Origin of the sequence: Castellaniella denitrificans, from assembly GCF_042653765.1 — a bacterium.
Taxonomy (GTDB): domain Bacteria; phylum Pseudomonadota; class Gammaproteobacteria; order Burkholderiales; family Burkholderiaceae_B; genus Castellaniella; species Castellaniella denitrificans.
On sequence record NZ_JBHSEZ010000001.1, the window covers coordinates 632,725 to 689,514 of the forward strand.

Here is a 56,790-nt window from a genome sequence, read left to right on the forward strand (position 1 = left end):
GCCGATGGCCGCCGACGGCAGCGTGGACAGGATGGTGACCGGATGGATCAGGCTTTCGTACAGCACCCCCAGCACGATGTACATGGTCACCACGGCCGCCAGCAGCAGCCACAGCGTGCTCGACAGCGAGGACTGGAAGGCCTGGGCCGCGCCCTGGAAGCGGGCCTCGATGGAATCGGGCACGCCCAGCGCCGCGCGCGCCGATTCGATGGCCCCCACGGCGTCGGACAGGGCGGTGCCCGGCGCCAGGCTGAACGACACGGTGGCGGCCGGGAACTGGTCCAGGCGCTGCACGGCCAGGCGCGCCAGGCCGGGCTCGAAGCGCGCCACGCTGGACAGCGGCGTGACCCCGCCCGAGGCCGTCGGCACGTGCAGGTGCTCCAGCGCCGCGGGGCCGCCGTCGAGCAGGTCGGCATCGGCCTCCAGCACCACCCGGTACTGGGCCGACTGCGTGTAGATCGTGGAAATCAGCCGCTGGCCGAAGGCGTCGTAGAGCGCGTCGTCGATCGACGCCTGGGTGACGCCCAGCCGCGCCGCCGCGTCGCGGTCCACCGACACGGCCAGCGCCAGGCCCCGGTCCTGCAGGTCCCCGGCCACGTCGCGCAGTTCCGGCAGCGCGCGCAGGGCGTCCACCAGCCTGGGCGTCCAGGACGCCAGCGCGGCCTCGTCCGGACCGGACAGCGTCATCTGGAACTGGGCGCGGCTGACCTGGTCCTCGACGGACAGCTCCTGCACCGGCTGCAGCCAGGCCTCCAGGCCCACCACCGGCCGCAGGGCCGCCTGCAGGCGCTCGATCACGGCGTCCGCCCGGTCGCGTCGCTCGGCCAGCGGCTTGAGCGTGATCTGCAGGCGCCCGGTGTTCAGCGTGGTGTTGTCGCCGTCGATGCCGATGAAGGACGCCACCGAATCGACCGCCGGGTCGGCCAGCACCCGTTCGACGGCCTGCTGCTGCAGGCGGCTCATGACCTGGAACGAGGCCGACTGCGGCCCCTGGGTGATGGCCTGCAGCGCCCCCGTGTCCTGCTGCGGAAAGAAGCCCTTGGGGATGGCGGCGTACAGGCCCGCCGTGACGAGCAGCGTCGCCACCACCGCCCACAGCGTCGCCCGCTGGTGCGCCAGGACCCAGGTCAGCCCCCGGTCGTAGGCCGCGATCAGCCAGTCCATCAGCGCCCCGGCCCCTTGCAGGAAGCGCCCGTGCTTTTCTTCCGATTCGGGCCGCAGCATGCGTGCGCACATCATGGGCGTGAGCGTCAGGGAGATCAGCAGCGACAGCAGGATGGCCACGGCCAGGGTGACGGCGAACTCGCGGAACAGCCGCCCGACCACGTCGGCCATGAACAGCAGCGGGATCAGCACCGCGATCAGGGACAGGGTCAGCGACACCAGGGTGAAACCGATCTGCCTGGCCCCGCGCAGCGCGGCCGCCATCGCGGTCTCGCCTTCCTCGATGTGGCGGGCGATGTTCTCGATCATGACGATGGCGTCGTCCACCACGAAGCCGGTGGCGATGGTCAGGGCCATCAGGGTCAGGTTGTTGATGCTGAAGCCCAGCAGCGCCATCAGGGCGAAGGTCCCCACCAGGGACAGCGGCACGACCACGCCGGGGATCAGGGTGGCCCGCCAGGTGCGCAGGAACACGAAGGTCACCGCCACCACCAGGGCGATGGCCAGCAGCATCTCGATCTGCACGTGGGCCACCGAATCGCGGATCGTGTGCGTGCGGTCGGAGGCCACCTGCAGGTCGACGCCGGTGGGCAGGGTGGCCCGCAGGCCGGGCAGCAGGGCCTGGACGCGGTCCACCACCTCGATCACGTTGGCGCCCGGCTGGCGCTGGATGTTCAGCAGGATGGCCGGCGTGCGGCCGAACCAGGCGGCCTGGTCGAGGTTCTCGGCCGCGCGGCGCACCCGGGCGACGTCGCCCAGGCGCAGCGGCGCGCCGTTCTCGTAGGCCAGGATCAGGCGCTCGTACTCGGCCGGGTCCTTGAGCTGGTCGTTGACGCTGATCGTGATCGAGCGCTGCGGGCCGTCCAGGTTGCCCTTGGGCTGGTTGACGTTGGACTGGGTCACGGCCTTGCGCACGTCGGCCAGCGTCAGCTTGTGGGCGGCCAGGGCCTGGGGATCGACCTGGATGCGCACGGCCGGCCGCTGGCCTCCGGCCACGCTGACCAGGCCGACGCCGCTGATCTGGGACAGCTTCTGCGCCACGCGCACCTCGATCAGATCGCGCACCTGGGGCAGCGGCAGCGTGGGGGACGTCACCGCCAGGGTCATCACCGGGGCGTCGGCCGGATTGATCTTGCTGTAGATCGGCGGCGAGGGCATGTCCGAGGGCAGCAGGTTCGAGGCCGCGTTGATGGCCGCCTGCACTTCCTGTTCGGCCACGTCCAGCGGCAGGCCCAGGTCGAAGCGCAGCGTGATGCGCGACGAGCCTCCCGAACTGGTGGACAGCATCTGCGACAGGCCCGGCATCTGGCCGAACTGGCGTTCCAGCGGCGAAGTCACCAGCGCGGTCATGACGTCCGGCCCGGCGCCCGGGTACAGGGTGGTGACCTGGATGGTGGGGAAATCGACCTGGGGCAGCGCCGACACCGGCAGCTCGCGGTAGGCCAGCAGGCCCGCCAGCGCCAGCGCGACCATCGCCAGGGTCGTGGCGACCGGCCGCAGGATGAACAGGCGCGACAGGTTCACGAAGCCGGGCTCCGGCCGGCGCCCCGGCGCGCCCCCGTCGTCTCCGCCGTTCCGGCCGGCGCCTTGCCGGCGCCGTCACCGGCCCGCGTCCCGTCCGGCGGGGGCGCGCCGGTGTCCGGCGCGGCCGGACCGCCGGCCCCGGAGCCCGCGGCCTGCGGCGAGACGATCTCCACCTCGCTGCCGTCGCGCAGCCGGTCCGTGCCTTCGACCGCCACCGTGTCGCCCGCCTGCAGGCCGGACTCGATCACCACCCGCTCGCCGTCGTCCACCCCGGTCGTGACCGGCACGACCCGGGCCTTGCCTTCGGCGTCGAGCCGATAGACGTATTCGCCCTGCGAACCGCGCTGCACCGCGCGCAGGGGCAGCGTCACGCCATCCTGCGTCCCCAGGCGCAGGCGGACCTGGACGAACTGGTTGGGGAACAGGGACTCGTCGGCGTTGTCGAAGCGGGCCTTGAGCTGGACGGTGCCGGTGGCCACGTCGATCTGGTTGTCCACCGCCACCAGGGTCCCGGTGGCCAGCGCCGTCCCGGCGGCATCGCTGAACAGGCGCGTCTGCAAGCCGGGATCGGCGCGGCGCGCCTCGAGCAGGGCCTGCAGGCGGGTCTGGGGGATGGAGAACACCACGTCGATCGGCCGGCTCTGCGTCAGCACCACCAGGCCGTCGGTGTCGGAGGCGCGAATCAGGTTGCCCGCGTCGACCTTGCGCAGGCCCAGGCGGCCGTCCACGGGAGCGCGGATCTCCGTGTAGCCCAGCTGCAGGCGGGCGTCGTCCACCGCCGCCTGGTCCGATTTCGCCTGCCCCTGGAGCTCGCGCACCAGGGCGCGGGCGGAATCCAGCTGCTGGCGGGCCACCGAATCCTGCTTGAACAGCTGCTCGTATCGGGCCAGGTCGCGGCGCGCCTGGTCCAGTTGCGCGGCATGCTGCATCTGCTGGCCCAGGGCCTGGTCCAGCTGGACGCGGAAGGGCTTGGGATCGATCACCGCCAGCACGTCGCCGGCCCGCACGGCCTGGCCGTCGTCGAAGTTCACCGATTGCAGCGGGCCGTCCACGCGCGCGCGGATGGTGACGGTCGCCAGCGGCGTCACGGTGCCCAGCGCCCGCAGGGTGCGGTCGATGCGGCCCGGCTCGGCCCGCGCGACGGACACTGGCGTCGCCTGCCCGCTCATCCGGAATCCCCGCCCGCCGGGGCCGCCCGGGCCACCGGCCGGGCCCGGCCAGAAATACCACAGGGCAAGCGCCATCAGCCCGACGGCGGCCGCCCACACCAGAATCCTGCGGCGCGTCCCGGCAGGCCGCGTCGTTGCGTTGGTCATGATGGGGTCCTACAGATTGCAGCGGGCCAGGCGGAAGGCGACATCGCGGCCAACCGGCTGGGGCTTGAGTTCATTGTCCTGGGCGGAGAAGCGCACCCAGATGACGTATTTGTTGGCGCTGACTTCCGGGAAGACGCCCTGGGCCGGATCGACCCAGACGCGCAGCAGCTGGAAGGACTTGCCGCCCAGCATTTCCTGGTAGGCGCCCTGGCTGGCCATCTGATCGCGGGCATCCCCGGCATCGCGCAGCAACTGCAGGATCAGGGCCATCGCCCGGTGCAGCGGCATCATCGGCTCGATCCAGCCGCGCAGATCGGCGGCCCGCGTGTCGGCCGGCTTCAACTGCCAGGAATAGTAGGAAGGCATGTCGACGGGCGAGGAGCCTCCGGGCACCGTGATCCGCCCACGCAGGCTGGCGAGCCATTCGTTGTCGCGCAGGCATTGGCCGATGCGGCCCTGGCCGGCGAGCGCGGCGGACACCGCCTGGATTTCCGCCAGGAGCCGGTCCAGCGTGACGCCGTCCACACCCGGGTGTTCGCGCAGGGCCGACAGGGCGGAACGATGCCGGTCCATGTCCTGGAGGACCGCCGTGCGGACATCGGCGCGCTCGCAGATGTCCAGCAGATCGAACAGCGTGGCCATGGCGATCTGATGGCAATGGGCGTCTTCGCCCCGGGCGAAGAAGAACAGGCGGTCGAACAGGTATTCGACCCTCAGCAGGGTGCGTACACGTTCATTGCAGGGATACTCGTAAAGAATCACGCGCAAAAGACCCTATCCATGAGTGGTGCGCCCATCCGCCGGCCGGGAAGCGTGGTCGCACCAGGCCTGGTGAAGCTGGAACACGCGCCGACGCAGCGCGTCCAGGTCGGTCGCGTCATCGTTGACGATGACGTCGTCGGCCGCCGCGAGGCGCTCCGCCCTGGACGCCTGAGCGGACATGATACGCTCAATGGTGCTGCGCGTCAGCCCGCTGCGGGCCTGCACCCGGCGCACCTGGGTCTCCGGATCGCAGTCGACCACGCAGATGCGGTCCACCCGTTCGCGCCAGCGGCCGGACTCGACCAGCAAGGGCACGACGAGCACGAGATAGCGCCCCCGGACCCGCTCCGCTTGGTCGAGCACGGCCTGGCCGATCAGGGGATGCAGCACGGATTCGAGCCGCCGCCGCGCCGCCGGATCGGCGAAGGCGCGCGCGCGCATCCAGTCCCGGTCCATGGCGCCGTCCGGGGCGATCGCATCCGCGCCGAACGCCGCCCGCAGCGGCTCGATCGCGGCGCCGCCCGGCGCCGTCAGTTCATGGGAGATCTGGTCGGTGTCGATGACCGCCGCGCCCCATTCGGCCAGCCAGTCGGCCACCTTGGTTTTGCCCGAGCCGATGCCCCCGGTCAGGCCGATGGAAAACATGGCATCCCCGCGTGACGAATTCAGAACCATGACTGTACCGCAAGCGGAGCCAGCATCCACGCGCCGGCGGCCAGGGCGATGCAGGGCCCGAAGGGATACGGCCGCCGCCAGCCGCCGCGCCGGCCCAGGCTGCCCGGCAGCCCCAGCACGCAGGCTAGCCAGAGGATGCCGACAGCGGCTTCCAGCCCGAGCCAGCCCGCCAGCGCGGCCAGGCATTTCATGTCGCCGCCGCCGAAACCGTCCCGTCCGCGCACGCGGCGATACAGCCACGCCATGCCGGCCAGGCCCGCCCAGGCCAGGGCGGACGCGCCGACGGCGGCGGCCGGGTCCCGGGCGCCCAGCAGCCAGCCGGCCGCCATGAGCGGCAGGGTGAGCGCATCCGGCAGAAGGCCGCTGCGCGCATCGATCCAGGCCAGCGCGGCCAGGACGAGGGCCAGCGGCACGAGCCCGGCATCGCCGCCGGCCGCCAGCAGCCCCGCCGCCAGCCCCAGCAGCAGCGCCATCGCGACGTCCCGGACCGGCCGCCAGGCCCGCGACGGGGCGGCCGCCGCCGCGGCCCACAGCGTGCGCGCCGTGGCCGGTTCGCCGGCATCCAGTCGATCCGCATAGGCCTGGGCCCAGCGCCCCAGCAGGGCGCCCACGCACATGCCCGCGGCCACGGCCAGCCCGCTCGCGCCCCAGGCCGCCGCACCCCGCGTCACGGCCGCCTGGGGCGCAAGCTCCTGGAACAGGCTGCCCGCCCACCCGGCCATCGTCCCCCATCCCATCGCCAAGCCTCCTGCAAATGCGTAGAATGGCGGCTTCACGATCCTGTCCGCCATGACCATGCCGCGCGCCCTTTCCCACACGATTCCCCGCCTGCTCAGCCTGGGGCTGCTGGCCCTGCTGGCCGCCTGCGCCCAGCAGCGCGAACCCGGCTTCTATGACGTCTCGCGCGGCGATACGGTGTCCGACGCCCGGCACCGCGCCCAGGGCGATGCCGGCACGGTCGCCCCCGCGCAACTGCAATTCGGATTCGGTTCCGACAGCCAGAAGAAACCGGCGCCGGAAAGCGACGCCGGGGCCGCGCGGCCGGCCGGAGCCGGCGCCGCGGACACCGCCGGGCAGTCCGCCCGCCCGGCCGGCCCCGGGAACACGCCCCAGGAACTGGCCGAGACCCGGACCTACCTGGGCACCATCGCATGCCCCGCCGGACAACAGGCCTGCCCGGCGCGCCGCATGACCCTGACCCTGGCGCCGGACGGCCAGTGGCGCGCCCGCAGCGCGCCGCTGGACGGCACGGCCGCCACCGCCACGATGGGCTGCTGGCACCTGGTGTCCACCGATCCGGCCCGCATCGTGCTGCAGACCGGCGACCAGGCCCGCGCCACGCTGGAATTCATCCAGTCGAACGTCCTGCGCCTGACCCGGCTGGACGGCCAGGCCCCCTTGCTGGAATCCCGGCTGACCCGCCAGGCGGATATCGACCCCATCCAGGAACTGGCCGCGAAACCGGCCGAAGCCTGCGCCACGCACTGAGCCCGGGCGCCTGGGCGGCGCCTCCGGCGGATGATCCGGGGTCGCCCGGGCCGGTACCCGGCCCGCCCGAGGGCCTGGACAGGCAATAGCGCGTCAATTCGACCACGTTGCGCACGCGCAGTTTCTGGAATATCCGCGCCCGATGGGCTTCGATCGTGCGCTGCGTGACCCCGAGCTCGACGGCGATGTACTTGTTGGACCGCCCCCGCGTGAGGTAGTCCGTCACTTCCCGCTCGCGGATCGTCAGGCGGCCCAGCGGCCCTTCCTGGCCATCCGGGTATTCTCGAACCGAATCGCTTTCCAGCATGGAGGCTCCCCCTGTTCATTGTTGTATGCAGGGGGATTCTGCATGACCCGCGCGGGCGGCGCACCTGTCAGTTCTGACAGCTTGCCGCGCCCCGGGAATCCTCTCTGGAGCGACGTCCTGGAACCCTAGAACTCCAGGTTGTCGATCAGCCGCGTCGCGCCCAGGCGGGCGGCCGCCAGCACGACCAGGGGCTCTCCGTCGCGGATTTCCTGGCCGGTGGGGGGCTGCAGGTCGCGCTGGCGGCGCACGGCGACGTAATCCGGATCCCAGCCGCGCTCGCGCAGGGCCTGCATGGCCTGGCCTTCCGCCGTGGCGGCATCCGCGCGGCCGCCCTGGACCTGGTCGCGCACCCGCTGCAGCAGGCCGTACAGGTTGGGGGCCTCGGCCCGCTCCTGCGCGCTGAGGAAGCGGTTGCGCGAGGACAGCGCCAGGCCGTCGGCGTCGCGCACGGTCTCGTGGGCGAGGATTTCCACCGGCAGCTGGAACTGGCGGCACATGGCGCGCACCACCATCAGCTGCTGGTAGTCCTTCTTGCCGAACACGGCCACGCGCGGCTGGACACAGGAGAACAGCTTCAGCACCACGGTGCTGACGCCCATGAAGAAATCGGGCCGGAACTCGCCCTCGAGGATCTTGCCCAGGGCCTCGCCGGGCTGGATGCGGAAATTCTGCGGCTCCGGGTACAGCTCCCGCTCGTCGGGCGCGAACAGCACGTAGACGTCGCGCTCGGCCTCGAGCTTCTCGATGTCCTCGGCCAGGGTGCGGGGATAGCGGTCGAAGTCCTCGTTCGGGCCGAACTGCAGCCGGTTGACGAAGATGCTGGCCACCACGGGATCGCCGTGCTGGCGCGCCAGCCGCATCAGCGACAGGTGCGCGGCATGCAGATTGCCCATGGTGGGCACGAAGGCCACGCGCAGTTGGCCGCGCAGCTGATCGCGCAATGCCTCGATGGAATGAACGACTTTCACAGGGGATTCTCCGGCACGCGGCCTCAGGCCGAGCGCGTATAGGACAGTCTGACGTACAGCGGCGCGTAAGGCGCCGCCTGGGTGATTTCCAGCAGGGATTCGCGGACCAGTTCCAGCAGCGCCAGGAAATGGACCACGATGACGGCGGCAGGCTCGCCCATGCGGATGCGCTCCAGGAACAGCTCGGTGAATTCCATGAAGCGCACGCCCGACAGGCGGCGCAGGATGTGGCTCATGTGGTCGCGCACGGACAGTTGCTCGCGGGTGATGCGGTGGCTGGCGTTCAGGCGCGCCCGGTGCAGGATCGCCGACCAGGCCTCGCGCAGGTCATCCGCCGACACTTCCGGCAGCAGCCGCTCGACCTCGAAATCGGCCGCGGCATGCGCCACCAGGAAATCGCGGCCCACGCGCGGCATCTCGTCCAGCCGCCGGGCCGCCAGTTTCATGCGCTCGTATTCCAGCAGGCGGCGCACCAGTTCGGCGCGCGGATCCTCGGCTTCCTCGCCGCTGTCGGACTGTCGCACCGGCAGCAGCATGCGCGACTTGATCTCGATGAGCAGCGCCGCCATCAGCAGATACTCGCCCGCCAGTTCCAGGTTGGACCGCCGCACCTGCTCGACGTAGGCCAGGTACTGGGCGGTGACCTCGGCCATGGGAATGTCGAGCACGTTGAAGTTCTGCTTCCGGATCAGGTAGAGCAGCAGGTCCAGCGGCCCCTCGAAGGCTTCCAGGAAGACCTCGAGCGCATCGGGCGGGATGTAGAGATCCTGGGGGATGGCGAACAGCGGCTCGCCGTACAGGCGCGCCAGGGCGACGTGGTCGACCACGTCGGGGGTGCTGTCTTCCGTGGGCGCCATCAGGGCGTCCAGCCCGGGATCGGGCGGCCTGGGCGGCATGAGGCCGGATCAGGCCTTCTGGTAGTAGACGTAGGGGTCCTGGGCCACGCGGGCCGCGCGGAAGCCTTCCTGCAGTTCGGGATCCAGTTCCTTGTCCCAGAGGCGGGCGCGGCCGGCGAACTGGCGCGACTCGGTGTCGGGATGATCCGATTTGTACTGGTTCAGGAACTGGGTCAGTTCGGATTCAAAGTTGTTTGCCATAATAGTGCCGTAGTGATCTTCATGACCGATTGCGCCCAAGTTTACTGCACTCGGACGCAGGCAGCCCGACCGATGTCAGAACCCTCCCCCGCCGACGCCCCCCACGCCCCCCTGACCCGCGAATTGCGGATGATTCCCCTGATCGTCGGCTGCGCCCTGTTCATGCAGATGCTCGACGCCACGGTGGTCGCCACCGCCCTGCCCGCCATGGCGCTGGATTTCGGCGCCACGGCGGTGCACATGAACGTCACCATCACGGCCTACCTGCTGGCCACGGCCGTGTTCGTGCCCATCAGCGGCTGGGCGGCCGACCGCTTCGGCGCCCAGCGCGTGTTCCTGGCCGCCATCGCCCTGTTCACGCTCAGCTCCGTCGCCTGCGCCGCGGCCCAGGACATCCCCCAGCTCGTCGCCGCCCGCCTCGTGCAAGGCGCGGCCGGCGCGATGATGGTCCCGGTCGGGCGCATCATCCTGCTGCGGCGCATCCCGAAGGGGGAACTGCTCAAGGCCATGGCCTTCCTGACCCTGCCGGCGCTGCTCGGGCCGGTGCTCGGGCCGCCCGTGGGCGGCTTTCTGGTGACCTACGCCTCGTGGCACTGGATCTTCCTGATCAACATCCCGGTCGGCGTGCTGGGCATGGCCCTGGTGCTGCGCTACATCCCCCGCGACATGCCCGATGGCCGCCCGCGCCTGGACACGATCGGCTTCATGCTCAGCGGGGTCGCCCTGGCCGCCCTGCTGACCAGCCTCGAAGCCATCGGGCACCGCAGCCTGGGCGTCGGCCCGACCGTGGGACTGGTGGCGCTGGGCCTGGCATGCGGGGCGCTCTACGTCCGGCACGCCCGCCACGTGCCCTACCCGATCATCGACCTGAGCCTGCTGCGCACCCATACCTTCGCGGTTTCGGTGCTGGGCGGCAACCTGTGCCGCTTCGCGGTCGGCGCCTCGCCCTTCCTGCTGGCCATCCTGCTGCAGGTGGGCTTCGGCCTGTCCGCCTTCTCAGCGGGGATGATCACCTTCACCTCGGCGGCCGGGGCCATGCTGATGAAGCTGGTGGCCACGCCCATCGTGCGCCGCTTCGGCTTTCGCCCCGTGCTGACGGCCAACGCGCTGATCACGGCGGTCTCCATCGCCGCCTGCGCGCTGTTTCGCGCCGACACCCCGGTCTGGATCATGGTGTCGGTCCTGCTGGTCGGCGGCTTCTTCCGGTCCCTGCAGTTCACGGCGGTCAACGCCCTGACCTACGCCGACCTGGACGCCGCGCAGATGAGCCGCGCCAGCAGCTTCGCGGCGATGGCGCAGCAGATGGGCATCAGCCTGGGCGTGGCCTGCGCGGCGACCACGCTGAACCTGAGCATGAGCCTGCGCGGCGGAGTGGAGGCCGACCGCGTCGACGTGATCTGGGGCTTCGTGGTCACGTCCCTGTTCGTGGCGGCATCGGCCCTGTCATTCCGGCGCCTGTCCCGCCGGGCCGGCAGCCAGCTGCACGCCCGCGCCCGCTGATTCGGAGCTTTCCCGACTGTTCAGCAGCATCACCAGCTTGCAGTCCGGCCGGATCGCCAGCCGGAAGGTGAACTGCCGGAAACGCAGCCGCCCGTCCGCCGGGTGCTGGAATTCCCGCAGGCCGCCTTCCCGGTCCACCACGACCTGGCGCGTCCAGGCCCTGGCGAACAGCGGGCTGCCGGCCTGCAGCTCGGCCACCAGCGCCCCGATGCCGGGTTCGCCCGCCAGCGCCGCCACGTCGGCGCGGAATTCGGCCACCACCCGGCTGGCGCGCTCCTCCCAGTCCACCACCAGCGCGCGCGCGGCCGGATCCAGGAAGATGTAGCGCAGCAGATTGGGCTGCCCGCGCGCGGGCCAGCCGTCGAACACCCGCAGCAGGGCGGCGTTGCAGGCCAGCACGTTCCAGGACTGGTCCAGCACGTAGGCCGGGCAGCGGATGCTGTCGACGCAATCCTGCAGGCCGTCGGGCAGGGCAATCGCGTCCAGGCGGCCGGCCTCGGGATCGGCGCACTCGGCCAGGCTGAACAGGTAGTGCCGCTCGGCGCGCGCCAGCCGCAGGGCCTCGGCCAGGCGGCACCACACGTCCACGGACACGGACACCTCGCGCCCCTGCTCGATCCAGGTGTACCAGGTGGTGCTGATGCCGCACAGCTGGGCGATTTCCTCGCGCCGCAGGCCCGGCGTGCGGCGCCGGACACCGGGCGGCAGGCCGTGATCGGCCGGCGCGACGCGCGCCCGGGCGCTGCGCAGGAAGGCGCCCAGTTCCCGGCGCCGGGCCGCGTCATCGCGCGACACGATCGTCTCCGGGACGGGCGGCGGGCGGGGCGGCGCGGCGCATCGTCAGTCTCAGCGCAGCACGCTGGCCAGGGTGCGGCGCACGTCCTCCTCGTCGCGGCCGGTGCGCCGGACGTAATCGGCCACCTGGTCGGCACCGATGTTGCCGACGTTGAAATACTGGGCCCGCGGATGGCTGAGATAGAAGCCGCAGACGCTGGAAGCCGGCATCATGGCGAACCCCTCGGTGAGTTGCATGCCGATCTCGCCGCAGTCCAGCAGGTCGAACATGTCCCGCTTGACGATGTGTTCCGGACAGGCCGGATAGCCGGGCGCGGGACGGATGCCCTGGTACTTTTCGGCGATGATGGCCTCGTTGGACAGGGCCTCGTCGGGCACGTAGCCCCACAGGTCGCGGCGCACCCGGGCGTGCAGGGTCTCGGCGAAGCCCTCGGCCAGGCGGTCGGCCAGTGCCTTGAGCATGATCACGGAATAATCGTCGCCGGCGTCCTGGAACTGCTTTTCGTATTTCTCGATGCCGATGCCGCCCGTGACCGCGAACATTCCGATGTAGTCGGTGACGCCCGAGTCCCTGGGCGCGATGAAGTCGGCCAGGCACTTGTTGTCCACGCCATCGCGCTTGGCCGTCTGCTGGCGCACGCCGCGCCAGGTCAGCAGGACCTCGTCGCGGGTCTCGTCGCGGTAGATCTCGATGTCGTCGTCGTTGACGCTGTTGGCCGGATAGAAGGCGACGATGCCGTTGGCCGTCAGCCAGCGGCCCTCGACGATGCGCTTCATCATGGCCTGGCCTTCCTCGTAGAGCTTGCTGGCTTCCTTGCCCACCACCTCGTCGGTCAGGATGGCCGGGAACTGCGCCATCAGGCCCCAGGACTGGAAGAACGGCGTCCAGTCCAGGAAGTTCAGGATTTCGTGCAGATCGTAGTGCTTGAAGGTGCGCCGGCCGATGAATTTCGGCTGGGGCGGCGTGTAGTTCGACCAGTCGATCGCCGGCTTGGCCGCGCGCGCCTCCTCGATCGTCAGCATCGGCGTGGCCTGGCGGTTGGCATGGCGTGTGCGCACCAGCTCGTATTCGTCGACGATGCCCTTGAGATAGGTCTCGGCCTGGTCGGACATCAGGCTGGTGGCCACCCCCACGGAACGGCTGGCATCGGGCACGTAGATCACCGGGCCTTCGTAGTTGGGCGCGATCTTCACGGCCGTGTGGACCTTGCTGGTGGTGGCCCCGCCCACCAGCAGCGGGACGTTGCGCTCGCGGAAATACGGATCGCGCTGCATTTCCGAGGCGACGTAGGCCATTTCCTCCAGGCTGGGCGTGATCAGGCCCGACAGGCCCACCATGTCGGCGCCGATTTCCTTGGCCTTTTCGAGGATCTTGGCGCAGGGCACCATCACGCCCATGTTCTCGACCTCGAAGTTGTTGCACTGCAGGACGACGGTGACGATGTTCTTGCCGATGTCGTGCACGTCGCCCTTGACCGTGGCGATGACCAGCTTGCCCTTGGAGCGCACGTCGCCGCCGGCCTCGGCCAGCTGGCGCTTTTCCTCTTCGATGAAGGGCAGCAGGTGCGCCACGGCCTGCTTCATCACGCGCGCGGACTTCACCACCTGGGGCAGGAACATCTTGCCCGAGCCGAACAGGTCGCCGACCACGTTCATGCCGTCCATCAGCGGGCCCTCGATGACCTCGATGGGCCGCCCGCCGGCCGACATGATTTCCTGGCGGACTTCTTCCGTGTCCTCGACGATGAAGGTGGTGATGCCATGCACCAGCGAATGCGTCAGGCGTTCGCGCACCGGGCCTTCGCGCCACGCCAGGTCCTCTTCCTTCTTCGCGCCCGAGCCCTTGATGGTCTCGGCCAGTTCCACCAGGCGCTCGGTGGACGTGCGCTCGTCGGCCGGATCGGTCCTGCCCAGCGGTTCGGGCCGGTCGAGCACCACGTCCTCGACCAGGTCGCGCACCTGCTTGTCCAGGTCGGAATACACGCCCAGCTGGCCGGCGTTGACGATGCCCATGGTCAGGCCGCGCCGCACCGCGTAATACAGGAAGACCGCGTGGATGGCCTCGCGCATGGCCTCGTTGCCGCGGAAGGAGAAGCTGACGTTGGAGATCCCGCCCGACACGCGCGCGTGCGGCAGGTTTTCCGTGATCCAGCCGGTGGCCTCGATGAAGTCCACGGCGTAGTGGTTGTGCTCGTCGATCCCGGTGGCGATGGCGAAGACGTTGGGATCGAAGATGATGTCCTCGGGCGGGAAGCCCACCTGGTTCACCAGGATGTCGTAGGCCCGGGAACAGATGTCGATGCGGCGCTGCAGGGTGTCGGCCTGGCCGTCGGTGTCGAAGGCCATGACCACCACCGCCGCGCCGTACTTGCGGCACAGCTTCGCCTGTTCGATGAAGGGGCCTTCGCCTTCCTTCATGGAAATCGAATTGACCACGCACTTGCCCTGCACGCAGCGCAGGCCGGCCTCGATCACCGGCCACTTGGAACTGTCGATCATCACCGGCACGCGCGAGATGTCGGGCTCGGACGCCAGCAGGTTCAGGAAGCGCGGCATGATGGCCAGGGCGTCGAGCATGCCCTCGTCCATGTTGACGTCGATGATCTGGGCGCCGTTCTCCACCTGCTGGCGGGCCACGGACAGGGCCTCGTCGAACTTTTCCTCGCGGATCAGGCGCAGGAACATCTTGCTGCCGGTGACGTTGGTGCGTTCGCCCACGTTGATGAACAGCGTCTCGCGGTCGAAATTCAACGGCTCCAGGCCCGACAGGCGGGTCTTGACCGGGATGACCGGCGGCTGGCGATGCGGCAGCGTGCGGACCTTTTCGGCGATGGCGCGGATGTGATCGGGCGTGGTGCCGCAGCAGCCGCCCACCACGTTCACCAGCCCGGCCCGGGCGAACTCCTCCAGCAGTCCGGAGGTGTCCGAAGGCGTCTCGTCGAAACCCGTTTCCGCCATCGGATTGGGCAGGCCGGCATTGGGGTAGACGCAGACGTAGGTATCGCAGATCTTGGACAGCTCGGCCACGTAGGGGCGCATCAGCGCCGCGCCCAGGGCGCAGTTCAGGCCGATAGTGACGGGGCGCGCGTGGCGCACGGAATTCCAGAAGGCCTCGACCGTCTGGCCCGACAGGATGCGCCCTGACGCGTCGGTCACCGTGCCGGAGATCATCACCGGCAGGCGGATGCCGCGCTCCTCGAAGATCGTCTCGATGGCGAAGATGGCCGCCTTGGCGTTCAGCGTGTCGAAGATGGTCTCGATCAGCAGCAGGTCCGCGCCGCCATCGATCAGGCCGTTGACCTGCTCGGTGTAGGCCGCGCGCAGTTCCTCGAAGGTGACGTTGCGCGCGCCCGGATCGTTCACGTCCGGCGACAGGGACGCCGTCTTGGGCTGCGGCCCGACGGCACCGGCCACGAAGCGGGGATGGTCGGGCGTGGCCACGGCGTCGCAGGCTTCCCGCGCCAGCCGCGCCGAGGCCACGTTCAGCTCATAGGCCAGTTCCGGCAGGCCGTAGTCGCCCTGGGCCACCCGCGTGGCGCCGAAGGTGTTGGTTTCCACCACGTCGGCCCCGGCTTCCAGGTAGCCCTGGTGGATTTCCCGGATGACGTCGGGCCGCACCAGGGACAGCAGTTCGTTGTCGCCCTTCAGGTCGCGGTCGTGACCGGCGAAGCGCTCGCCCCTGAAATCGGCCTCGGTCAGCTTGTAGCGCTGGATCATGGTGCCCATGGCCCCGTCCAGCACCACGATGCGCCGGCCCAGCAGGCGCACGAACTCGGCCCCGCGCGTATAGGACTCGATGGGATAGGGCAAGGCGGGATAGGTCACGGGACGATCCAGGCAAGACGGAAGGAAAGGCCTCATTGTATCGTCGCGTATCGCGCCGGGACGCATAAACCGGCGCGATACGCCGTCAACGCTTCATAGCTCAAGCATCAGGGCCTCGCCCTGGGGCGGCGGCGCTTCCCGCACGGCGGCGGCGCAGGCCGCCGACAGCCGCGCCGCCAGGCCGGCGGGATCGCCGGAATCGGACCCGGGCCATCCCCCCGCCTCACCGGCCATGGCGGCGATCCGCGCGGCCCGCCAGGCCCGCAGCATGCGGATGGTGCCCCCATGGCAGACCAGGATGGCGTCCCGCCCGGCCGCGCGCACGGACTCCCCGCCCCGCGCCACCCGCCGCATCATGGCCAGGGCCGATTCCCCGCCGCCCGGCGCATGATGCACGGGATCGGCCGCCCAGGCGTCGACCGCCGCGCGGCCGATGGCGTCCCAGGACAGGCCTTCCCAGGCGCCGAAATCCATTTCCCGCCAGCAAGGATCCGTCTCCACCGCAAGGTCCATGCGATCCGACAGGGCGCGGGCCAGTTCGACGCAGCGCAGGGCGGGGCTGCTGAGCAGGCGCCCGAAACCCCTCCACGGCTGGCCGGGATGACGGCCCGCGTCCCAATCCGCCAGCCAGGCGGCCAGGCCGTGCGTCCGGGCGGGCACGTCCAGCCGGCCGTAGCAATGGCCGGGCGGGATATCGGGCACGGTGTGGCGGATCAGCAATAGCCTCATGACCGGCTCCGCGCCCCGGCGATCTTCTCCGGTTCAAACAGCCTAGGGTTTACCCTATAATGATGCGAGTTCCATCCCATCTTCAGCGACTCCAAGTCAAGGACAGCGACATGTTGGCTCCCTTCTCGAACTATCCCGTCAACGAAGCCTTCGAACGCCTGATGGCCGAAGAACGCGCTGCGCGCGCCGCCCGGCCGCGCGCCGGACTGGTCCAGCGCATCCTGAACGCCCTGTCCGGCACCCGTCCGGCCGCTTCGCACGCCTGAGCTTTCGCGCCCGCCCGCGCGGCACGCGCCGCGCGCCCGCCGGCGGGCGTACTACGCCACAAGCGCCAACAGCCCCAGGTAGCAGCCCAGCTCGCTCAGCTGCTGCGCGGCCCCCAGGCCATCCCCCGTGTACCCGCCCAGGCGGCGCTTCAGCACGCGCGCCATCCAGGCGGCGCCGGCCAATCCCCCCGCCATCGCCCAGCCGACCCCGGCCGCGGGCAACACGCCCGTCACGGCCATGACCAGCGCGGGCAGCAGGCCGCAGGCCGCCGCCGTCATGAATTCCCCGTCCCGCATGCGGCGCCCCAGCGGCTTGGCCTTGCCCTCTTCCCGCGCATAGCGCATGCGCCAGATCAGCAGCGCCGACCCCAGCCGCGAAGCCGGATGCGCCAGCAGCAGCGCGGCGGCGACCCAGGCGGGCGGCAGTGCGTTCAGGACGGCGAATTTCAGCGCCAGCATCAGGCCGAGGCCGACCACCCCGTAGGTGCCCAGGCGCGAATCCTTCATGATGTCCAGGGCGCGTTCCCTGGACACCGCCCCGCCCAGGCCGTCGCAGACGTCGGCGAAGCCGTCTTCGTGGAACGCCCCGGTCAGGACCAGCCCCGCCGCCATGGACAGCAGCACCGCCACCGGCTGCGGCCAGAGGGCCTGCCCCAGCCAGAACGCCAGCGCCGCCACGCCGCCCGCCACCCAGCCCACCAGGGGGTAATAACGCGTGCAATGCTGCAGCCAGGCGGGCCGGAAGCCCACCCAGGCGGGAACCGGCAGGCGGGTGAAGAACTGCAGGGCGGTGAAGAACAGGCGGAGTTCGTGGCGCGGCCTCATCGTTCGCTGACCCCCGCATCCCCGAAACTGGCCATGTCGCATAGAAACGCGGCGGCGGCCTGCACCAGTGGCCAGGCCAGCACGCAGCCGGTGCCCTCGCCCAGGCGCAGGCCCAGGTCCAGCAAGGGCCGGGCACCCAGGCTGCGCAGCATGCGGGCATGGCCGCGTTCGTCGGACTGGTGGCAGAACACGCAATAATCCAGGATGGCCGGGGCCAGGCGGGCGGCCACCAGCAGCGCGGACGAGGCGATGAAGCCATCGATCAGCAGGATCCGGCGGCGGGACGCGGCGCCCAGCATGGCGCCCGTCATCATGGCGATTTCCAGGCCCCCGAACGCCGCCAGCATCTCCAGCGGAGCGTGGGCGCCGGCATGCAACCGCATGGCCTGCCCGATCACCCGCGCCTTGCGTTCGAGGCCGGCGGCGTCCACGCCCGTCCCCGCCCCCACGCAGTCCGCGACGGGCTCGCCGGTCAGGCGGTGCATCAGGGCGGCGGCGGGCGTGGTGTTGGCGATCCCCATCTCGCCGAAGCCGACCACCTCGCCGCCCGCGTCGGCCATCAATTCAGCCCCCGCCCGCAACGCCTGCTCGCATTCCCGCGCCGTCATGGCCGCTTCCACCGCCAGATTGCCGCTGCCCGCCCGGATCTTCCGGTCGACCAGCCCATCCCGGCGGCCGAAGTCATGCTTGACGCCCGCGTCGACGATGCGCAGTTCCACCCCTTGCTGACGCGCCAGCACATTGATCGCGGCCCCGCCCGCCAGGAAATTTTCCACCATCTGCCAGGTGACGTCCTGGGGATAGGCCGACACGCCCTCGTCGGCCACGCCATGATCGGCCGCGAAGACGAAGACCGTGGGCGGGGACAGGCGCGGCGCCAGGTCGCGGCGGATCAGTCCGATCTGGCGCGCCAGGGACTCCAGCCGTCCCAGGCTGCCGCGCGGCTTGGTCTTGCCGTCGATGCGGTCATCCAGGCGGGTTGCCAGGGCATCGTCACGAATCGGGACGATGGCGGGAATATTGAAGGACATGGCGACGGAACTCCTGTGGATCGCCTCGCGTCCGCCAGGGGCGGCGGACCGCGAGCCCGGCAAGGTTATCACTCCTGCCGCCGGAGGCCGCATGCTATAGTTCGCGACGAAACAGGTATGCGCCACGCCACCAGCACCGGCGCATTCAAACGGGAAACAGACGGCTCGCCCGCGAGCCCAGCTGTGCTGCCCCCGCAACGGTGCGCATGCCCCCATGCCAGCCCGATACCGGCCTGCTTCGACACCTGATCCCGCCCGACGCGGCCCCGGCATCCCCCCATCCATGGCGGATCGCGGCCCACGGGCGTTTTTCAATGCCGGCGTGCGGGGACGCGCGCCAAACAGGGCCTCGTCATGTCTGCTTCCTTCCCGCGCCGCCTCGCGGCCGTCTGCTGTCTGTTCCCCCTGGCCGCCACGGCCCAATCCGCCTCCACCGACGCCGCCGTGCCGACACTGCGGGACATCGTCGTCACCGCCAGCCGCAGCCCCGAACCCCTGGCCGACGTGGTGGGCGACGTCACCGTCATCGGCCCGAAACAACTGGCCGAGGCGCGCGGCGACAGCATCGCCGAGATCATTGGACGGGCGCCGGGCGTGCAGTTCACTTCCAATGGCGGCCCGCAAACGGTGACCAGCCTGTTCATGCGCGGCGCGAATTCCGCTCATACGCTGGTGTTGATCGACGGCATGCGGATCAACGGCTCGACCTCGGGTGGCGTGAACTTCCCCGCCATCGACCCGGCCCTGGTGGAGCGCATCGAAATCCTGCGCGGCGCGGCCAGCAGCCTGTATGGCTCGGACGCCATCGGCGGCGTGATCAACATCATCACCAAGAAGGGCGAACAGGACCGTCCCCTGTCCGCCTGGGCGAATGTCGGCTACGGTACCTATGAAACAGCCAAATCCAACCTGGGCCTGTCGGGCGCCGCACAAGGTTGGGATTACAGTTTTTCAGCCAGCGCGGCAGGCAGCAAGGGGTTTGACGCTCAGCGTCCCAGGTACTCCAATGACGTGCCCAACGACATGCATTACCCTGACAAGGACGGCTACCGCAGCCATGCCGTTTCCGGCACCCTCGGGTATCGCTGGGCGGAAGGCCATCACATCGGGTTGAGCGCCTACAACGGCTATACGGATGGGGACTTCGACGCTTCCGGATACGATCCCGTCACGTGGAACAGCTACCCACTGGATAATGTGTACAGCCTGTACCGCCAGCAAGCCTACGCGCTCACCTCCACGGACCGCATCACCGACCAATGGGAAAGTGTCCTGCGCTTCGGCTGGAACAAGGATTCCGTCGAGTCCCGCGACCCGGTATCCACCAACTATACGGCCAGCCAGCGCCGCACATTCTCCTGGCAGAACAACTGGCAATTCCTGCCGCAACACCGCCTGTCCCTGGTGACGGAACGAGTGGAGGAACGCGTCCAGAGCAATACCCGATACGACCAGTCAGACCGGGATACGAACGCCGTGGCGCTGATCTACAAAGGCCGCATCGACCGCTTGCACACCCAGGCCAGCGTGCGCAACGATAACTACACGGGCTATGGCAACCAGACCACCGGCAGCCTGGGGCTGGATTTCGACCTGACGGATGCCTGGCAAGTCGGCGTGGCGGGCAACACAGGATTCCATGCGCCGACGTTCAACGACATGTACTATCCGGGCTCCGTCAACCTGGACCTCAAGCCGGAGAAATCCCGCAACATCGAGGCCCATCTCGCCTACACCGGCGAGCGGACCCAGGCCCGCCTGGCACTATTCCAGAACAAGGTCCGCGACCTGATCGTCTGGGACAACGCCTTGTCCAAATCCAACAATCTGGACAGTGCGACCATCCGCGGAATCACGCTTTCCGGAGAGCACGACTTCGGCAACACCACGCTTCGCGCCAGCGCCGACTTCCTCGATCCGCGTAACGATGATCCGGCCCCCGGCACCAACAGCCAGCTGATCCGCCGTGCCCGCCAGATTTTTCACGTTGGAATCGAGCATCGCATCCAGGCACTGAAACTGGGCGCTGAATACCAGTACACCGGCAACCGGTACGACAATGTCTACAACTCCGCCACATTCAAGACGGAGCAAACCCGCCTGGGCGGCTATTCCCTCGTCAACCTGACCGCCGCCTACGACTTCAGCAAGTCGCTGGGCGTCCAGGTGCGCTGGAACAACGTGCTGGACAAGGACTACGTGCTGGTGGACGGCTACAACACGCCAGGTTCCAACGTGTTCGTGAACCTGTCCTGGCGGATGTAGCGATGCAGCGGCGGACGGTGGGCGGCTTCGGCGGAATGCGGCGGCGCATCCTGGGACTGGCGTCCGCCGCCTGCCTGGCCCTGTGCACCGCCTGGGCGCTTCTCGCCAGCCCGGGCATCGCCCGGGCCCAGACCGGCACCACGGTCCAGGCGGCGCCCGCCGCCACCGGTACCGCCCGGCACGGCACCCCGCCCCGCGTCATCACCCTGGCGCCCAGCGCCACCGAACTGGTCTACGCCGCCGGAGCCGGCGCCGACATCGTCGGCACCGTCCTGCGCAGCGACTACCCGCCCGAGGCGCGCGCCATCCCGCGCATCGGCGACGGCATCCAGTTCAGCGAGGAAACCATCCTGACCTTGCGTCCGACCCTGGTGGTCGGCTGGCTGCCGTCCGACGGCACGCGGTCCCTGGCGCGGCGCCTGGCCCCCCTGGGCGTGCCCCTGGTCTACGCCAATCCGAAATCGCTGGACGACATCCCGGCCCTGATCCGCGACCTGGGCGAGCGCCTGGGCACCCGCGCCACAGCCGACGCCGCCGCGCGCGGCCTGGAACGCCGCATCCACGCCCTGCGGCCGGCGCCACCCCCGCCGCAGACCGTCTTCATCGAGATCAGCGCCGACCCGCTGTACACCCTGGGCCGCGATCCCCTGACCAACGACCTGCTGGCGCGCTGCGGCGGCACCAATCCCTACGCCACGCATGCGATCCCCGCACCGCAGGTCAGCGTGGAATCGGTGCTGCACCTGAACCCGCAGGTGCTGATCGTGTCGCCCTACGGCCGCGAAACCCTGGCGGCCCGGCGGGCCTGGTGGGCGCAGCATGGCCTGGCGGCCGCCCTCGCGGGCCGCATCTATGCGGTCGATCCCGACCTGCTGCATCGGCCGGGGCCGCGTCTGGTGGACGCGGCCGAGGCGATCTGCGCGGACCTGCGCAACGCGTACTAATTGCCCAGCCGCATTTCGAGCAGGCGAATGGGACGATAAGGATCGCGGCGGGACCCGCCCTCGAACAACTGCTCCAGGGACACCGGTCGCGCGGGCTCCATCTTCACGGACAGCTTCGACGATTCTCCGGTCACGAAATCCAGCAGGGCGAGGCAATCGTCGCGCCCCAGAGGCGCTCCATCGAAGACTGCCTCTGGATCCTTCTTGCACTGTTCCCGGCCCGCATCGGCCTTTTCCTCGAACCACCGCTCGCGCTGCGAGCCCGCCGGGCCGCCGTCCGGCACCGCATCGAAGTCATGCCGCATGGCAAGCGCGCGGGACCGCTCGGCATAGCCGTCATCCCGGACGCTGGCCCGCACCGCGCGGACTTCCATCCGCTGGATCTTCTGGCCAACCATCGCCAACGCCCCCAAGGGCCCCAGAAACCCGAAGCCGCCGGCCAGCTCCTGAAGCCCGTCCCGGCCATCATCGGCCAGCCGCAGCAGATCGCGCACACGGTTCAGTTCCAGACTGAATTCTCCGTCAAAGGCCTTGGGCTGCTCCAGGGACAGATTCAGGGCGCCCGTGTCGTCCTTGCGATCCAGGCGCCAATCCAGCGCCAGGGAAAAAGGAGGCAAATCGGAACGGCCGGCGGCCTGGATCAGACTCGTCCGGTTCAAAAGGCTGCGTCCATCGTCGCCGGCGATGTCCGTCACCTCGATCCTGGCGCTCTTGCGATCCTCGGAGTCCTCCAGATCGGACAGGCGGATGCGCTCGATCGCCACTTTCTCCGCGTTCTGGCCTCCCCCGAGGCGAATCGTGATTCCCTTCAGGGTGGCCGACCCGAACGGCGAAGCCGACAGGCTTTGCCAGTGAACGGCATCCCTCAGTTTGTATTGGTCCAGAAAGGCATACAACCTATCTTCGGCCCGGCTGGCCGCCACATGGGAAGCGGCCATCCAGCCGCCGACCAGCACCAAGGCCGCCACACCGCCGGCGGCCAGGATTTTTTTCTGCTTGTCCATCGTATTCGTCCTCTCCGCCTTACCGGGCCTTGGCCTGGTCGATCGACGCCTGGGCGGCCTCCGGCGTCCAGTCGGGCTGCCCGGACAGCAAACGCATCACCGTCAGGGGCTCGGCCAGGTCCGCGCAGCCCTTTTCCTTGCATGCCCGCAGGCCGCCTTCCGGATCCGGCGTCACCACCGTCAGCGCCAGGCCATCCTCATCCAGGCGTGTCTCGTCCACGCGCGCCTGCCCACGGACGACATACCAGGCTTCCTTCACATCCTTGCCGCCCGCGATCCGCAGATCGTAGGGAAAATCGGCCTTGGCCTCATCGCCGTCACGGCCGTCGATATGAACGATCTGCCGGAAAGGAACAGCGCCGCCGCCATACAGGCGCGCGTAGGCGCCGCCCTGCAGCGGGACATACCGGTCCGAACGGACGAAATGGCGCTTCAGCACGCCTGCCGGACCCTGCCGGGCTTCCGACACCAGATTCTCGTATTGCCGCAACTGGTTCTCGGCCTCTCGGGCCCGGGTTTCCAGTTCCCTGCGCTTTTCCCACGCCAATTGCTGCTGGCGCTGCTGTTCCTGGAACGCTTCCCGGCGCTTGCGTTCGCGCTCCTCGTCGGCCCGCCGCTTTTCACGGGCGAAGACATAGTTGGTGCCCTGGTCCAGACGATACTTCCATGATCCAACGGCCTGGCGCTGCCGGTAGTTCCAGTCGCGATTCGCATGAATGGCATACATCATGCGCTCTCGATCCTGGCTGACGACCCCTTCCAGACTATCGGCAAACCGGACACTCGCCCCTGTCGCATCCGGCAAGGCGACGGTTTGCAAGGCATGCAGCGCCGCATCGACCTGCCGGGAAATATCCGCCGCCTGCCGGAAGCCGGACTCCTGGGCGGTCAACACATCCAGCTCCGGCTGGACCCTCAGAGGCAGCAAACCCGATCCCCATGCAAGCACCGTGGCCCGCAGGAGAAAGTACGACTGGTCCTCCGCGTCGTGCCCCAGACTGAACCAAACCGCATCCCGGCCATTGGTGCCCGCCAGCCGGGCTGACTGAACCGGGGTGTTGAAGGCATAGCCATCAAGGAAATAAACCTTGCGCTCCCGCGAGATCACCGCGCCATCGGACCGTTGCAGCGTCAGGCCTCCCACCCCCTGCGCACGGCCCGCCGCATCGCAACTCAAGCCCGAACTCAGCAAAGAGGCATATTTGGCATCCTCGTCATCCAGGCGATAGCCGATCCGGATTTTGCAGCCATTCTGGTCCGACAACTCTCGAATGAATGGAGACTTCGCCAGAACGTCCGCCTCGCTTTCCGGCTTCCAGCCGCCCACTTCGAAACCCGCCGCCCCCAGGCTGGCGTACCGCGCGGCCGGCGCCTGGACGGCGGCCTGCTCCGCCGCGCCTTTCTCCGCGACAGCCGACGAGCCGGAGGGAACATCGGCCTGCCCGGCGGCCGGCACCGGGGCCGACGCGGGCGCCGCCGGAACCTGTGCGGCGGGAACCGGTGCGGCTGCGGACGCAGGCGCCGGGGCCGGGGCCGGGGCCGCTACAGGAGGAGCGGCCGCCACGGAAGCGGGTGCCGCCGGAGCCGCGGCGGCACCCGGCCGCCATTGCCCCGCCTTGCTGCCGCTACCCTGAGCCACCGCCTTGCCCGCCCCGTCCTGGCTGCGCCAGGTCACGGCCTCGGCCTGCGGGCACTGCTGGCCGAGCAAGGCGCCCAGCTTGGGAAGCAGGCGCTCCAGCGCGGCCGGATCCGGCGCGCCGTGATAGACGACCCGCAGGTCCGGCTTGGCGGAGCACCAGGGCGCGCCCGCCGCATGCTCGACGAAGATCTCGATGTTTTCCGCCTTGGAAAAGGCCAGGCGAAAGGAGTCGGCCCATGCAGGACCGCATGCGAAGACGCCCGCCAGGGCGAAGGCAAGGACACGCTGATTCATGAGCCTCACCCGATCTGCCAGGCGCCGTCCGGGGCCTGGCAGGCATTGACCGTCTTGGACTCGCTGCCCTTGGCCGTCGTGACGTCATACTGCATGGTGCGACACGTCGTCTGCACGGCCACCTGCTCGACCACCGGCTGGGCGGGCTCGATGGTATCCAGGTCGAAGCCCTGCGTCCTTGCCTGCGCCACCGAGATCCCGTCCAGGTCCACCGCCTGATCCGCCTGGGTCTCCGCGACCGGCTTCACCAACGGGCCATACACATAGCCCACCGTCACGCCCTTGCGGCCCACGGCGATCCAGTTGTCGCTGGTGCGGCCCAGCGCCGTGAACGTCTGGCCGCTAGCCAGCCCGCCCACCTTGGCGGCCGAGGTCGTCGGCGCCGCGCGCAAATTGATCGACGAACCCGCTTGCCAGGTCTCGTTGAGCGCCGCCAGGTTCTGCACCTGGGCGATTTTTTCGGAACGCTTGACGGTCGCCTGCTGCGTCTTGGTTTCGGACGACACGGGCCGGATCACGGCGGATGCGCCGCTATGGTCGGACTGCCAGGTTTCCGTCTGGCCGCTGGCGAGCGCACGCTGGGTGCTCGCCGCCAGCGCCTCCTGGTCCTGGGCGTCCAGGCTGGAACCGATCCAGTTGCCCAGCGCGCCGCCGGCGAAGGCGCCGACGATCATCGCCACGGTCCTGCCCGACCCGCCGCCGATCTGGCTTCCCAGCAACACCCCCGCCACGGCGCCGACGGCCGTGCCGATCGACTGCTTGGTTCCCCAGCCGCCGCTGCCGTCCGTTGCGCAGCCGGCGGCGAAAACGGACGCGACCAGCACGGCGGCCAACGCCTTCTTGTTCCTCTTCATCTGGCTTCTCCCTTTTTTGAAATCCATCGGCCGACACCCGGCGCGATCCCGCGCGACATCGGTCAATCAGCCAAACCCGTGCCATCTTAAACGGTACGCGATCGTTCACACAAACTTACAAATACCCTTTCGTCATATCCCCCTTTCCGGACGGCCCCAAACCTTCACGCGCCCCTCATGGGGCGCAAAGCCAATCCCGAACCAAATGGATTATCCTTACGAACGAGCCAGACCCCGACCGGGCCCTGGGCACCACGCCACGAACACACCCATGACCTCCCCAGACACCCTCACCATCGCCGACCGCGTCTTCCATTCACGCCTGCTGGTCGGCACCGGCAAGTACCGCGATTTCGAACAGACCCGCGAAGCCATCGAGGCCAGCGGCACGGAAATCGTCACCGTCGCCATCCGCCGCACCAACATCGGCCAGAACCCGGGCGAGCCCAACCTGCTGGATTTCCTGTCTCCGGACCGCTACACCATCCTGCCGAACACGGCCGGCTGCTACACCGCCGACGACGCCGTGCGCACGCTGCGCCTGGCGCGCGAACTGCTGGACGGCCACAACCTGGTCAAGCTCGAAGTCCTGGGCGACGCCGGCAACCTGTTCCCCAACATGCCGGAAACCCTGGCCGCCGCCCGCACGCTGGTGGCCGACGGCTTCCAGGTCATGGTGTACTGCAGCGACGACCCGATCCAGTGCCGCATGCTGGAAGACATCGGCGTGGCGGCGGTGATGCCGCTGGCCTCGCTGATCGGCTCGGGCATGGGCATCGTCAACCCCTGGAACCTGCGCCTGATCATCGACCAGGCCCGCGTCCCCGTGCTGGTGGACGCCGGCGTGGGCACGGCCTCGGACGCCGCCATCGCCATGGAACTGGGCTGCGACGCGATCCTGATGAACACCGCCATCGCCGGCGCACGCGACCCGATCCGCATGGCGCGCGCCATGCGCCTGGGCGTGGAAGCCGGACGCGAGGCCTACCTGGCCGGCCGCATCAAGCGCAAGTACTACGACGCCGATCCGAGTTCGCCGGCCGAAGGCCTGCTGCCCTCGACCCGGGCCGCCTGACCCCCCGGCCGCGCACGCCGGGGCGCGCCAGCGCCAGCCCCGGCCCTATCCGCACGGAGCCTGCGATGATCCCCAATACCCTGTCGATTGCCGGCGTGGACCCCTCGGGCGGGGCCGGCGTCCTCGCCGACGTCAAGACCATGAGCGCCCTGGGCGCCTACGGCATGGCCGTGATCGCCGCGCTGACCGCGCAGAACACCCGGGCGGTCACCGGCATTTCCCCGGTGCCGCCGGAATTCGTCGCCGCCCAGATCGACACGCTGTTCGCCGACGTGCGCGTGGACGCCGTGAAGATCGGCATGCTGGGCCAGGCCGGCGTCACCCGCGTCGTGGCCGACCGGCTCGCACATTGGAAACCGGCGCATCTGGTGCTGGACCCCGTCATGGTCGCCAAAAGCGGCGATCACCTGCTGGAACGCCAGGCGGTGGACGCCCTGCGCGAAGGCCTGATCCCGCTGGCCACCGTCATCACCCCCAACCTGCCGGAGGCGGGCGTGCTGCTGGGCCAGAGCCCCGCCGACAACCTCAAGGACATGCGCCGCGTCGCCGAACGCCTGCGCCGGCTGCTGGCCGACGACGGCGAGCGCTGGGTCTTCCTGAAGGGCGGCCATCTACCGGGCGACGACACCATCGACCTGCTGCACGACGGCGACCGGCTGATCGAACTGCCGGGCCGGCGCATCGACACGCCCAACACGCACGGCACCGGCTGCACGCTGTCGGCGGCGATGGCCGCCCTGCTGCCGCGCGCTCCGGGCGTGCCCGAGGCCGCCCGGCACGCCAAGGCCTGGCTGGAACGCGCCATCGCCGCCTCCGGCCAGCTCCAGGTCGGCACCGGCCACGGACCGGTGCACCACTTCCACGCCCTGTGGCCGAACCCATCGGCCTGATCCCGCGCAAGCCCGCCGGGCGGACCGCTGGCCTATAATCAGGCTCAACTCAACCCTAAGCGCCTCCTCGCGACATGAACGTCAACGACATCACCGACGCCGATCGTGCCCGCTTCAACATGGTCGAACAGCAGATCCGCCCCTGGAACGTCCAGGACGAACGGGTGCTGCAGGCCGTCTTCGATATGCCCCGCGAACGCTTCGTCCCGCCGCAGATGCGCGCCCTGGCCTTCACGGACACGGAACTGCCGCTGGTGATCGACGGCGTCGACACCCGCGAAACCATGCTGTCCCCCAAGGTCGAGGCCAAGCTGGCCGAAGAACTGCGGCTGCAGCCCACGGACTGCGTGCTGGAAATCGGCACGGGCTCGGGCTACCAGGCCGCCCTGTTGTCGCGGCTGAGCCAGCAGGTCACCAGCATCGAGCTCGAAAGCCGCCTGTCGGCCTTCGCCCAGGCGAACCTCGCGCGCAGCCAGGTCGCCAACGTCACCGTGGAAACGGGCGACGCGCATGCCGGCTGGGGCTCGGCCGAATACGACGCCATCCTGATCACCGGTTCGGTCCCCTCGGTGCCCGACGCGCTGAAATACCAGCTGGCCGTGGGCGGCCGCCTGGTGGCCATCGTCGGCCACAGCCCGATCATGACGGTGTGCCGCATCACGCGCACCAGCGCCGCGAACTTCGAGACCGACTCGATCTTCGACACGTACGTGAAGCCCCTGCGCGGCACGTCGCGGTCGCGGTTCAAGTTCTGACACGCGCCGCGTTCCGTTTCCAGCGAGCCCCGCATGCGGGGCTCGTGCGTTTCAGGTCCGGATCTTGCGCAGCAGCGCCGTGGTCGAGCGCTGGTGCTCGAAGGGAATCGCCACGGCCCGTCCGCCCCAGCCGCGCACCACGGCGGTTTCCGGCAGCGCGTCCATGTCGTAGTCGCCGCCCTTGACGATCACGTCGGGCCGCAGGGTCTGGATGAGCTCCAGCGGCGTGTCCTCGGAAAACAGCACCACTCCGTCCACGCAGGCCAGCGCGGCCAGCAGGGCGGCCCGGTCGTCCTGGCCGTTCAGGGGCCGGTCTTCGCCCTTGCCCAGGCGGCGCACGGAATCGTCCGTGTTCACCCCCACGATCAGCGACGCCCCCAGGCGGGCGGCCTGGTCCAGGTAGGTGACGTGCCCGCGATGCAGGATGTCGAACACGCCGTTGGTGAAGATCAGCGGACGCGGGAAGCGCCCTTCGCGCACGGCCCGCTCGCAGGCCGCGCGGTCGAGGATCTTGGATTCGAAGCGGGCGGGCGCCGGCATCAGAAGCCGCTCCCGCGCGTCAGCGCCCAGATCGCCACACCCAGGCCGGCCGCCAGGATGCCGCACAGCACGGCCAGCAGGTGGTTGGAGCGGTCCTGGGCGCGGCGCAGCCGTTCCAGTTCGGCCCGCATCGCCGGCCCCGAATCGGGGTGGTTCAGCCGGGCATAGGCCAGCCGGGGAATCTGCGGCAGGATCTGCGCCCACTGGCTGGCCTCCTGGTCCAGGCGCTGGCGCAGGCCGCGCAGGCCAACGCGCTGGTGCATCCATTTTTCCAGGAAGGGCTTGGCCGTCTGCCACAGGTCCAGATTCGGGTCCAGCTCGCGCCCCATGCCTTCGACATTGAGGAGCGTCTTCTGCAGCAGGACCAGCTGGGGCTGGATTTCGACGTTGAAACGGCGCGAGGTCTGGAACAGGCGCAGCAGCACCTGGCCCAGGGAGATTTCCGCCAGCGGCCGGTCGAAATAGGGTTCGCAGACGGCGCGCACGGCGCCTTCGAGCTCCTCCTCGCGGGTGGTGGGCGGCACCCATCCGGACTCGATGTGCAGTTGGGCAACCCGGCGGTAGTCGCGCCGGAAGAAGGCGAGGAAGTTCTGCGCCAGATAATTCTTGTCGAATTCCGACAGGGAACCGACGATGCCGAAATCCAGGGCGATGTAGCGTCCCAGGGTATCCGGGTCGTCGGACACGTAGATGTTGCCCGGATGCATGTCGGCGTGGAAGAAGCCGTCCGTGAACACCTGCATGAAGAAGATCTCGACGCCCTGGCGGGCCAGCAGCGGGATGTCCACACCCAGCGCGCGCAGGCGTTCGACCTGGCTGACCGGCACGCCGCGCATGCGTTCCATGGTGAAGACCTGGCTGGCGCAGTATTCCCAGACGACCTCGGGCACCCGCAGCAGGTGGGCGCGGCCGGTGTCGGGGCCGAAATTGCGCCGCAGCTGGCTGCAGTTCGCGGCCTCGCGGATCAGGTCGAGTTCGTCGTGCAGGTACTTGTCGAATTCGGCCACGACTTCGCGCGGCTTGAGCCGCCGTCCGTCGGGCACCAGCCGTTCGACCAGCCCGGCCAGGGCGCGCAGCAGCGTCAGGTCGCGCTCGATGGCCTCGCGCATGCCGGGGCGCAGGACCTTGACCGCGACCTCGCGGCCGTCGTGCAGCACGGCGAAGTGCACCTGGGCGATCGAGGCCGAGGCCACGGGATCGCGCTCGAACCGGGCGAACAGGTTCTGCGGCGCGTCGCCCAGGGATTCGCGGATGATGTCGGCCGCCTGGTCGGACGGGAACGGCGGCACGCGGTCCTGGAGCCGGGCCAGTTCGTCGGCGATGTCCTGGGGCACCAGGTCGCGGCGCGTGGACAGGACCTGGCCGAACTTGACGTAGATCGGCCCCAGGGTTTCCAGGGCCAGGCGCAGGCGCTCGCCGCGCGGACGGCGCGGCCGGCGGCCCAGGCAGACGATCTTCAGCAGCGTGTGCGCCCAGGGATGCTGGATGCCCGACAGGACCAGCTCGTCGAGCCGGTAGCGCAGGCCGATCCACAGGATGTAGGCCAGGCGCAGGAACGTCAGCATGCCCCGCCCTCCAGCCTGCGCAGGCGGGCGTCGAGCCGTTCCAGCCGGGATTCGAGCGCCTGCCGGTCCGATGTCCAGGCCCGGAAGTCCGCCCCCCGGACGCCCAGGCCGGATTCCTCGCCCAGGTATTCCGTCAGGTTGTCCTGGGCCCGCCGCGCGGCCTGCCGCAATCCGCCGGCCAGTTCGCGCGCGCCCCGGGTCAGGCGCACGGCCGCCACGTCGCCCACGACGCGCGACAGGTCGTCCTCCACGTCCCAGCGCAGGCCGCGCGCCAGGTCGGACACCAGATGGGCCAGGCCCGCATCCCCCTGGATATGCGCCAGGCCCGTGACTCCCGCCAGGCCCTCGTCGCGCCAGGCGCCGGGCAGGTCGAGGCGGCGTTCGGGCGGAATGGACAGCACCACGTCGGGCACCACGGCCCGTTCGCAGGCCTGCAGCGCGCCGTCGGAAGCGATCGAGCACTGCAGCGTCCAGGGCTCGCCCGCCGTCAGGCGCAGCGACTTGCCGGCCTGGGCCGCCAGCCGTTCGCGCGCCCAGGGTTCGCGGCGCAGCAGCGCGTTCAGCCCCCGGAGCAGGACATCGGAAGGGGTCGGGAAGGGAAAGGGAAGAGGCATGATCATGGACGACGGGGCCGGATGCGCCGGGCAGGAGCGGGCGCAGGCCCCAGTTTACCGGTTTTGGGCGCCGCGCACGCGGGCCGGGGCGCGCGTACCGGGCCTTCGTCCGGACAGCGCCCACGGCCTTTCACGCGGGCCGAAACGCAAGCGGCCGCCCGTCCCGGGATGCGGGACGGGCGGCCGCGAAAGCCGATCCGGCGCGGCGGATCAGCGCGCGTTGGTCTGCTGGATGCCGGCCAGCAGCCAGCCGGCGCCATCGGCCTTGTACAGGTTCCAGACTTCCTCGAAGTGGAAGGCCTCGGAGCCGGCCGATTCGCGCAGCATGCCGGAATAGCGCACGCTGGCCAGGTGGCCGCCGGCCACGGTCTCGATGCCCAGCAGTTCGGCGTTCAGCAGCACGACCTCGGTGCGGTTGCCTTCCTCGGGGCTGGGCAGGCGCGGGGTGATCTCCGCCAGCAGGTCGTCGGTCAGGAATTCGCGCAGGCTGTCGCGGTTGCCCGCGTCCCACAGGGACTGCACGCGCGTGAACTGCTGCTTGGCCTGGTCCAGGAAGGCCGGCACGTCGAAACCGGCCGGAATGAACCAGGACGGGTCCTGGGCCTGGACGGACGGCGCGGCCTCGATCACCGGGGCGCCGGACGCCGCCGGGGCCGGTTCGGACGCCGGGCGGCCGGGCATGTCGAAACCCCGATCCTGCGGCGCGGACTGGCGGTAGCTGTTGCCCGGCGCGGCGCCCGCGGCGGCCAGCGGCCGCTGGGCCCCGCGCAGGCGGCGCACCAGGAACATGACGGCGAAGACCACCAGGCCGATCAGCAGGGCGCTGGAGAGGAATTCCAGGAAGGCGCCGGACAGCCCCATGCTGGACAGCAGGGCGGCGATGCCCAGGCCGGCGGCGATGCCGGCGATGGGGCCCAGCCAGCGGGACATGCCCGACTTGGCGGCCGCGCCCGCCGCGGCCGTACCCGCCGCCGCGCCGGCGGCCGGCGCGGCGGCGCGCTGGGTGGTCTGGGCGGCCGGCGGCGTCACGGCCTGGCGCTGCTTGATGACGTTGGTCGACTGGCGGCCGAAGCTCATGCCGCCGCCCATGCGGCGGGCGTGCGCGTCCTGGGTCACGGCCAGCAGGGTCAAGGCCGCCATCAGCAGCACCGAGGCGGCGGCCCAGCGGGGTAGACGAAGGTTCATGGAGTCTCCTGGAATGGCAGGGCCGAAGCGAATCCCGGCAACCTGACAGAAAGCTGAATGAACATGAAAGTTACCACAGATCGGCCCGATCCGCAGCGCGGAAACATCCGCTTGCAACAGGATAACAGGATGAACGAAGGCCGCCCGTGGGCGGCCTTGGGGATCGCGGGAATCCGCGCCGGACGGTCCCGGCCCGGCCGGCCCTCGCCGGGGAGGCGAGGCGCGCGGCCAACCGGGCAGGCGGCCTTCGCTCAGTCGAGCCGGACGCCTTCGTGCAGGGCGACCACGCCGGCCGTCATGTTGAAGTACTGCACCCGGTCCAGCCCGGCCCCGCGCATCATGCCGGCCAGGGTCTCCTGGTCCGGATGCATGCGGATGGATTCGGCCAGATAGCGGTAGCTGGCCTCGTCGCCGGCCACCAACTGGCCCATTTTCGGCAGGATGTTGAACGAATACCAGTCGTAAGCGGGCGCCAGGGCCGGCGCCACGCGGGAAAATTCCAGCACCAGCAGCTTGCCGCCCGGCTTCAGCACGCGGCGCATTTCCGCCAGCGCGAGATCCTTGTGCGTCATGTTGCGCAGGCCGAACGCCACCGACACCCGGTCGAAGTACCGGTCGGGAAACGGCAGGCATTCGGCATCGCAGACCGCCACCGGCGCGACCACGCCGCGATCCAGCAGGCGGTCGCGGCCCACACGCAGCATGGAATCGTTGATGTCGGTCAGCCAGACTTCGCCTTCCGGGCCGGCGCGGCGGGCGAAGGCGCGCGCCAGGTCGCCGGTGCCCCCGGCGATGTCCAGCACCCGCATGCCCGGGCGCACCTGGGCGCGGCCGATGGTGAAGGCCTTCCAGATGCGATGCAGCCCGACCGACATCAGGTCGTTCATCACGTCGTAGCGCGAGGCCACCGAATGGAAGACCTCGGCCACGCGGCGTGCCTTCTCCGATTCCTGGACGGTCTCGAAACCGAAATGCGTCTGCGGCCCCTGGCCGGCGTCTGGTGCGGGTGTGCTCATGATCCGCGTATCGTACCACCGTAAAAGGCCCCCACGCTGCGCAGCCTGCGGCCTATATGACAGCGTCACATCAATGAAATAATGCGACCGTATGATGACATCCGTGCCGGAGCGCGTCCCTTGCGCCCGGAACGGCGAGGCCCGCATCCCGGCCCCGCCGCCTTGCGAGACTTTCCCATGCCCGCCACCATCCTGCTCATCGAAGACGAACCCGCCATCCAGGAACTGCTGTCCATCAACCTGCGGCACGCCGGCTACAGCGTGCGCAACGCGCTGGACGCGCGCCAGGCCCAGGAGCAGATCCAGCAGGTCCTGCCCGACCTGATCCTGCTGGACTGGATGCTGCCCGACCAGCCCGGCATCCGCCTGGCCCGCCAGCTGCGCGGCGACGCCCGCACCCGCGACATCCCGCTGATCATGCTGACCGCCCGCAGCGCCGAACAGGACAAGGTGGACGGGCTGGAAGCCGGAGCCGACGACTACATCACCAAGCCCTTCTCCCCGCGCGAACTGCTGGCGCGCATCAAGTCCCTGCTGCGCCGCCGGGCGCCGCAGCTCACCCCCGACCCGATCGAGGCCGGCGGGCTGCGGCTGGAGCCGGACTCCCGGCGCGTATCCGGCAACGGCCAGCCGCTGCCCATGGGCCCTACGGAATTCCGCCTGCTACACTTCCTCATGACGCATGCGGAGCGCGTGTACAGCCGTAGCCAGTTGCTGGACCAGGTCTGGGGTGACCACGTCTTCGTCGAGGAACGCACGGTGGACGTCCACATCCGCCGCCTGCGCAAGGCCCTGTCGCCCGCCGGCCTGGAAGGCGCCATCCAGACCTCGCGCGGGGCGGGCTACCGTTTCAGCATCGCACACCCGCAATGAGCAAGACTCTCGTTTCCATCGCGCTCTGGGCACTGGGCGGCTGGCTGCTGGGCGCCTGGCTGGGCGCCGCCACCGGCTGGGCCGTCTTCGCCCTGGGCCTGCTGCTGATGGTCCTCGCCAGCGGCCTGCAGCTGTCGCGCATCGCCCGCTGGGTGCGCGCCATCGACGAGCCGCCGCCGCCCTCGGTCGGCCCATGGGACGAGATCCTGGCGCCCATCTACCGCAAGCTGAAGCAGAACCGCCTGGATCTGCAGGACCGCACGCGCAGCTTCCATCGCGCCCTGCTGGCCGCCGAGGCCCTGCCCGACGGCGCCCTGACGCTGGATCCCGACAAGTCCCTGCAGTGGTGCAACCAGACGGCGGCGAACCACCTGGGGCTGGACCTGGAACGGGACCGCGGCCACAGCATCCTCAACATCGTGCGCGCGCCCGAATTCGCCCGCTACGCCGACCAGGAAGCCTGGGACCGTCCCCTGATCCTGCACCTGGGGAGCGACGGCCGGGCCCGCACCCTGTCGCTGCACCTGGCTCCCTACGGGGTCGGCCAGTTCCTGATGGTCACGCGCGACATCACCCAGATCGAGCGGCTGGAGAACACCCGCAAGGACTTCGTCGCCAACGTGTCCCACGAACTGCGCACGCCGCTCACCGTGCTGTCGGGTTTCGTGGAAACCCTGCAGGACATGCCCGGCGACGCCCTGACCGACGAGCAGCGCCGCCACTACCTGGACTTGATGGCGCAGCAGGCCCGCAACATGCAGGCCCTGGTATCCGACTTGCTGACCCTGTCCTCGCTGGAATCGACCCCCAACCGGGAAGGCGGCCCCGTCCCCGTCACGGCCCTGGTGCGCACCGCTCTGGCCCAGGCGCAGGCCCTGTCAGGCGGGCGGCACACCTTCGACGTCCGGCTGGACGAGACCCTGCGCATCCGCGGCCAGGACACCGAGCTGGCCTCGGCGATCGGCAACCTGCTGACCAACGCCGTGCGCTACACCCCGGCGGGCGGCGCCATCACGATCCTGTGGGAATCGACGCCGGACGGGGGGGCCGTCTACCGGGTCCGGGACACCGGCATCGGCATCGACCCGGCCGACATCCCGCGCCTGACGGAACGCTTCTTCCGGGTCGACCGGGGCCGTTCGCGCGCCACCGGCGGCACCGGCCTGGGGCTGGCCATCGCCAAGCACGTCGCCATGCGCCACGAAGCCGCGCTGGACATCCAGAGCACACCGGGCGAAGGCAGCGTCTTCAGCATCCTGTTTCCGGCGGCGCGCGTGTGCCCGCCCGCCGATCCCCTGGCCCCGCCGGCGCGGGACCCGGCGGACTCGTCCGCGCGGGCGGCCTGAGCGCGGCCAGGGAAGCCTGAACGCGGCTACAGGAACAGGCGATACGCCGGATTGTCGGTTTCGTTCCAGTACGGATAGCCCAGCGAGGACAGGAATTCCTTGAAGGCCTTCTTGTCGGCGGGCGGCACCTGGACGCCGACCAGGATGCGGCCGTAGTCGTCGCCCTGGTTGCGGTAGTGGAACAGGCTGATGTTCCAGTCCGGGTTCATGGCTCCCAGGAACTTCATCAGGGCGCCGGGCCGCTCGGGAAATTCGAAGCGGTACAGCACCTCGTTTTCGGCCAGGCTCGAACGCCCCCCCACCATGTAGCGCAGGTGGGTCTTGGCCATTTCGTTGCTGGTCAGGTCCAGGGTGGGGAAGTCCAGCTTGCGGAAATGCGCCGCCAGCTTCTCGATTTCGGGTTCCGAGCGGATCTGCAGGCCGACGTAGACGTGCGCCTGCTCGGCGTCGGAAATCCGGTAGTTGAACTCGGTCACGGCCCGCTGGCCCACGGCTTCGCACAGGCGCAGGAAGCTGCCGCGCTTTTCCGGCAGGGTGATGGCGAACAGGGCCTCGCGCGCCTCGCCGACGTCGGCGCGCTCGGCCACGAAGCGCAGACGGTCGAAATTCATGTTCGCGCCGCAGGTGATGACCACCAGGGTCTTGCCCTTCCATTTGTTCAGGGCGGCATAGCGCTTGGCCCCGGCGAGCGCCAGGGCGCCGGCGGGCTCCAGCACGCTGCGCGTGTCCTGGAACACGTCCTTGATCCCCGCGCAGATGGCGTCGGTATCGACGGTGACGTAGTCATCGACGTATTCGCGCGCCAGGCGGAAGGTCTCCTGGCCCACCTGCTTGACCGCCGTCCCGTCGGAGAACAGCCCCACGTCGGCGAGCCGGACCCTGCGCCCGGCCTGGACGCTGCGCACCATGGCGTCGGAATCCACGGTCTGCACGCCGATGATCTTGATTTCCGGACGCAGCTGCTTGATGTAGGCCGCCACCCCCGCGATCAGCCCGCCGCCGCCGATGGCGACGAAGATCGCGTCGATGGGACCGGGGTGCTGGCGCAGGATCTCCATGCCCACGGTGCCCTGGCCCGCGATCACGTCGGGATCGTCGAACGGATGCACGAACGTCAGCCCGTCGCGCGCCTGCAGCTCGGCGGCGTGCTCGGCGGCATCGGTGAAACTGTCGCCGAACAGCACGACTTCGCCGCCCAGGGCGCGCACGGCGTCGATCTTGACCTGGGGGGTGGTCACCGGCATGACGATCACCGCCCGGCATTTCAGGCGGCTGGCCGACAGCGCGACCCCCTGGGCATGGTTGCCGGCCGACGCGGCGATGACGCCGCGCCGCAGTTCGTCCTCGCTCAGGTGCGCCATCTTGTTGTAGGCCCCGCGCAGCTTGAAGCTGAACACGGGCTGGGTGTCCTCGCGCTTGAGCAGCACGGTGTTGCCGATCCGCTTGGAAATCCGGGGCGCCAGGTCCAGTGAAGTCTCGTGGGCGACGTCATAGACTTTGGACGTCAGGATGCGTTTCAGATAATCGACGGACATGGCGCGGACGGCAGCAATTGGACACGGAATCGAAAAGAATATCATAGGGATGAGTCCGGACACGGGCCAGTCCCTGCGGACTGGCCCGTGCCGGACGAATCCGAGCCGCGTGCAAGCGGCGAGGTGGAGAGCCATCCCGGCTTGAGATTCAGTGCCAGTCGAATCCGAGCCGCCTGCAAGCGGCGAGGTGGAAAGCTATCCCCCGTCACTTCCCCCAGGCTCGACAAACCGGATGGCGCGCCGTAAAGTTCTGTCACCTTATAAGCAAGCAGGCGGATTTCAGGCGCGGATCGCGCCGGGCACAGACAGGGAGAACCCTTCGATGAGACTGTCCGCCGAACCGGGCGGCACCCGCAAGTCCCCGGTTTCCGGCAGGACGGGATTCCGGCTGCCCGGCCTGTCGCTTCTGCAGCTGCTGATCCTGGTGGCCGGGGCCGCCGCCATCGCCCTGATCTGGCTCGCCACCCTGCAGCGCTCCACCTTCGAGCGCGCCCAGGCCGTGGCCGCCGCCATGCGCTCCAACGCCAACCTGGCCATCGCCCTGGAGCAGCAGGTGACCCGCACCCTGAAAGAGGCCGAACAGGTCGCCGCCTTCGCCCGCCAGGAGTACCTGCGCGACGGCCCCCGGCTGGACCTGACGCGCTGGGCCGAGCAGCACGTCATCCGGGACAGGGCCTTCACCATCCTCAGCGTCGTCGACGAGACCGGCGCCATCGTCACCAGCACGCAGGGCGCCAGCCACGTCAACTACGCCGACCGCGACTTCTTCACGCGGCAGCGCGACAACCGGGAAGACACGCTCTACCTGGACCGGCCCGTCCTGGGCCGGATCTCGGGCCAATGGCGCATCCCCATGTCCCTGCGCATCCAGAAGCCGGACGGCGGCTTCGGCGGCGTGGTCGTCCTGTCGGTGGACCCGGCCAACCTGGCCACGCTCTATGGCGGGATCCGTCCGGGCCCCTCCGACATGCTGGAGATCGCCGGCCTGGACGGCGTCCTGCGCAGCCGCCTGATCGGCACGCACCCCACGTACGGCCTGGATTCCGGCAAGCACCCCTGGAACCTGCGCCAGGCCACCCAGCCGGAAGGCTCGTTCGTGGACGACGGCCATTCGATCGACGGCGTCACCCGCATCATCAGCTACCGCACGATGAGCAGCTACCCGCTGATGATCACCGTCGGCTCGGACTACGCCGAAGTCCTGCGCCCCGCCCAGCAGCGCCGCGAGACCTACCTGCTCCTCGCGGGCGGCGCGACGGCCGCCCTGCTCGGGCTCGCCGTCCTGTTCCTCTTCCTGTCGCTGCGCCAGCGCGCGGCCACCGAGGCCCTGGAGGCCAACGAGGCCCTGTTCCGGGCCACCTTCCACCAGGCGGCCATGGGCATCGCCCGCGTCGCGCCCAACGGCCGCTTCCTGGAAGTGAACGAAAAATTCTGCCGGATGCTGGGCTATGACGCGCCCGAACTGCTGGACCGAACCCTGTTCGACCTGGTCGACCCGGGCGACCGGGACGGGGCCCGCGCATTCCTGAAAGGCCGGCTGACGGCGCACTTCCTGGGCCCCCCGCCCGAGGTCGAGAAACCCTACCGGCGCCGCGACGGCAGCCTGCTCTGGGTCTGCGAAGCCCTCAGCGTCGTGCGCGACGCGGCCGGCCTGCCCGATTTCCTGGTGGCCGTCGTGCAGGACATCACGGCCCGCAAGAACCTGGAAACCCGCCTGTCGCACGACGCCCTGCACGACTCGCTGACCGGCCTGCCCAACCGCGTCATGTTCCAGGACCGCTGCGCCCGGGCCCTGGAGGCGGCGAACCGCCACAACGGCCTGGCGGCCGTGCTGTACCTGGACTTGGACGGTTTCAAGGAAGTCAACGATAGCCACGGGCACGCGATGGGCGACATCCTGCTGCAGCAGGTGGCCCGGCGCCTCGAGCATTGCGTCCGCGCCGACTCCGAGGACACCGTGTCCCGCTTCGGCGGCGACGAGTTCGGCATCGTCCTGTCGGGCCTGGACAGCCTGGAAGGCTGCGAGCGCGTCGCCCGCACGATCCTGGACGCCCTGGCCCGGCCCTTCGACCTGGCCGACGACATCCAGGTGCGGATCTCGGCCAGCATCGGCGCGGCGATCCATCCCCGGCACGGCCGGGACCCGGACGCCCTGGTGGCCCATGCCGACGCCGCCATGTACGCGGCCAAGCACTCCGGCAAGAACCGGTTCCGCTGGGAACCCCTGCCCAACGCGCCCGTGGGTCAGAGCCCCTCGATGGCGCGGCCGTAGTCCGCCCGGAGCCGGGCACGGGCCGAGCCCCGGGCATGCGGACCGGCCCTGGCGCTCCGGCGGCGGAAGCGCCCTAGATGGCCTCTCCCGCCCCGACGCGATCCACGATCAGCCGGTAATGCTCAGGCCGGCGATGGCGCGCGAAATCGAAAATATTTTTTCTGAAATTTTCACCCATCGCCAGATCGATCGTGGCAGTGATGACCTCATCCTCTTCCGTGGCGGCCTGAGCCACGATTTCACCCGCGGGCGACACGATCACGGAGCCTCCGATCAAGTGAAAGCCATCCTCGAAGCCGGTCTTTCCGGCGGCGGCCGCCCAGACGCAATTCTGATAAGCGCCCGATTGCATGGACAGCAAATGCGACTGCATGCGCAAATGCACCGGCTCCGGCCAGTGGATATTATGCGCGGGGGTGTTGTAGCCCAGCACGATCAACTCGGCGCTCTGCAATCCCATGACACGCCAGGTTTCAGGCCAGCGGCGATCATTGCACAGGCACATGCCGGTACGGATGCCATCCATATTCCAGACCTTCCAGGTGTCTTCGCCGACATCGAAATACTTCTTTTCCAAATGCTGAAAAGGGGCGCCCGCTTTGTGGTCATCGTGTCCCGGCAAATGGATCTTCCGATATTTGCCAACGATATTGGCCGATTTATCAACCAGGATCGAAGTGTTGTAGCGTTTACCCTCCGGGGTCAGTTCGGCATAGCCGAGGTAAAACCCGATACCCAGACGCCGAGCCTCATCGAACAGGGGCTGCACATCCGCGTTAGGCATCTTTTTTTCGAAATAACGCGCTTCGACGTCTTCAAGGGGCATCCAATAACGCGGAAAGAACGTGGTCAGGGCCAGCTCGGGAAACACCACGAATCCGGCCCCTCGGCCATGCGCCTCACGCAGCATGTCCAGCAAGCGCCTGACCACGCTTGCGCGGCTGTCGGCCAGATCGATACCTCCTATCTGGGCCACGGCCAGGCCGAATTTGCGGGAAGGTTTGTGTGCGTTCATATGTGCTCCAGTTCCAAAATCCGATTCAAAATCCCGGCGCCTGCCCAGCCACCCGCCCCATGGCCACGGCCACGGCCGCCAGGGTCGGATCCACGACCGGAACACCCAGGGCGTCTTCGAGCCAGGCACGGTATTGCGACATGCCGGCGCAGCCCAGCACCAACACATCGGCTCCGTCTTCCCGCACCAGCCGGCGGCCGACGGCCTGCATGCGCCGCCGGGTGGCTTCGGCATCCCGCAGTTGGGCGACAGCGAGGTCCAGGGGGTATTCACCGGCAATGCGCGCAGCGATGCCGGCGGCGGCGTAGCCGCGCGCATGGCGGCCCATGAGGGTGGGCAATATGGCGATCACGCCCACTCGCCGCCCGAGAGCCAGGGCGGTCAGCAGACCGCACTCATTGATTCCCAGCACAGGCCGGACAGTCTTTTCACGCGCCAGATGAAGGCCGGGATCGCTGAAGCAGGCAATCACGAACGCGGCGGCGCAATCTCCCCGGCTCCGGGCCAGGTCATCGATCGTCCGCCCCACCAGCACGGCGGCCGCGGCCACGTCCTGTTCGTTCTGGATGCCGGCGGGTCCGTCATGCAACGTCATGCATTCGATGACCGGTCCACCCTTCAGTTGAAACGGCGCCAGACTTTCTTTCAGGCCCTGGGTGACATCCGTCAAACGATTCGGATTGATGACATAAATGGTTTTTTCCATAACCGCCCCATAACGTTCCGATTCATTCTATCGTTGAAACCGCAATATATTGATATACTCATTTGTCCCTCGGCATTAACCTTTTGTTATGGGCTCCGCAGGCCATGAATCTCAAGCAGATCAATACCTTCCGAGCCATCATGATCACCGGCACCATCAGTTCGGCAGCCAAGCTGCTATTCGTTTCGCAACCGGCGGTCAGCCGCCTGCTTGCGCATACCGAGCAGCAACTGGGTTATCCTTTATTCGAACGCATCAAGGGCCGGCTGTATCCCACCACCGAAGCGCGCCTGCTCTTCAATGAAGTGCAATCGGTTTACAGCGGCATTACGCGCATCTCCGCTCTGGCCCACCAGTTGGGTGAGAAAAAACAAGGCCTGTTGGGCATCGTCAGCAGCCCCAGCCTCGGTCACGGCCTGATGCCGCGCTGCATCGAGCGATTCACCCACCAGCACCCGGGCGTCCGCATCCGTCTGCGAACGCTCACCTACGATGCGCTGGTCCGCAGCATCCTCGACGGCGAAAGCGAAATCGGCTTGCTGTTCATGCCGGCCGCCCATCCCAATCTGAAATCCACCCAGGTCGGAGCCATTCCCCTGGTCTGCGTGCTGCCGGGCGGGCATCCACTGGCCGATCAACCGGCCATCGACCTGTCCGACCTGCGGGATCAGGCCATGATCGCCTACCGCAGCGGATCGCCCCTGGCCAAGGTGCTGTCCGATCTGTTCGGCGAAGGCCGGGAACCCGAGCGTATTCTGGTCGAGGTCGATGCCCAGCAAAATGTCTGCGATCTGGTTTCACAGGGGCTTGGAGTCGGCATCGTGGATCAGGCTGTGGCCGCCGCCCAGACCAGCGACCGGCTCGTGGTAAGGCCCCTTCGGGACCGGCACACGCTGGAGCTCTATCTGGCCTGCTCCCGCTACGAACCGCTGCCCCTGCTGGCCCGCGCCTTTGGCCAGATCGTGGAGCAGGAAGCCGGTCTGCTCTGAACGGCGGGCAAGTCCGGTTCCCGCGCTCTTTCACGCCCGCGCCGCCCGATGGCGGGTTCGCGCAAAACGGTGCGACCCCGCCTCAATGGCTCGCTGCCGCGAGCTTGCGTTGCTCCAGCCGGCCCAGGTAACGCACGATGGGCAACAGAATGATCAAATAGAGGATCGCCGCCAGCACCAGCGGCGAAGGGTTGTACATCAGCGCCTGGGCATTGCGGGCCAGATACAGCATCTCGGGCAAGGATACGGCGCTGGCCAACGTGGTGAGCTTCACCACCTCGAGCGCATTGCTGATCAGATCGGGCATCACCGCCCGCGTGGCCTGGGGAATCTGCACGTGGACCAGTGCCTGCGCCCTCGACAGCCCCGTGGACCGGGCGGCTTCCATCTGCCCCTTGGGCACGCTTTCCAGGCCGGCGCGAAAGACTTCGCCAAAATAGGCGCTGGTGTTCAAAGTGAAGCACAAGGCCACGGCCACCAGCTTGGGCATGTCCAGATTCAGGAAGGGCAAGCCGAAATAGATGAAGATCAGCAGCACCAGCGGCGGCAGGGAGCGGAAGATGTCGATGTACACCATCAGCGCCACCCGCAGGCCGCGGCAGCGCAGTTCTTGATGCATGACGGCGGCCATCAGGCCAAAGAACAGTCCCAGCGGAATCACCAGCGCCGACAACAGCACCGTCATCCATAAGCCTTCGAGCAGATAGGGAGCGACTTCCTGGTAGATGTCCAGGTTGAAGAAATTGTGAATGATTTCCTGCACGACGGACCCCTCCTAGTTTTTCCAGCGGAAGCGACGTTCCAGCAGGCGGCTGCCCACCACGATCGGCACGAAGATGACCAGGCAGCCCAGGGCCCCCAGGGTAAGCGGCGTGGCGTTGCCCAGGGTGCTGCTGGCCGTCTGGGAATTGTTCAGCACCTCGCTCAGTCCCACGATGGCGCCCAAGGCCGTGGCCTTGGTAATGGCGATCACTCGATTGGTCAGCGGCGGCACGGCCAGCTTGCAGGCCTGGGGGACGACGACGTAGAGCATGGATTGGAACCAGCTCATGCCCGTGGACCGAGCGGCCTCGGCCTGCCCCCTGGGAATGGACTGGATGCCGGCCCAGAAGATTTCCTCGGCAAAGGCGGTGAGCACCAGAGACAACGCAAGCCACGTGGCAAAAAAGGCCGACATCGACAGCCCGACGTACGGAAAGGCGAAGAACAGCACCATCAGCACCACCAGCGGCGGCATGGCTCGCATGACATCGGCGAAGGCGATGATGCAAACATTGAGAACCCGCGCGTGCAACGCGCGCACGAAGGCCAGCACCAGCCCCGCGGCCAATCCGGTGAGCGTGATGAGCACACCCAGCTGCACCGTGACCCACATCCCATGCAACACGGGATCGAAAGCCTGGCGGGCCACGTCCAGGTTGAAGAAGGCAAAGCGCAAGGCGGCGAGATCCATGGAACGGCCTCAATAGTTGTGCGATACGCTGGACAGGAACGCCTTGGTGCGTTCATGCCTCGGATTGCCGAAGACCTCTTTGGGCGGCCCCTGCTCGATGATGCTGCCACCATCCATGAACACCACCCGATCGGCGGCCGCCATGGCGAAGCTCATCTCATGAGACACCACGACCATGGTCATGCCCCCCGCCTTGAGGTCTTTCATGACCTTCAGCACGCTGCCCACCAGTTCAGGGTCGAGCGCGCTGGTGGGCTCGTCGAACAACACGATCCTGGGGTACAGCGCCAAGGCGCGGGCGATGCCCACGCGCTGCTGCTGCCCCCCCGAGAGCTGGTCCGGGTAAAAATCCGCACGGTGGGCCAGACCCACCCGCTCCAAGGCTTCTCGAGCCCGCGACTCGGCCTCGGCCCTGGGCAACTTCTGCACCTTGCGCAGCGCCAGGGCAACATTGGACAGCACACTCATGTGCCGATACAGATTGAAGTGCTGGAAGACCATCCCGATCTTCTGGCGAATGCGGTTCAAGTCGGCACGGGGCGCGGTGATCTCCTCACCGTCCACGATGATGGACCCGGACGAGCTTTCCTCCAGGCGATTGCAGCAGCGCAGCAGGCTGCTCTTGCCGGATCCGGACGGCCCGATGATGAAGACCATTTCACCGGCCTGCACGTCCAGGTCCACGCCCTTGAGCACCTCGTTATGACCATACTGCTTGTGCAGGCCTTTGATCCGCAGGATGGGCTCCGCCTGCGCGGCGGTGGCCGGCGTCGCGGCTATCTCGGTCGCCATGTTCATGATGGGATCCTCAGGATTGGCAGCGATACTGGGCCGGGGCGGGATCATAGCCAGGCAGGCCCGGCACGCCTTGACCCGGCTCGATCACGACAGCGGCCGCGTCCGGTCCCGGTTCGGTGCCCAGCCACTTCTTGACCAGACCCGCCACCACGCCCTTTTGCTTCAGGCACTTCAGGGCATTGGACAGGCGGTCACGCCCCTTCACGTCGTTCTTGCGAAAAACCAGCGCAAACACCTTGCCGGAACGGATGGTATAGCTGGTCTGCAGCATGGGGTTCTTCTTGGCGGCCCAGGGGCCGGAAATATTGTCGATCAGGGCCGCATCGGCCAAGCCCGAAAGCACCGCCTGAATGGCATCGGCCGTGGTGCTGAACACCTGATACTTGAAGCCGTACCGCTTTTCATTTTCCTTGGCCCAGGCCTCATAAGCCGAACCGCTGTTCACGGTGATGGTCTTTCCACGAAGCTGCTCCAGATCGGTGACGGGCTGGACGTTCTTTTTCTGGACGAAGGTGTAGTCGGTATTGAAATAGCCCTCGGAAAACAATAGCGTCTGGGCCCGCTGTTCGGTAGCGGTGGTGGGGGCCAGCACAAAATCGTACTTGCCGGCGTTCAGGGCGGGAATGATGGCGGAAAACTGCGAAGGCTCGATCTTGATCGTAATGCCCATTTCCTTGGCCAGCGCATTGCCCAGATCCACATTGAAGCCCTCCAGCCCCCCCTTGAGGTTTTGCATGGCCATGGGGGCGAAGGTGGGATCGACCCCCGTCGTCAGCGTTTCAGCCGCCGCCGGGCCGATCTGCAACGCCATGGCGCTGCCGGCCGCGGCCACGAGGAAGAAAAATTTCTTGTTCGATGTCGACATGTCTTGTCTCCTGGAAAATAGGTGGGGTCAGGCCGCAAAGAGCTTCTTGACGACCAGACCCTGCCGAATGGCTTTCTTGTTGCGGGTGATGGGAGCGGGCTCGCCGCAGGGCAGATATTGCCCATCGCCCGCTCGGGCCCGCAGTTCACCATACTCGACGACAGCCCGGCCACGGTTGAAGACGGCCACGGGCCAGCCGATGACCTCGCGGCCTTCGTAGGGGGTATAGCCCACGTTATCGTGCAGCATGTCCCAGCGCACGGTCTTGCTCAGCTCGGGATCCCACACGGCGAAGTCCGCATCGCTGCCCACACGGATCACACCCTTGCGGGGATACAGCCCATACATGACGGCATGATTAGTCGCCGTCAGGTTCACGAACTGCTCGATGCTCATGCGGCCGGTGCGAACGCCTTCGGAAAACAGCAGCGGCATGCGCAACTCGATCCCCGGCAAACCGTTGGCCATTTGCTTGAACGTGGTGGCATCGCCTTGCGGCAGCTTGCCGGTTTCATCGAAGCGATACGGCGCGTGATCCGACGAAAACACCTGCAGCGTACCGTTCAGCAAGCCTTCCCAGACAGCCTGCTGTGATTGCGGATCTCGCGGCGGCGGACTGCAGCAGAATTTGGCGCCCTCCACCCCGGGCTTGTCGATATCGTCCGCGGTGAGAAACAGATACTGCGGGCAGCTTTCGGCATAGATGGGCGCGCCCATGACCTGGGCGGCATGGATCACCCGAACAGCCTCCAGGCCCGCCACGTGCACGATCAAAAGCGGCACACTCATGAGACGCGACAAGGCGATGGCGCGATTAGTGGCCTCGCTTTCCGCCAGCGGATCATGCGCCACGGCATGATATTTCGGATGCACGCGGCCTTCGCTGAGCAGCCGGCGCGTAATCCAGCGGATGATGTCGTTGTTCTCGCAATGGACCATCACCATGGCGCCGTAGCGGTCGGCGGCATGCAACACATCCAGCAGCTGAAAATCATCCAGCTTCCAGGATTCATAGGTCATGTAGACCTTGAAGGAAGTGATGCCTCCGGCGATCACATCGGGCAGATGCTCCGTCAGGGTCTTTTCGGACGGGTCGGACAAAATGAGATGAAAGGCATAATCGATCACTGATTTTTCACGTGCCAGACGCGCATAGTCCCGAACCACTTCCAGCAGGTCATCGCCTTGGCGCTGCGCGGCAAAAGGAATGATGGTGGTCGTGCCGCCAAAAGCGGCCGAGCGCGACGCGGTATAAAAATCGTCCGCCGTCATCACCCCCATGCCCGAGAGCTGCTCGATATGACAATGACTGTCGATACCCCCGGGCAACACGTAGCGCCCCCGGACATCCACATCCTTGGCACCGGCGGGAAGGCCTGTTTGCAAAGCCTTGATGACGCCATCCTTTACGCCGATGTCCAATTGCGCCAGCCCCTCTTCCGTGCAAACCAGGCCATTGCGCAAGGTCAGATCGAATTCCATGGTGCCGTCTCCCGTAAGCCCGGCACGGACCTCCAAAGCAGGAACGCAGCCGGATGCCAAAATACTAAGCGCGATACCCACCGGCTGCGAGTACCTTTTTATGGGCCCTCCATAAAGCATTGTTATATTGGAGTAAACCCTAGCCATGAAGCCGACAATCCGGTAGCAGACCGTTGTTTGGTCCGCCACTGCCGCCCATTACCTTTTGGTTATGGCCGACCCTCATATTGGCATTTGTGCGAAGGTCCGCCAGACCACACAATCTGAGCCATTCCTCCATCTCTTACATTGTGGACAACATCATGCATGTGTGCGTCATCGGCGCCGGCGTCATCGGCGTCACGACAGCGTGGCAACTGGCCCGGCGAGGTCTGCGGGTCACGCTGGTGGATGGGGCCGCGTACCCCGCCAGCAGCGCCAGCCACGCCAACGGCGGGCAGCTCAGCTACAGCTACGTCGCGCCATTGGCCGGACCCGGCGTGCTCCCCACCCTGCCCTTCTGGCTGCTCAACCCGAGCTCGCCGCTGCGCTTCCGCCCACGGGCCGATCCCCGGCAATGGCGCTGGTGCCTGCAGTTCCTGCGCGCCTGCAACGCCCGGACGGCATCGGCCACGACGGCCCAATTGCTCAGCCTGTCGTACCTCAGCAGGCAAGTGCTGCATGGCATCCAGGAGAACACGCCCCTGGATTTCGCCCATGTCCGCAACGGCAAGCTGATCGTTTACCGCACACCTTCCCTGCTGGAAAAAGCCCGCAGGCAAGTGGCCCTGCAAGCGGATCTGGGATCCGATCAACAGGTACTGGACACCGAACAGTTGATCGAACGGGAGCCCGCGCTGGCCCCCGCCCGATCGTGCCTGGCCGGCGCGGTGTACACACCCAGCGAAGAATCCGGGGACTGCGCCCGGTTCACGCAGGCGCTGTTCGACAGACTGGCGACCATGAACGAGGTGTCGCTGCGCATGGGAGTCCCCGTACGGCAGCTGGACCGCCATGGATCCCGTATCGAACGGCTGGTCACGGCCTCCGGCGAATCCATCGAGGCGGATCAGTTCGTGCTGGCCGCCGGCCTGGAAAGCCGCGACCTGCTGGCCGCCCTCGGCACGCGCGCGCCGCTGTATCCGCTGAAAGGCTACAGCCTGAGCCTGCCCTGCCGCGAGACACGGGTCCCCGCCATCAGCGTCACCGACTACGAACGGCGCACCGTCTACGCCAAGCTGGGCGACACCCTGCGCATCGCCGCCATGGTCGGCATCGGCATCCCCGGCCAGCAAATCGAAGCCGACCGGATCGCCCTGATCAAGCGCCAGACTCGGGAACTGCTGCCCCAGGCGGATCTGGCCGACGCCCAGGCATGGGCCGGACAGCGTCCCGCCACTCCGGACGGCAAGCCCCGGATCGGCCGCAGCCGGGCCGCCGACAACCTGTGGCTGAACATCGGCCATGGCGCCCTGGGCTTCACCCTGGCCTGCGGCAGCGGCGATCTGCTGGCCAGCCTGATGGCCGGCGAACCGCCCGCCATCGACCCGGCGCCGTTCCTGCCCGACTGCTGACCACGGTACGGGGGCATCGGGCTACACTTCACCCCCATGGAAGCCTGGCTGCAATCCTCGATTCACACCCTGCTGGTCCTGTTCGCGCTGCCCAGGGTCGGGTTGCCCGCGATCTTCCTCGTCAGCCTGGTGTCGGCCACGCTGCTGCCGCTGGGGTCGGAGCCGGCCGTCTTCGCCTATGTGCAGATGACGCCGTCGATGTTCTGGCCCGCCGTCCTGGTCGCCACCGCGGGCAACACGATCGGCGGCGCCATCAGCTACGCCATGGGCGCCGGGGCGGAGGCCGCCTGGCACCGCTGGCGGGCCCGGCAGGCCGCCGGCCATGATGAGCCGCCGGCACCGCCGGCCGGCGCGGCGACGAATCCCGGCATCCCGCCCCGCACGGATGCGGCGGGCCCGGCGAACGCCCCGTCGCCCGGCGGCCGCTGGCATGCCCTGACCACCCGCTGGTTCCACCGCTTCGGACCGCCCGCGCTGCTGCTGTCCTGGCTGCCCGGCGTCGGCGATCCGCTGTGCGCCGTGGCCGGCTGGCTGCGCCTGTCCTTCTGGCCCTGCGTCGCCTACATGGCCATCGGCAAATTCCTGCGCTACACCATCATGACCGTCGCCCTGCTGCACGCCTGGCCGCGGGTGAGCGGGTGGCTTTGAACGGCGAGTCCCCCTCCCGCATCATCACCTCCCGATATAAGCTCATCCCGAATCGGGGGCATTTTGCCTTTACACTAAGCGATTGCCCCTTCAGACCCCAGGGGCACCGACCCCTCGACATCTTCATGAACGCCCCTGTCGCCCGCGAATTGCTCGCATCCCCCCAGGCGCCGCGCCTGCGTGAAATTCCCTACAACTACACCTCCTGGTCGGACCGCGAAATCGTCTGCCGGCTGCTGGGCGAGGATTCCTGGCGGGTGCTGTCCGAACTGCGCTCGCAGCGGCGCACCGGGCGCTCGGCCCGCATGCTGTTCGAGGTGCTGGGCGACATCTGGGTGGTGCTGCGCAACCCCTACCTGCAGGACGACCTGCTGGACGACCCGAAGCGCCGCCACCTGCTGATCGAGGCCCTGAACCACCGGCTGGCCGAGATCGACCACCGCCGCGACGACGATCACGGCCCGCGCGACGCCCAGGTCCAGAAGCTGCTGGCGGCCGCCCGCACCGCCGTCGCCGACTTCGAGGCCCGTTTCGTGGAAACGGCCGAACTGCGCCACGCGGCCCTGAAGAAGCTGTCCCGCCTGACCCGCCGCGACAACATCCGCTTCGACGGCCTGTCGCGCGTCTCGCACGTCACCGACGCCACCGACTGGCGCGTGGAATACCCCTTCGTCGTGCTGATGCCCGACACCGAGGACGAGATCGCCGCCCTGGTGCGCGCCTGTATCCGCCTGGGCCTGACCATCATCCCGCGCGGCGGCGGCACCGGCTACACCGGCGGCGCCATCCCGCTGACCTGGCGCTCGGTGGTCATCAACACCGAAAAACTCGACGCCATCGGGCCGGTCGAGGCCGTCGCCCTGCCGGGGGTCGAGGCCCCCGTCCACACCGTCCTGACCGGCGCCGGCGTGGTGACGCGCCGCGTGGCCGAGGCCGCCGAGGCCGCCGGGCGCGTGTTCGCCGTGGACCCGACTTCGGCCGACGCATCCTGCGTGGGCGGCAACGTCGCCATGAACGCCGGCGGCAAGAAGGCCGTGCTCTGGGGCACGGCGCTGGACAACCTGGCCTGGTGGCGCATGGTGGATCCCCAGGGCAACTGGCTGGAAGTCACCCGCCTGGACCACAACCTGGGCAAGATCCACGAGGTCGACGAGGCCCGCTTCGAGCTCAAGTGGTTCGACGGCGCCAAGCGCCCCGGCCAGGCGCTGCTGAAGACCGAGATCCTGACCATCGAAGGCCGGCGCTTCCGCAAGGCCGGCCTGGGCAAGGACGTCACCGACAAGTTCCTCTCCGGCCTGCCCGGCGTGCAGAAGGAAGGCTGCGACGGCCTGATCACGGCCGCGCGCTGGATCCTGCACCGCATGCCGACGCACACGCGCACGGTCTGCATGGAATTCTTCGGCCAGGCGCGGCAGGCCGTGCCGTCCATTGTCGAGGTCAAGGACTACCTGGACACCCGGGGCCGCGCCCAGGGCGTGCTGCTGGCCGGCCTGGAGCACCTGGACGAGCGCTACCTGCGCGCCGTCGGCTACGCCACCAAGAGCAAGCGCGGCACCCTGCCCAAGATGGTCCTGATCGGCGACATCGTCGGCGACGACGAGCACGCCGTGGCACTGGCCGCCAGCGAGGTCGTGCGCATCGCCAATTCGCGCCACGGCGAAGGCTTCATCGCCGCCAGCCCGGAGGCCCGCAAGAAATTCTGGCTGGACCGCGCCCGCACCGCCGCCATCGCCCGCCACACCAACGCCTTCAAGATCAACGAGGACGTGGTGATCCCGCTGGCGCGCATGGGCGAATACACCGACGCCATCGAGCGCATCAACATCGAGCTGTCCACCCGCAACAAGCTGCGCCTGGCCGACGCCCTGCAGGACTACCTGGACGGCGACCTGCCGGCCGGCAAGGCCGAGGATCCCGACGACGCCGAGCACACCCGCGACACGATCCTCTCCGCCCGCCGCCGCGACGCCCTGGACACCCTGGCCGCCGTGCGCCGCCGCTGGGCCTGGCTGCTGGACCACCTGGACGCCCCGCTGGCCGACAGCCTGGACACCCTGGCCGGCCTGGGCCTGGGCGAGCGCCGGCCCGAACTGGAAGAGCGCCTGGCCGCCCAGCCGGACGCGCGCATCGTCGACCTGGTCCAGGACCACACCCTGCGGATCTCCTGGAAGACCGACATCCGCGGCGCCATGGAACGCCATTTCGCGGGCGCCGAATGCGCCGCGATCCTGGCCGGGCTGCAGGCCACCCACGACCGCATCCTGAAAAGCCGGGTCTTCGTCGCCCTGCACATGCACGCGGGCGACGGCAACGTCCACACCAACATCCCCGTCAACTCCGACGACTACGAGATGCTGCGCGAGGCCAACGACGCCGTGGCCCGCATCATGGGCATCGCCCGCGACCTGGACGGCGTGATCTCGGGCGAGCACGGCATCGGCCTGACGAAATACGAGTTCCTCAGCGAGGCCGAGCTGGCGCCTTTCCAGGACTACAAGCGCCGCATCGACCCGGAGGGCCGCTTCAACGCCGGCAAGCTGATGCCGGGCGCCGACCTGACGCGCGCCTGGACGCCCAGCTTCAACCTGCTGGGCTACGAATCGCTGATCATGCAGCGCACCGAGATCGGCGCCATCTCCAATGCCATCAAGGACTGCCTGCGCTGCGGCAAGTGCAAGCCCGTCTGCGCCACCCACGTGCCGCGCGCCAACCTGCTCTATTCGCCGCGCAACAAGATCCTGGCGACCTCGCTGCTGATCGAGGCCTTCCTGTACGAGGAACAGACCCGCCGCGGCGTCAGCATCCGCCACTGGGAAGAGTTCGAGGACGTCGGCGACCACTGCACGTTGTGCCACAAGTGCTTCAACCCCTGTCCGGTGGACATCGATTTCGGCAACGTGTCCATGGACATGCGCGCCCTGCTGCGCCGCATGGGGAAGAAGTCCTTCAATCCGGGCACGGCCGCGTCGATGTTCTTCCTGAACGCGAAGGATCCGCGCGTCATCAAGGCCACCCGCGCCGCCATGATCGGCATGGGCTACAAGGCCCAGCGCCTGGCCCACGACCTGCTGGCGCCGGTGGCCAAGCGCCAGGTGGCCCATCCCCCGGCCACCGTGGGCAAGGCCCCGGTGCGCGAGCAGGTGATCCACTTCGTCAACAAGAAGATGCCCGGCGGCCTGCCCAAGCAGACCGCCCGCAAGCTGCTGGACATCGAGGACCCGCACATCATCCCGATCATCCGCAACCCGGCCGCCACGGCCCCGGACAGCGAGGCGGTGTTCTATTTCCCGGGCTGCGGGTCCGAGCGCCTGTTCTCGCAGGTGGGCCTGGCGACCCAGGCCATGCTGTGGCACGTGGGCGTGCAGACCGTGCTGCCGCCCGGCTACCTGTGCTGCGGCTACCCGCAGCGCGGCAACGGCCTGGCCGACAAGGCCGAGCAGATGGTCACGGACAACCGCGTGCTGTTCCACCGCATGGCCACGACGCTCAACTACCTGGACATCAAGACGGTGGTGGTGAGCTGCGGCACCTGCTACGACCAGCTCGAAAGCTACCAGTTCGACAAGATCTTCCCCGGCTGCCGGCTGATCGACATCCACGAGTACCTGCTCGAAAAGGGTGTGGACATCGCCGGCGTGCAGGGCGTGCGCTACATCTACCACGATCCCTGTCACACGCCCATGAAGCAGCAGGATCCGATGAAGACGGTGAAATCCCTGCTGGGCGCGGGCAACGCCATCAAGACCGACCGCTGCTGCGGCGAATCCGGCACGCTGGCGGTCTCGCGGCCCGACGTCTCCACCCAGATCCGCTTCCGCAAGCAGGAAGAACTGGCGAAGAACACCGCCGCCATCCGCGCCGACGGTTTCCAGGGCGAAGTGAAGATGGTGACGTCCTGTCCGTCCTGCCTGCAAGGCCTGGCGCGCTACGAGCAGGACACGGGGCTGTCGGCCGACTACATCGTGGTCGAGATGGCCAAGCACCTGCTGGGCGAGAACTGGATGCCGGACTACGTGAAAGCCGCCAACGCGGGGGGCATCGAGCGGGTGCTGGTGTAACGGGGCGCCATGGCCATTTCGCCGCGTGGGCCTGGCGTTGCTTAATAACCCCTTTTTTTGAAGGGACATTGGCAAACGATCAAAATTGATCTAAATTTGTTTTGCTTCGAATTTTCAGAAAATACTGAAATTACAGAAATAAGCAAATGCCATGCTCCTCTCTTCTCAATCCGAGCGCTTCATCCTGCACTTCGGCGAAATGGGCAGCCGCTGGGGCGTGAACCGTACCGTCGGCCAGATCTACGCCCTCCTGTTCATCGCGCAGCACCCCCTGCACGCGGACGAAATCGCCGAAACGCTGAAATTTTCGCGATCCAACGTCAGCATGGGGCTCAAGGAACTGCAATCCTGGCGCCTGGTCCGTCAGGCGAACCGTGTCGGCGACCGTCGCGATTACTACGAATCGCTGGGCGACGTCTGGGAAATTTTTCGCGTCCTCATGGAGGAAAAACGCAGGCGGGAGATCGACCCGACCCTCAGCCTGCTGCGCGACATGCTCCTTGAGGCACCCAAAAGCGAGGCCGAGGCCCATGCCCGCCAGCGCATGCAGGCCATGCTGGAGCTGATCGAGCTGTCCACCGACTGGTTCGACGAAATCCAGCGCCTGCCGCCGGAAACCCTGCAAAGCCTGATGCGGCTCGGCGCCCGGGTCCAGAAAGTGCTCGATTTCGCCGGCAAGCTTCGCAGTCCCAAACCCTCGGGGGATCCATCATGATCGACTTCGACGTCGTCAATCTGTCGCGGTTCCAGTTCGCCGCCACCGCCCTGTACCACTTCCTGTTCGTGCCGCTCACGCTGGGCCTGTCCTTCCTGCTGGCGATCATGGAAAGCGTCTATGTCATGACCGGCCGCGCGATCTGGAAGCGCATGACGATGTTCTGGGGCTCGCTGTTCGGCATCAATTTCGCGCTCGGCGTGGCCACCGGCATCGTGATGGAATTCCAGTTCGGCATGAACTGGTCCTACTACAGCCACTATGTCGGCGACATCTTCGGCGCGCCGCTGGCCATCGAAGGCCTCATGGCCTTCTTCCTCGAAGCCACGTTCGTTGGCCTGTTCTTCTTCGGCTGGGACAGGCTGTCCAAGCTCGGCCACCTTGCCGTGACCTGGCTGGTCGCGCTGGGAACGAACCTTTCCGCCCTGTGGATCCTGATCGCCAACGGCTGGATGCAGAATCCCGTCGGCGCGGTGTTCAACCCGGATACCATGCGCATGGAAATGACAGACTTCGCCGCCGTGCTGTTCAACCCCGTGGCCCAGGCCAAGTTCGTGCATACCGTCAGCGCCGGCTACACCGCGGGCGCCATGTTCGTCATGGCGATCAGCGCCTGGTACCTGCTGCGCAAGCGGCACATCGACCTGGCCAAGCGCTCGATGGTCGTGGCCGCCAGCTTCGGCCTGGCCGCCTCGCTATCCGTGGTGGTCCTGGGCGACGAGAGCGGCTACCTGACCACCGAGCATCAGAAAATGAAGATCGCGGCCATGGAATCCATGTGGCAGACCGAGCCGCCGCCGGCCAACTTCAACCTGATCGCCGTACCCGACCAGGCGGAACGCAAGAACGACTTCGCCCTCGAGATCCCCTACCTGATGGGCATCATCGGCACACGCTCGCTCACGACACCCATGCCGGGCATCAACGATCTGGTCAGGCACGCCGAGACACGGGTGCGCAACGGCATCGACGCCTACGAGACCCTGCGCCACATCCGCGCCCACCCGGACGATCAGGCCGCCCGCAAGCGCTTCGATGAAATCTGGCCCGATCTCGGCTATGGACTGCTGCTCAAGCGCTACACACAGGACCTCTCCAAGGCGACGGACGACCAGATCCATCAGGCGGCGCTCGATACCGTTCCGAACGTGACGCCCCTGTTCTGGACGTTCCGCATCATGGTGGCCGTCGGGTTCTATCTGATCCTGTTCTTCGCCGTCGCCTTCCTGCTCGCCTCGCGCGGGCGCCTGGACGGCAGTTCCCGGCTGCTGAAGATCGCTCTCTGGAGCCTGCCCCTGCCCTGGGTGGCCATCGAATGCGGCTGGTTCGTGGCCGAATACGGCCGCCAGCCCTGGGTCATCGAAGGCGTGCTGCCGACCTACTACGCGGCCTCCGGCCTGACGCTCACGGATCTGGCCATCAGTCTGGCGGTCTTCCTGGCGCTGTATACCGCCTTGCTGGTGATCGGCGTGAAAGTCATGCTGCATGCCGTCCGGAAAGGCCCCGGGGATGCGCGCGACCCTCTGGATCCGGCGGCTTCCGGCATGGCCGGGCGGCTCCCCCTGCAGGCTTGAACGGGAGATGGCAATGGAAACCTTGATTCCTCTGGACTATGGCACGCTGCGCGTGATCTGGTGGGCCCTGCTGGGCGCCCTGCTGATCGGCTTCGCGATCATGGACGGCTTCGATCTGGGCGTGGCCGCGCTGCTGCCCCTCGTCGCGCGCACCGATGCCGAGCGGCGCGTGGCGCTGAACCTCGTCGGTCCGGTCTGGGAAGGCAACCAGGTCTGGCTGATCACGGCGGGCGGGGCCATCTTCGCCGCCTGGCCGCTCCTGTACGCGGCATCCTTCTCGGGCTTCTACCTCGCCATGATGCTGGCGCTGCTGGCCCTGATCCTGCGGCCGGTCGGCTTCAAGTATCGCAGCAAGCTCGAAAGCCCGCGCTGGCGCGGCGGCTGGGACGCCACGCTATGCTTTTCCGGAACCATCGCGGCCCTGGTGTTCGGTGTGGCCATGGGCAACGTGATCCTCGGCGTGCCCGCCAGCTTCGACCCGGACACCATGCGTCCCGTCTACACGGGCCATTTCTTCCAGCTGTTCACGCCCTTCGCTCTGCTCGCCGGCGTCCTGAGCGTCACGCTGGTGGCCATGCACGGGGCCGTGCTGCTGGCCTGGCGCACGGAAGGCATGGTGGCGGTCCGGTCGCGCCGCTGGGGCACGACGGCGGCCCTGCTGTCGATCGTGCTGTTCGTGATCGGAGGCTTCTGGGTGGCCTACGGCATCCAGGGCCATGCCATCACCAGCTTCACCAATCCCGCCGCGCCCTCCAACCCGCTTGCCAAGAGCGTCGCGCTCCAGACCGGCGGCTGGATGTGCAATTTCACGATCTGGCCCGCGATGTGGCTCGCCCCGGCCACCGGCGTGGGCGGGGCGCTGCTCACGTCCCTGCTGCTGCGCAGCGGCCGGGTCGGTCCCCTGGCGTTCCTGGCCTCGTCCGCCTCGTTCGCCGGTGTGATCCTGACGACAGGCTTCGCGCTGTTCCCCTTCATCCTGCCCTCATCGAGCCAACCCGCCGCGGGGCTGACCATATGGGATGCTTCATCCAGCCACCTGACCCTGTGGATCATGCTGCTCGTGACCCTGATCCTGCTGCCCATCGTCATCGCCTATACCGCCTGGGTCTACCGCGTGATGCGGGGCAAGGTCACGGCGGAATCGATCGGCACTTCCCCCCACGCCTATTGAGGAACCGGACATGTGGTATTTTTCATGGATTCTCGGCCTGGGTCTGGCCTGCGCGTTCGGCATCCTGAACGCCATGTGGTTCGAACTGCGTGAAGGCCATGCGCACGCGCCGCCATTGGATTCCTCGGACGCCGAGTGAACGATCGCTCCAGCCTGGAATACGATCCGGCCATCCTCCAGCCCGCGACACCGGACCAGGCCCGATGGCTGCGGGATCTGGCGCGCCTGGCCCGGGTCCCGCTGGCCCTGGCCTCGGCGGCCCCCCTGCTGGCCGGCGGCCTGCTGATTCTCCAGTCCTGGCTGCTGGCGTACATCCTGGAGGCCGGCTTCGTCCAGGGGGCCGACCGCGGCACCCTGCTGCGGCCGCTCGCCGCGATCGCCACGCTGATCCTGGTCCGCGCGGCACTGGCCTGGATGGCGGAGCGGGCGGGCGCCCTGGCCGCCGAGCGCATCAAGCATGCCGTCCGCCGGACGCTAATGCGCACCCTGCTGGCGGCCGGTCCCGCATGGACGCGACGCCAGGCATCCGGCGAACTGGCGGGCGCGGTCGTCGAGCAGACCGAAGCCCTGGACGGCTATTTTTCCCGCTACCTGCCGTCCATGGCGGCCGCCGTGGTGCTGCCGATCGCGTTTTCACTCATCATCCTGCCCGTCGACCTCGTCGCCGGCCTCCTGCTGCTGACGACCGCCCCGCTGATTCCGCTCTTCATGGCCCTGGTCGGCTGGGGCGCGGAGGCCGCCAGCCGGCGCCACCTGCAGACTTTCGCCCGCCTGTCGGGTTTCTTCGCCGACCGGTTGCGCGGCCTGTCCACCCTGAAACTGCAC

Annotated in this window: 49 protein-coding genes and 1 pseudogene (2 of these 50 cut by a window edge); 20 read left to right on the forward strand and 30 right to left on the reverse strand. The window is 68.2% G+C overall.

Going from position 1 to position 56,790, the window contains the following annotated elements; all coding sequences use genetic code 11:
- The 5 genes in view from ACFO27_RS02995 to ACFO27_RS03015 are tightly spaced (at most 20 nt apart) and all read right to left on the reverse strand, a layout consistent with a single transcriptional unit that may run on beyond the window.
- Window positions 1-2,688 carry the 5' portion of a multidrug efflux RND transporter permease subunit gene (locus ACFO27_RS02995; protein WP_376815933.1) on the reverse strand. The gene continues 390 nt to the left of window position 1, outside the view, so 2,688 of the gene's 3,078 nt are visible here — the first part of the coding sequence; its start codon is at window positions 2,686-2,688; its stop codon lies beyond the left edge, outside the window.
- Window positions 2,685-4,004 carry an efflux RND transporter periplasmic adaptor subunit gene (locus ACFO27_RS03000; RefSeq protein WP_376815934.1) on the reverse strand — a complete coding sequence of 440 codons (1,320 nt, stop codon included), beginning with the start codon at window positions 4,002-4,004 and terminating at the stop codon, window positions 2,685-2,687. The genes ACFO27_RS02995 and ACFO27_RS03000 overlap by 4 nt, the downstream gene beginning before the upstream one ends.
- Window positions 4,005-4,013: 9 nt before the next feature.
- Window positions 4,014-4,766, reverse strand: coding sequence for a cell division protein ZapD (zapD, locus tag ACFO27_RS03005; RefSeq protein ID WP_376816396.1), 753 nt, complete (start codon window positions 4,764-4,766; stop codon window positions 4,014-4,016).
- Window positions 4,767-4,778: 12 nt separating this feature from the next.
- A complete protein-coding gene (gene coaE / locus ACFO27_RS03010; RefSeq protein WP_376815935.1) occupies window positions 4,779-5,411 on the reverse strand; it encodes a dephospho-CoA kinase in 633 nt (210 codons plus the stop codon).
- 20 nt (window positions 5,412-5,431) lie between these two features.
- On the reverse strand, window positions 5,432-6,178 hold the full coding sequence (locus ACFO27_RS03015) for a prepilin peptidase (RefSeq protein WP_376815936.1): 747 nt from the start codon (window positions 6,176-6,178) through the stop codon (window positions 5,432-5,434).
- Between the two features lie 52 nt (window positions 6,179-6,230).
- Here ACFO27_RS03015 and ACFO27_RS03020 point away from each other — a divergent pair, with 52 nt between their 5' ends.
- Window positions 6,231-6,929, forward strand: coding sequence for a hypothetical protein (locus ACFO27_RS03020; protein ID WP_376815937.1), 699 nt, complete (start codon window positions 6,231-6,233; stop codon window positions 6,927-6,929).
- 97 nt (window positions 6,930-7,026) lie between these two features.
- Here the strand turns inward: ACFO27_RS03020 and ACFO27_RS03025 are convergent.
- The 4 genes and pseudogenes from ACFO27_RS03025 to ACFO27_RS03040 form a co-directional block, all read right to left on the reverse strand.
- Window positions 7,027-7,236: pseudogene (locus ACFO27_RS03025) on the reverse strand (LuxR C-terminal-related transcriptional regulator); the annotation flags it as partial.
- Window positions 7,237-7,361: 125 nt separating this feature from the next.
- Window positions 7,362-8,204: a pantoate--beta-alanine ligase gene (gene panC, locus ACFO27_RS03030; protein WP_376815938.1), complete on the reverse strand. Its 843-nt coding sequence runs from the start codon at window positions 8,202-8,204 to the stop codon at window positions 7,362-7,364.
- Window positions 8,205-8,227: 23 nt separating this feature from the next.
- Window positions 8,228-9,100 (reverse strand): segregation and condensation protein A, encoded by an 873-nt coding sequence (locus tag ACFO27_RS03035; protein ID WP_376815939.1) that lies wholly within the window; start codon window positions 9,098-9,100, stop codon window positions 8,228-8,230.
- A 9-nt stretch (window positions 9,101-9,109) separates the two neighbouring features.
- Window positions 9,110-9,301 (reverse strand): DUF3460 family protein, encoded by a 192-nt coding sequence (locus tag ACFO27_RS03040; RefSeq protein WP_376815940.1) that lies wholly within the window; start codon window positions 9,299-9,301, stop codon window positions 9,110-9,112.
- A gap of 72 nt (window positions 9,302-9,373) precedes the next feature.
- Between ACFO27_RS03040 and ACFO27_RS03045 the strand changes: the two genes are divergently transcribed.
- A complete protein-coding gene (locus ACFO27_RS03045; RefSeq protein WP_376815941.1) occupies window positions 9,374-10,801 on the forward strand; it encodes a DHA2 family efflux MFS transporter permease subunit in 1,428 nt (475 codons plus the stop codon).
- Here ACFO27_RS03045 and ACFO27_RS03050 read toward each other — a convergent pair.
- The 3 genes from ACFO27_RS03050 to ACFO27_RS03060 form a co-directional block, all read right to left on the reverse strand.
- Entirely contained in the window at window positions 10,745-11,599 is an 855-nt protein-coding gene (locus tag ACFO27_RS03050) for a helix-turn-helix transcriptional regulator (protein WP_462936690.1), read from the reverse strand. The genes ACFO27_RS03045 and ACFO27_RS03050 overlap by 57 nt on opposite strands.
- Before the next feature lie 48 nt (window positions 11,600-11,647).
- A complete protein-coding gene (gene metH, locus ACFO27_RS03055; RefSeq protein WP_376815943.1) occupies window positions 11,648-15,421 on the reverse strand; it encodes a methionine synthase in 3,774 nt (1,257 codons plus the stop codon).
- 93 nt (window positions 15,422-15,514) lie between these two features.
- Window positions 15,515-16,150 carry a histidine phosphatase family protein gene (locus ACFO27_RS03060; protein ID WP_376815944.1) on the reverse strand — a complete coding sequence of 212 codons (636 nt, stop codon included), beginning with the start codon at window positions 16,148-16,150 and terminating at the stop codon, window positions 15,515-15,517.
- 110 nt (window positions 16,151-16,260) lie between these two features.
- Here ACFO27_RS03060 and ACFO27_RS03065 point away from each other — a divergent pair, with 110 nt between their 5' ends.
- Window positions 16,261-16,416: a hypothetical protein gene (locus tag ACFO27_RS03065; RefSeq protein WP_376815945.1), complete on the forward strand. Its 156-nt coding sequence runs from the start codon at window positions 16,261-16,263 to the stop codon at window positions 16,414-16,416.
- A gap of 51 nt (window positions 16,417-16,467) precedes the next feature.
- Here ACFO27_RS03065 and ACFO27_RS03070 read toward each other — a convergent pair whose 3' ends face one another.
- The gene (locus ACFO27_RS03070) at window positions 16,468-17,241 is read right to left on the reverse strand and encodes an adenosylcobinamide-GDP ribazoletransferase (protein ID WP_376815946.1); all 774 of its coding nucleotides are present in this window, start codon (window positions 17,239-17,241) and stop codon (window positions 16,468-16,470) included.
- Complete coding sequence (gene cobT, locus ACFO27_RS03075) at window positions 17,238-18,272, reverse strand: nicotinate-nucleotide--dimethylbenzimidazole phosphoribosyltransferase (protein WP_376815947.1); 1,035 nt, start codon at window positions 18,270-18,272, stop codon at window positions 17,238-17,240. Before cobT ends, ACFO27_RS03070 begins: the two co-directional genes overlap by 4 nt.
- Window positions 18,273-18,626: 354 nt before the next feature.
- On the opposite strand from cobT, the gene ACFO27_RS03080 reads away from it, so the two are divergent.
- Window positions 18,627-20,537 (forward strand): TonB-dependent receptor domain-containing protein, encoded by a 1,911-nt coding sequence (locus tag ACFO27_RS03080; protein WP_376815948.1) that lies wholly within the window; start codon window positions 18,627-18,629, stop codon window positions 20,535-20,537.
- A gap of 2 nt (window positions 20,538-20,539) precedes the next feature.
- Window positions 20,540-21,481, forward strand: coding sequence for a cobalamin-binding protein (locus ACFO27_RS03085; protein ID WP_376815949.1), 942 nt, complete (start codon window positions 20,540-20,542; stop codon window positions 21,479-21,481).
- Here ACFO27_RS03085 and ACFO27_RS03090 read toward each other — a convergent pair.
- Genes ACFO27_RS03090 through ACFO27_RS03100 form a run of 3 tightly spaced genes read right to left on the reverse strand, consistent with a single transcriptional unit; the run spans window position 21,478 to window position 25,272 of the window.
- Window positions 21,478-22,485 (reverse strand): hypothetical protein, encoded by a 1,008-nt coding sequence (locus ACFO27_RS03090; RefSeq protein ID WP_376815950.1) that lies wholly within the window; start codon window positions 22,483-22,485, stop codon window positions 21,478-21,480. The two genes, ACFO27_RS03085 and ACFO27_RS03090, sit on opposite strands and share 4 nt — an antisense overlap.
- Window positions 22,486-22,504: 19 nt before the next feature.
- Window positions 22,505-24,418, reverse strand: a complete 1,914-nt coding sequence (locus tag ACFO27_RS03095; RefSeq protein WP_376815951.1) for a hypothetical protein — start codon at window positions 24,416-24,418, stop codon at window positions 22,505-22,507.
- A 5-nt stretch (window positions 24,419-24,423) separates the two neighbouring features.
- A complete protein-coding gene (locus tag ACFO27_RS03100) occupies window positions 24,424-25,272 on the reverse strand; it encodes an SH3 domain-containing protein (RefSeq protein ID WP_376815952.1) in 849 nt (282 codons plus the stop codon).
- A gap of 271 nt (window positions 25,273-25,543) precedes the next feature.
- On the opposite strand from ACFO27_RS03100, the gene ACFO27_RS03105 reads away from it, so the two are divergent.
- The 3 genes from ACFO27_RS03105 to ACFO27_RS03115 all read left to right on the forward strand — a co-directional run bounded on the left by ACFO27_RS03105 (window position 25,544) and on the right by ACFO27_RS03115 (window position 27,992).
- Window positions 25,544-26,347 (forward strand): thiazole synthase, encoded by an 804-nt coding sequence (locus tag ACFO27_RS03105; RefSeq protein ID WP_323024973.1) that lies wholly within the window; start codon window positions 25,544-25,546, stop codon window positions 26,345-26,347.
- 65 nt (window positions 26,348-26,412) lie between these two features.
- Window positions 26,413-27,237, forward strand: coding sequence for a bifunctional hydroxymethylpyrimidine kinase/phosphomethylpyrimidine kinase (gene thiD, locus ACFO27_RS03110; RefSeq protein WP_376815953.1), 825 nt, complete (start codon window positions 26,413-26,415; stop codon window positions 27,235-27,237).
- Window positions 27,238-27,311: 74 nt separating this feature from the next.
- Window positions 27,312-27,992, forward strand: coding sequence for a protein-L-isoaspartate O-methyltransferase family protein (locus ACFO27_RS03115; protein ID WP_376815954.1), 681 nt, complete (start codon window positions 27,312-27,314; stop codon window positions 27,990-27,992).
- Between the two features lie 51 nt (window positions 27,993-28,043).
- Here the strand turns inward: ACFO27_RS03115 and rfaE2 are convergent, their stop codons facing one another.
- From rfaE2 to ubiE, 5 genes are all read right to left on the reverse strand, one after another.
- Complete coding sequence (rfaE2, locus tag ACFO27_RS03120; protein WP_376815955.1) at window positions 28,044-28,532, reverse strand: D-glycero-beta-D-manno-heptose 1-phosphate adenylyltransferase; 489 nt, start codon at window positions 28,530-28,532, stop codon at window positions 28,044-28,046.
- Window positions 28,532-30,097, reverse strand: coding sequence for a ubiquinone biosynthesis regulatory protein kinase UbiB (gene ubiB / locus ACFO27_RS03125; protein WP_376815956.1), 1,566 nt, complete (start codon window positions 30,095-30,097; stop codon window positions 28,532-28,534). The genes rfaE2 and ubiB overlap by 1 nt, the downstream gene beginning before the upstream one ends.
- Window positions 30,091-30,711 (reverse strand): ubiquinone biosynthesis accessory factor UbiJ, encoded by a 621-nt coding sequence (locus ACFO27_RS03130; protein WP_376815957.1) that lies wholly within the window; start codon window positions 30,709-30,711, stop codon window positions 30,091-30,093. The genes ubiB and ACFO27_RS03130 overlap by 7 nt, the downstream gene beginning before the upstream one ends.
- A gap of 210 nt (window positions 30,712-30,921) precedes the next feature.
- Window positions 30,922-31,896 carry a Tim44 domain-containing protein gene (locus tag ACFO27_RS03135; RefSeq protein ID WP_376815958.1) on the reverse strand — a complete coding sequence of 325 codons (975 nt, stop codon included), beginning with the start codon at window positions 31,894-31,896 and terminating at the stop codon, window positions 30,922-30,924.
- 251 nt (window positions 31,897-32,147) lie between these two features.
- Complete coding sequence (gene ubiE / locus ACFO27_RS03140; RefSeq protein WP_376815959.1) at window positions 32,148-32,912, reverse strand: bifunctional demethylmenaquinone methyltransferase/2-methoxy-6-polyprenyl-1,4-benzoquinol methylase UbiE; 765 nt, start codon at window positions 32,910-32,912, stop codon at window positions 32,148-32,150.
- Window positions 32,913-33,089: 177 nt separating this feature from the next.
- On the opposite strand from ubiE, the gene phoB reads away from it, so the two are divergent.
- Both phoB and phoR read left to right on the forward strand, forming a co-directional pair.
- On the forward strand, window positions 33,090-33,785 hold the full coding sequence (gene phoB, locus ACFO27_RS03145; protein WP_376815960.1) for a phosphate regulon transcriptional regulator PhoB: 696 nt from the start codon (window positions 33,090-33,092) through the stop codon (window positions 33,783-33,785).
- Complete coding sequence (gene phoR / locus ACFO27_RS03150) at window positions 33,782-35,131, forward strand: phosphate regulon sensor histidine kinase PhoR (protein ID WP_376815961.1); 1,350 nt, start codon at window positions 33,782-33,784, stop codon at window positions 35,129-35,131. The genes phoB and phoR overlap by 4 nt, the downstream gene beginning before the upstream one ends.
- A 26-nt stretch (window positions 35,132-35,157) precedes the next feature.
- Here the strand turns inward: phoR and ilvA are convergent, their stop codons facing one another.
- Window positions 35,158-36,666, reverse strand: a complete 1,509-nt coding sequence (gene ilvA, locus ACFO27_RS03155; protein WP_376815962.1) for a threonine ammonia-lyase, biosynthetic — start codon at window positions 36,664-36,666, stop codon at window positions 35,158-35,160.
- Between the two features lie 322 nt (window positions 36,667-36,988).
- Between ilvA and ACFO27_RS03160 the strand changes: the two genes are divergently transcribed.
- On the forward strand, window positions 36,989-38,938 hold the full coding sequence (locus ACFO27_RS03160; protein WP_376815963.1) for a sensor domain-containing diguanylate cyclase: 1,950 nt from the start codon (window positions 36,989-36,991) through the stop codon (window positions 38,936-38,938).
- 73 nt (window positions 38,939-39,011) lie between these two features.
- On the opposite strand, the gene ACFO27_RS03165 is transcribed toward ACFO27_RS03160, so the two are convergent.
- Both ACFO27_RS03165 and ACFO27_RS03170 read right to left on the reverse strand, forming a co-directional pair.
- Window positions 39,012-39,953, reverse strand: coding sequence for an N-carbamoyl-D-amino-acid hydrolase (locus ACFO27_RS03165; RefSeq protein ID WP_376815964.1), 942 nt, complete (start codon window positions 39,951-39,953; stop codon window positions 39,012-39,014).
- 25 nt (window positions 39,954-39,978) lie between these two features.
- Window positions 39,979-40,659 (reverse strand): aspartate/glutamate racemase family protein, encoded by a 681-nt coding sequence (locus ACFO27_RS03170; protein ID WP_376815965.1) that lies wholly within the window; start codon window positions 40,657-40,659, stop codon window positions 39,979-39,981.
- 104 nt (window positions 40,660-40,763) lie between these two features.
- Between ACFO27_RS03170 and ACFO27_RS03175 the strand changes: the two genes are divergently transcribed.
- A complete protein-coding gene (locus ACFO27_RS03175; protein WP_376815966.1) occupies window positions 40,764-41,648 on the forward strand; it encodes a LysR substrate-binding domain-containing protein in 885 nt (294 codons plus the stop codon).
- A gap of 82 nt (window positions 41,649-41,730) precedes the next feature.
- Here ACFO27_RS03175 and ACFO27_RS03180 read toward each other — a convergent pair whose 3' ends face one another.
- The 5 genes from ACFO27_RS03180 to hydA all read right to left on the reverse strand — a co-directional run bounded on the left by ACFO27_RS03180 (window position 41,731) and on the right by hydA (window position 46,246).
- Window positions 41,731-42,411, reverse strand: coding sequence for an amino acid ABC transporter permease (locus ACFO27_RS03180; RefSeq protein ID WP_151024338.1), 681 nt, complete (start codon window positions 42,409-42,411; stop codon window positions 41,731-41,733).
- 12 nt (window positions 42,412-42,423) lie between these two features.
- Window positions 42,424-43,086 (reverse strand): amino acid ABC transporter permease, encoded by a 663-nt coding sequence (locus ACFO27_RS03185; RefSeq protein ID WP_376815967.1) that lies wholly within the window; start codon window positions 43,084-43,086, stop codon window positions 42,424-42,426.
- A 24-nt stretch (window positions 43,087-43,110) separates the two neighbouring features.
- A complete protein-coding gene (locus ACFO27_RS03190; RefSeq protein ID WP_376815968.1) occupies window positions 43,111-43,899 on the reverse strand; it encodes an amino acid ABC transporter ATP-binding protein in 789 nt (262 codons plus the stop codon).
- A gap of 10 nt (window positions 43,900-43,909) precedes the next feature.
- Window positions 43,910-44,710, reverse strand: a complete 801-nt coding sequence (locus tag ACFO27_RS03195; protein WP_376815969.1) for a transporter substrate-binding domain-containing protein — start codon at window positions 44,708-44,710, stop codon at window positions 43,910-43,912.
- 81 nt (window positions 44,711-44,791) lie between these two features.
- Entirely contained in the window at window positions 44,792-46,246 is a 1,455-nt protein-coding gene (gene hydA, locus ACFO27_RS03200) for a dihydropyrimidinase (RefSeq protein ID WP_376815970.1), read from the reverse strand.
- 302 nt (window positions 46,247-46,548) lie between these two features.
- Between hydA and ACFO27_RS03205 the strand changes: the two genes are divergently transcribed.
- The 8 genes from ACFO27_RS03205 to cydD all read left to right on the forward strand — a co-directional run.
- Window positions 46,549-47,799 carry a D-amino acid dehydrogenase gene (locus ACFO27_RS03205; RefSeq protein ID WP_376815971.1) on the forward strand — a complete coding sequence of 417 codons (1,251 nt, stop codon included), beginning with the start codon at window positions 46,549-46,551 and terminating at the stop codon, window positions 47,797-47,799.
- Between the two features lie 36 nt (window positions 47,800-47,835).
- The gene (locus ACFO27_RS03210) at window positions 47,836-48,447 is read left to right on the forward strand and encodes a YqaA family protein (RefSeq protein WP_376815972.1); all 612 of its coding nucleotides are present in this window, start codon (window positions 47,836-47,838) and stop codon (window positions 48,445-48,447) included.
- A gap of 125 nt (window positions 48,448-48,572) precedes the next feature.
- On the forward strand, window positions 48,573-52,505 hold the full coding sequence (locus tag ACFO27_RS03215; RefSeq protein WP_376815973.1) for a DUF3683 domain-containing protein: 3,933 nt from the start codon (window positions 48,573-48,575) through the stop codon (window positions 52,503-52,505).
- A 151-nt stretch (window positions 52,506-52,656) separates the two neighbouring features.
- Window positions 52,657-53,220 carry a GbsR/MarR family transcriptional regulator gene (locus tag ACFO27_RS03220; RefSeq protein ID WP_323029872.1) on the forward strand — a complete coding sequence of 188 codons (564 nt, stop codon included), beginning with the start codon at window positions 52,657-52,659 and terminating at the stop codon, window positions 53,218-53,220.
- Window positions 53,217-54,794: a cytochrome ubiquinol oxidase subunit I gene (locus tag ACFO27_RS03225; RefSeq protein ID WP_376815974.1), complete on the forward strand. Its 1,578-nt coding sequence runs from the start codon at window positions 53,217-53,219 to the stop codon at window positions 54,792-54,794. Before ACFO27_RS03220 ends, ACFO27_RS03225 begins: the two co-directional genes overlap by 4 nt.
- A gap of 13 nt (window positions 54,795-54,807) precedes the next feature.
- Window positions 54,808-55,965, forward strand: a complete 1,158-nt coding sequence (cydB, locus tag ACFO27_RS03230) for a cytochrome d ubiquinol oxidase subunit II (RefSeq protein WP_376815975.1) — start codon at window positions 54,808-54,810, stop codon at window positions 55,963-55,965.
- 10 nt (window positions 55,966-55,975) lie between these two features.
- Window positions 55,976-56,104: a cytochrome bd-I oxidase subunit CydX gene (cydX, locus tag ACFO27_RS03235; protein WP_376815976.1), complete on the forward strand. Its 129-nt coding sequence runs from the start codon at window positions 55,976-55,978 to the stop codon at window positions 56,102-56,104.
- Window positions 56,101-56,790 carry the start of a thiol reductant ABC exporter subunit CydD gene (cydD, locus tag ACFO27_RS03240; RefSeq protein ID WP_376815977.1) on the forward strand. 1,071 nt of this gene lie beyond the right edge of the window, so the window shows 690 of its 1,761 coding nt (coding positions 1-690); it begins with the start codon at window positions 56,101-56,103; its stop codon lies off the right edge, out of view. The genes cydX and cydD overlap by 4 nt, the downstream gene beginning before the upstream one ends.

Excerpts from the sequence above, each read along its gene's own strand:
- ACFO27_RS03000 (WP_376815934.1), bottom strand. The coding sequence starts at position 4,004 with ATGACCAACGCAACGACGCGGCCTGCCGGGACGCGCCGCAGGATTCTG.
- coaE (WP_376815935.1), bottom strand. The coding sequence starts at position 5,411 with ATGTTTTCCATCGGCCTGACCGGGGGCATCGGCTCGGGCAAAACCAAG.
- ACFO27_RS03015 (WP_376815936.1), bottom strand. The coding sequence starts at position 6,178 with ATGGGATGGGGGACGATGGCCGGGTGGGCGGGCAGCCTGTTCCAGGAG.
- ACFO27_RS03020 (WP_376815937.1), top strand. The coding sequence starts at position 6,231 with ATGACCATGCCGCGCGCCCTTTCCCACACGATTCCCCGCCTGCTCAGC.
- ACFO27_RS03035 (WP_376815939.1), bottom strand. The coding sequence starts at position 9,100 with ATGCCGCCCAGGCCGCCCGATCCCGGGCTGGACGCCCTGATGGCGCCC.
- ACFO27_RS03040 (WP_376815940.1), bottom strand. The coding sequence starts at position 9,301 with ATGGCAAACAACTTTGAATCCGAACTGACCCAGTTCCTGAACCAGTAC.
- ACFO27_RS03045 (WP_376815941.1), top strand. The coding sequence starts at position 9,374 with ATGTCAGAACCCTCCCCCGCCGACGCCCCCCACGCCCCCCTGACCCGC.
- ACFO27_RS03060 (WP_376815944.1), bottom strand. The coding sequence starts at position 16,150 with ATGAGGCTATTGCTGATCCGCCACACCGTGCCCGATATCCCGCCCGGC.
- ACFO27_RS03065 (WP_376815945.1), top strand. The coding sequence starts at position 16,261 with ATGTTGGCTCCCTTCTCGAACTATCCCGTCAACGAAGCCTTCGAACGC.
- ACFO27_RS03070 (WP_376815946.1), bottom strand. The coding sequence starts at position 17,241 with ATGAGGCCGCGCCACGAACTCCGCCTGTTCTTCACCGCCCTGCAGTTC.
- cobT (WP_376815947.1), bottom strand. The coding sequence starts at position 18,272 with ATGTCCTTCAATATTCCCGCCATCGTCCCGATTCGTGACGATGCCCTG.
- ACFO27_RS03080 (WP_376815948.1), top strand. The coding sequence starts at position 18,627 with ATGTCTGCTTCCTTCCCGCGCCGCCTCGCGGCCGTCTGCTGTCTGTTC.
- ACFO27_RS03085 (WP_376815949.1), top strand. The coding sequence starts at position 20,540 with ATGCAGCGGCGGACGGTGGGCGGCTTCGGCGGAATGCGGCGGCGCATC.
- ACFO27_RS03090 (WP_376815950.1), bottom strand. The coding sequence starts at position 22,485 with ATGGACAAGCAGAAAAAAATCCTGGCCGCCGGCGGTGTGGCGGCCTTG.
- ACFO27_RS03095 (WP_376815951.1), bottom strand. The coding sequence starts at position 24,418 with ATGAATCAGCGTGTCCTTGCCTTCGCCCTGGCGGGCGTCTTCGCATGC.
- ACFO27_RS03100 (WP_376815952.1), bottom strand. The coding sequence starts at position 25,272 with ATGAAGAGGAACAAGAAGGCGTTGGCCGCCGTGCTGGTCGCGTCCGTT.
- ACFO27_RS03105 (WP_323024973.1), top strand. The coding sequence starts at position 25,544 with ATGACCTCCCCAGACACCCTCACCATCGCCGACCGCGTCTTCCATTCA.
- thiD (WP_376815953.1), top strand. The coding sequence starts at position 26,413 with ATGATCCCCAATACCCTGTCGATTGCCGGCGTGGACCCCTCGGGCGGG.
- ACFO27_RS03115 (WP_376815954.1), top strand. The coding sequence starts at position 27,312 with ATGAACGTCAACGACATCACCGACGCCGATCGTGCCCGCTTCAACATG.
- rfaE2 (WP_376815955.1), bottom strand. The coding sequence starts at position 28,532 with ATGCCGGCGCCCGCCCGCTTCGAATCCAAGATCCTCGACCGCGCGGCC.
- ubiB (WP_376815956.1), bottom strand. The coding sequence starts at position 30,097 with ATGCTGACGTTCCTGCGCCTGGCCTACATCCTGTGGATCGGCCTGCGC.
- ACFO27_RS03130 (WP_376815957.1), bottom strand. The coding sequence starts at position 30,711 with ATGCCTCTTCCCTTTCCCTTCCCGACCCCTTCCGATGTCCTGCTCCGG.
- ACFO27_RS03135 (WP_376815958.1), bottom strand. The coding sequence starts at position 31,896 with ATGAACCTTCGTCTACCCCGCTGGGCCGCCGCCTCGGTGCTGCTGATG.
- ubiE (WP_376815959.1), bottom strand. The coding sequence starts at position 32,912 with ATGAGCACACCCGCACCAGACGCCGGCCAGGGGCCGCAGACGCATTTC.
- phoB (WP_376815960.1), top strand. The coding sequence starts at position 33,090 with ATGCCCGCCACCATCCTGCTCATCGAAGACGAACCCGCCATCCAGGAA.
- phoR (WP_376815961.1), top strand. The coding sequence starts at position 33,782 with ATGAGCAAGACTCTCGTTTCCATCGCGCTCTGGGCACTGGGCGGCTGG.
- ilvA (WP_376815962.1), bottom strand. The coding sequence starts at position 36,666 with ATGTCCGTCGATTATCTGAAACGCATCCTGACGTCCAAAGTCTATGAC.
- ACFO27_RS03160 (WP_376815963.1), top strand. The coding sequence starts at position 36,989 with ATGAGACTGTCCGCCGAACCGGGCGGCACCCGCAAGTCCCCGGTTTCC.
- ACFO27_RS03165 (WP_376815964.1), bottom strand. The coding sequence starts at position 39,953 with ATGAACGCACACAAACCTTCCCGCAAATTCGGCCTGGCCGTGGCCCAG.
- ACFO27_RS03170 (WP_376815965.1), bottom strand. The coding sequence starts at position 40,659 with ATGGAAAAAACCATTTATGTCATCAATCCGAATCGTTTGACGGATGTC.
- ACFO27_RS03175 (WP_376815966.1), top strand. The coding sequence starts at position 40,764 with ATGAATCTCAAGCAGATCAATACCTTCCGAGCCATCATGATCACCGGC.
- ACFO27_RS03190 (WP_376815968.1), bottom strand. The coding sequence starts at position 43,899 with ATGAACATGGCGACCGAGATAGCCGCGACGCCGGCCACCGCCGCGCAG.
- ACFO27_RS03195 (WP_376815969.1), bottom strand. The coding sequence starts at position 44,710 with ATGGCGTTGCAGATCGGCCCGGCGGCGGCTGAAACGCTGACGACGGGG.
- hydA (WP_376815970.1), bottom strand. The coding sequence starts at position 46,246 with ATGGAATTCGATCTGACCTTGCGCAATGGCCTGGTTTGCACGGAAGAG.
- ACFO27_RS03205 (WP_376815971.1), top strand. The coding sequence starts at position 46,549 with ATGCATGTGTGCGTCATCGGCGCCGGCGTCATCGGCGTCACGACAGCG.
- ACFO27_RS03210 (WP_376815972.1), top strand. The coding sequence starts at position 47,836 with ATGGAAGCCTGGCTGCAATCCTCGATTCACACCCTGCTGGTCCTGTTC.
- ACFO27_RS03215 (WP_376815973.1), top strand. The coding sequence starts at position 48,573 with ATGAACGCCCCTGTCGCCCGCGAATTGCTCGCATCCCCCCAGGCGCCG.
- ACFO27_RS03220 (WP_323029872.1), top strand. The coding sequence starts at position 52,657 with ATGCTCCTCTCTTCTCAATCCGAGCGCTTCATCCTGCACTTCGGCGAA.
- ACFO27_RS03225 (WP_376815974.1), top strand. The coding sequence starts at position 53,217 with ATGATCGACTTCGACGTCGTCAATCTGTCGCGGTTCCAGTTCGCCGCC.
- cydB (WP_376815975.1), top strand. The coding sequence starts at position 54,808 with ATGGAAACCTTGATTCCTCTGGACTATGGCACGCTGCGCGTGATCTGG.
- cydX (WP_376815976.1), top strand. The coding sequence starts at position 55,976 with ATGTGGTATTTTTCATGGATTCTCGGCCTGGGTCTGGCCTGCGCGTTC.